The 42,110-nt window shown below is 51.0% G+C and carries 29 protein-coding genes and 1 riboswitch; of the genes, 8 read left to right on the plus strand and 21 right to left on the minus strand.

The genetic code is table 11. From position 1 onward, the window contains the following. The 17 genes from HMPREF2609_RS03885 to HMPREF2609_RS03965 form a co-directional block, all read right to left on the minus strand. Positions 1-2,536 (minus strand): DUF6493 family protein (locus tag HMPREF2609_RS03885; protein ID WP_070535106.1); only part of this gene is annotated, 2,536 nt, incomplete at its 3' end. Continuing rightward, positions 2,526-5,192: a DUF6493 family protein gene (locus tag HMPREF2609_RS03890; RefSeq protein WP_070535108.1), complete on the minus strand. Its 2,667-nt coding sequence runs from the start codon at positions 5,190-5,192 to the stop codon at positions 2,526-2,528. The genes HMPREF2609_RS03890 and HMPREF2609_RS03885, both read right to left, overlap by 11 nt. 22 nt (positions 5,193-5,214) lie before the next feature. Further along, a complete protein-coding gene (locus tag HMPREF2609_RS03895) occupies positions 5,215-7,869 on the minus strand; it encodes a DUF6493 family protein (RefSeq protein ID WP_048752224.1) in 2,655 nt (884 codons plus the stop codon). A 66-nt stretch (positions 7,870-7,935) separates the two neighbouring features. Continuing rightward, the gene (locus HMPREF2609_RS03900; RefSeq protein WP_048752226.1) at positions 7,936-9,315 is read right to left on the minus strand and encodes an SWIM zinc finger family protein; all 1,380 of its coding nucleotides are present in this window, start codon (positions 9,313-9,315) and stop codon (positions 7,936-7,938) included. A 253-nt stretch (positions 9,316-9,568) separates the two neighbouring features. Continuing rightward, complete coding sequence (gene secG / locus HMPREF2609_RS03905) at positions 9,569-9,826, minus strand: preprotein translocase subunit SecG (protein ID WP_172461380.1); 258 nt, start codon at positions 9,824-9,826, stop codon at positions 9,569-9,571. A gap of 122 nt (positions 9,827-9,948) precedes the next feature. After that, a complete protein-coding gene (locus HMPREF2609_RS03910; protein ID WP_048752228.1) occupies positions 9,949-10,359 on the minus strand; it encodes a hypothetical protein in 411 nt (136 codons plus the stop codon). A 144-nt stretch (positions 10,360-10,503) separates the two neighbouring features. Continuing rightward, positions 10,504-12,129 carry a BCCT family transporter gene (locus HMPREF2609_RS03915; RefSeq protein WP_070535111.1) on the minus strand — a complete coding sequence of 542 codons (1,626 nt, stop codon included), beginning with the start codon at positions 12,127-12,129 and terminating at the stop codon, positions 10,504-10,506. A gap of 289 nt (positions 12,130-12,418) precedes the next feature. After that, positions 12,419-12,811: a DUF6176 family protein gene (locus HMPREF2609_RS03920; protein ID WP_202909424.1), complete on the minus strand. Its 393-nt coding sequence runs from the start codon at positions 12,809-12,811 to the stop codon at positions 12,419-12,421. Positions 12,812-12,894: 83 nt separating this feature from the next. Continuing rightward, on the minus strand, positions 12,895-13,671 hold the full coding sequence (gene tpiA, locus HMPREF2609_RS03925) for a triose-phosphate isomerase (RefSeq protein WP_070535115.1): 777 nt from the start codon (positions 13,669-13,671) through the stop codon (positions 12,895-12,897). Between the two features lie 141 nt (positions 13,672-13,812). Further along, a complete protein-coding gene (locus HMPREF2609_RS03930) occupies positions 13,813-15,270 on the minus strand; it encodes a hypothetical protein (protein WP_070535117.1) in 1,458 nt (485 codons plus the stop codon). Between the two features lie 118 nt (positions 15,271-15,388). After that, a complete protein-coding gene (pgk, locus tag HMPREF2609_RS03935; RefSeq protein WP_070535119.1) occupies positions 15,389-16,612 on the minus strand; it encodes a phosphoglycerate kinase in 1,224 nt (407 codons plus the stop codon). A 270-nt stretch (positions 16,613-16,882) separates the two neighbouring features. Further along, a complete protein-coding gene (gap, locus tag HMPREF2609_RS03940; protein ID WP_070535121.1) occupies positions 16,883-17,887 on the minus strand; it encodes a type I glyceraldehyde-3-phosphate dehydrogenase in 1,005 nt (334 codons plus the stop codon). Between the two features lie 469 nt (positions 17,888-18,356). Further along, the gene (gene whiA / locus HMPREF2609_RS03945) at positions 18,357-19,322 is read right to left on the minus strand and encodes a DNA-binding protein WhiA (protein ID WP_048752241.1); all 966 of its coding nucleotides are present in this window, start codon (positions 19,320-19,322) and stop codon (positions 18,357-18,359) included. Positions 19,323-19,458: 136 nt separating this feature from the next. After that, positions 19,459-20,529 (minus strand): gluconeogenesis factor YvcK family protein, encoded by a 1,071-nt coding sequence (gene yvcK, locus HMPREF2609_RS03950; RefSeq protein WP_070535122.1) that lies wholly within the window; start codon positions 20,527-20,529, stop codon positions 19,459-19,461. Beyond that, entirely contained in the window at positions 20,529-21,419 is an 891-nt protein-coding gene (gene rapZ / locus HMPREF2609_RS03955) for an RNase adapter RapZ (protein ID WP_048754074.1), read from the minus strand. Before rapZ ends, yvcK begins: the two co-directional genes overlap by 1 nt. 103 nt (positions 21,420-21,522) lie before the next feature. Then, on the minus strand, positions 21,523-23,496 hold the full coding sequence (uvrC, locus tag HMPREF2609_RS03960) for an excinuclease ABC subunit UvrC (RefSeq protein ID WP_070535124.1): 1,974 nt from the start codon (positions 23,494-23,496) through the stop codon (positions 21,523-21,525). Positions 23,497-23,587: 91 nt separating this feature from the next. After that, positions 23,588-24,268 (minus strand): lysophospholipid acyltransferase family protein, encoded by a 681-nt coding sequence (locus HMPREF2609_RS03965; RefSeq protein ID WP_048752248.1) that lies wholly within the window; start codon positions 24,266-24,268, stop codon positions 23,588-23,590. A gap of 460 nt (positions 24,269-24,728) precedes the next feature. Here HMPREF2609_RS03965 and HMPREF2609_RS03970 point away from each other — a divergent pair, with 460 nt between their 5' ends. The 5 genes from HMPREF2609_RS03970 (at position 24,729) to HMPREF2609_RS03990 (ending at position 30,456) form a co-directional block, all read left to right on the plus strand. Continuing rightward, the gene (locus HMPREF2609_RS03970; RefSeq protein WP_048754076.1) at positions 24,729-27,140 is read left to right on the plus strand and encodes a nitric-oxide reductase large subunit; all 2,412 of its coding nucleotides are present in this window, start codon (positions 24,729-24,731) and stop codon (positions 27,138-27,140) included. 5 nt (positions 27,141-27,145) lie between these two features. Beyond that, entirely contained in the window at positions 27,146-27,955 is an 810-nt protein-coding gene (locus HMPREF2609_RS03975) for a transposase (RefSeq protein ID WP_048754077.1), read from the plus strand. A 158-nt stretch (positions 27,956-28,113) separates the two neighbouring features. Beyond that, positions 28,114-28,896: a slipin family protein gene (locus HMPREF2609_RS03980; RefSeq protein ID WP_041321775.1), complete on the plus strand. Its 783-nt coding sequence runs from the start codon at positions 28,114-28,116 to the stop codon at positions 28,894-28,896. 209 nt (positions 28,897-29,105) lie between these two features. Then, complete coding sequence (locus tag HMPREF2609_RS03985; RefSeq protein ID WP_048754078.1) at positions 29,106-29,654, plus strand: NAD(P)H-dependent oxidoreductase; 549 nt, start codon at positions 29,106-29,108, stop codon at positions 29,652-29,654. Between the two features lie 247 nt (positions 29,655-29,901). Further along, the gene (locus tag HMPREF2609_RS03990) at positions 29,902-30,456 is read left to right on the plus strand and encodes an NAD(P)H-dependent oxidoreductase (protein ID WP_246822570.1); all 555 of its coding nucleotides are present in this window, start codon (positions 29,902-29,904) and stop codon (positions 30,454-30,456) included. Positions 30,457-30,567: 111 nt separating this feature from the next. Here HMPREF2609_RS03990 and HMPREF2609_RS03995 read toward each other — a convergent pair whose 3' ends face one another. Then, positions 30,568-32,211 (minus strand): bifunctional hydroxymethylpyrimidine kinase/phosphomethylpyrimidine kinase, encoded by a 1,644-nt coding sequence (locus tag HMPREF2609_RS03995; RefSeq protein WP_048754079.1) that lies wholly within the window; start codon positions 32,209-32,211, stop codon positions 30,568-30,570. Between the two features lie 100 nt (positions 32,212-32,311). Beyond that, positions 32,312-32,436, minus strand: a riboswitch (TPP riboswitch). Between the two features lie 198 nt (positions 32,437-32,634). On the opposite strand from HMPREF2609_RS03995, the gene HMPREF2609_RS04000 reads away from it, so the two are divergent. Then, positions 32,635-33,390: a DUF6318 family protein gene (locus HMPREF2609_RS04000; RefSeq protein WP_048752257.1), complete on the plus strand. Its 756-nt coding sequence runs from the start codon at positions 32,635-32,637 to the stop codon at positions 33,388-33,390. Then, entirely contained in the window at positions 33,383-34,525 is a 1,143-nt protein-coding gene (locus HMPREF2609_RS04005; protein WP_239664652.1) for a hypothetical protein, read from the plus strand. The genes HMPREF2609_RS04000 and HMPREF2609_RS04005 overlap by 8 nt, the downstream gene beginning before the upstream one ends. A gap of 112 nt (positions 34,526-34,637) precedes the next feature. Here the strand turns inward: HMPREF2609_RS04005 and HMPREF2609_RS04010 are convergent, their stop codons facing one another. From HMPREF2609_RS04010 to HMPREF2609_RS04020, 3 genes are all read right to left on the minus strand, one after another. Next, a complete protein-coding gene (locus HMPREF2609_RS04010) occupies positions 34,638-36,371 on the minus strand; it encodes an ABC transporter ATP-binding protein (protein ID WP_070535125.1) in 1,734 nt (577 codons plus the stop codon). Next, positions 36,364-38,190: an ABC transporter transmembrane domain-containing protein gene (locus HMPREF2609_RS04015; protein WP_246825563.1), complete on the minus strand. Its 1,827-nt coding sequence runs from the start codon at positions 38,188-38,190 to the stop codon at positions 36,364-36,366. The genes HMPREF2609_RS04010 and HMPREF2609_RS04015 overlap by 8 nt, the downstream gene beginning before the upstream one ends. Positions 38,191-38,426: 236 nt before the next feature. Next, positions 38,427-39,011 (minus strand): hypothetical protein, encoded by a 585-nt coding sequence (locus HMPREF2609_RS04020; protein ID WP_070535216.1) that lies wholly within the window; start codon positions 39,009-39,011, stop codon positions 38,427-38,429. Between the two features lie 365 nt (positions 39,012-39,376). Here HMPREF2609_RS04020 and HMPREF2609_RS04025 point away from each other — a divergent pair, with 365 nt between their 5' ends. Next, positions 39,377-41,983: a DEAD/DEAH box helicase gene (locus tag HMPREF2609_RS04025; RefSeq protein ID WP_070535128.1), complete on the plus strand. Its 2,607-nt coding sequence runs from the start codon at positions 39,377-39,379 to the stop codon at positions 41,981-41,983. Positions 41,984-42,110 lie beyond the last annotated feature (127 nt).

A 42,110-nucleotide genomic window follows, 5' to 3' on the forward strand; every position in this document is an offset into this window, starting at 1 on the left:
TCATTTTGGGCCGCAAAACCTCAGGAATCTTGATACTCGCCCCGTACTCCCCTGCTAATTGCGCTAAAAGCTGCACGAAGGAACCGCCACGATTAATACCGCTCACCGCTGGCAACATGTTCTCTAGCACCTGCACAATTCGCCACCCCGCCAACGGGCTAACGGATGCGGCATCTTGAAAGGTCCCAAGCACACGGTTAGTCAGAACATCCTGGTATAGCAGAAGCCACGTTACTTCTTCAGCGAATTGTGTAGGATCTAGCATTCCACGCTCTGCCAGGTGGGCAAGAGACTCAGCTGTTAAGGCCCGAATATCGTGTGCTAGCGCAGATGCCGCAATTCCCAAGGCGCTATACGAAGGCGCGCCCAGAGGACATGGGGTACTACCAAGAGCATAGAGGAGCGCATTCAGCCCGAAAACGGTACGCGCGTAGAGGGCTGTCATCAGGGCAGGCATCATCTGCGCTGCCGCATAATCCAGGTTATTCTGCATGAGCCAGGCATACCAACCAACAGCGTATTTCTGCGAAGTATAGGTACAACGTTTTGACGTATGGATACGGTGACCGTAATCTTCTCGCACACCGCCAGTATTAAAAGCGGCGTCTTCAAAGCCTAGGTCATTGGGGGCAGAAGTATCGTTTGGGTCTTCCCACAGAAGGAGTTTCCTGTTATAGGGTATCTCGCTATCACTGTTGATAATTCTTTGTTTTGCGTACTGTGTTAATCCCGTCGACCATGTGGTGCGTCGCATGGCATGATTTCGTGTTTCAAAAGGTTCTGTATAAATTTTTTCAGCATATCCGCTGGAGGGAAGCAGTGAGAGAAGTTGCTCTTGTAAAAGGCCCGTCAACCCGCGAGTGTTGACCACAAGATCCTGCTTGGTTTTCGCCCCTAAGGGGCGGTACTCCATACTGTTTGTGATAATGGGCTGGCCGTTCCTATCGAGCCACAGAAAGTCGCGGTAACCCATCGTAATTGGCGGCAATTCTATTGGCTGCATACCTGCACATCGTGCGTATATCGCTAGGATCAGAAAAGCTATATCCTCTCCCGCGGTCTCAAACTCGTGGATATGCCGTCCCCAATTCAGGTTGACGGACTCAAGGTATTTTATCTGTGCCTCGTTAAAGCGGATACTTTCTGTCTGGTTAAGATATGCGAGAGCACGCACCAGTTCCGTCTCGGGGGCTGTACCGGTCACCATGGCAACCAGCACATCAAAAAGTTCCGTGTCACTGGAAATAGGGGCATCCACCATGAAAAGTTCCCCCGGAGCCCGTGGGCGTGGGTTGACATCTGGTATCAGAATAGGTTCCTGCGCCTGTAGTGCTTCTGCCGACTGTACTTCCTGGGACTCCAGTATTTTCTTTACACCGCGTCGGGTAGGTTTCGTACTATCTTTAGATCCTACATTTTGCACCAGCTCTTGAAGCTCCAAAGGTAGAGTTCGCTCAATCTCAGCTATCATGCTGTGCACCCGGTTCGTGTATTCAGGGCGATGTTTAATCAGCTGTTGTAGGATGTTTAGCTGGGCCTTCACCAGCTTCTTCTCAGTACGGAAGAGTACTGCTGCTGATGCGTCTAACAGGGCATCGAGCTGTTCCGTAGAAAGTTGCTCCACAATGGGGGTAAGCATCTCTTGTGCTAGGCCTACCGACGTGGATAGCTGCGTCTGTAAAATAGCGGTCAGTAGTGAAGTGCGTGCCAGGTTCTCCGCGGTAGTTGGTTTCATGCCGCGGTAAAGCATATGGAAGACCCGTGTTTTCCTGGGCGTAAAATCCCTGAGTATTGAGCGCAAACATTCGGTGAGAAAACGGTTGCGGAACCCGTCAAGGTGACAATCTAGATAATCTAAAAACTTGAAATCTGCTGCCGCACCTAGTGCTGTTCCGACGCGGAAGCAGGTCCACAGTTCTCGTTCAATCAGGAGAGGATCCTGGCGGATATGCTCAAGTGCCTCTTGGTAGGTGGCAGGTATTTCCGGGTGGTCTTCAGCACTGTTTCCTTCTGGGAATATGGTACGTAAGGCTCTCCAAAGATAAGAAGGGGTTTCACAGTGGAGGTCCCGTTCCCGTACAAGCGTGTGTAGTACGCGCCATATACCGTAGGCATCGTTATCCTCCATAGCGGGGGTCGCCGCTATATAATCCAGAATCCACGTATCGCTGCGTCCGGAGAGTCCCAAGTATAAACCGCGCATGATAGCGTCATGAGGGTTTTCGAAAGAGTCAGTGTCGCTTCGGCGTGCCGCCCATGAACTGTCTGTATATAAATCCACGAAACGCTTATGTGTCCTGCGGGGGTTTGTCCCCAAAGCTGCTAAAAGATAGCCACCTACAGGACTCAAAACAGCCCGGTTCCCCCGTCTTAAGACCTTGGCTGGAGGCAGAGTTTTAGCCAGCACAGCACGTTCATCCTCTGTAGCGTCCTCTAAAAGAGCATGAAATTCTTTGAGAGGTGCTTCCGGATTTTTAGCCAGCTTTTTAAGTGCTTCTCGCCGCTTATTAAGCATAATAACGGGGTTAGTTTGCATTCCTCTCCTCCTTTTTCACGGTAATATCCCTGCCGAGGCGCTTATCTAGAAGATTCTGAGCGTGCTGCCGCGCCTTTTCTGCAAGCTCCGTCGGATGCGGTTCTAACTTTTCGAGCGCCCGCAAATTCTTCACCAGCACGGTCGAGCCTTTCATCTTCGGCTGCAAAACCTCAGGAATCTTGATACTCACCCCGTACTCCCCCGCTAATTGCAATAAAAGCTGCACCAGGGCACTGCCCCGATTTATCTCACCTACCATAGGCAGCATGTTCTCTAGCACCTGCACAATTCGCCACCCCGCCAGCGGGCTAATGGATGCAGCGTCCTGTAAACAGCTGGCTGCCCGTATTGGTTTAACCCATCCCCCTCGGAGCAGGTAGGCCAGTTCATCCGCAAGTAAAGAAGTATTGAGCATTCCACGACCCGCAAGAACTGCAATAGATTCGGCGGTGAGAGCCCTGTGCTCAGCTGCTGCTGCACCAGTTAGCCAGCCCAACACGGAATAGGCGGGGTCTTGCAGAACCTGATGTGTGTGGGTGATGGTATCCAGTAGGGCGTCAAGCCCCTTGACGTGTTTCTGGAATCCTGTTGTAGTGACGAACGGCATGCTCTGCGCTGCCAATGTATTGGGGTTATTCTGCAGAAGCCACGCATACCATTGCATAAGGGTACAGTGAAAATCGTCGATTGCCTGAACAGCACGGTGCATAAACTCTTCCGGAATGCCTGCCGTGTTCAGAGCCGCCTGTGCGAAAGGCATCTGTGCGGTCGGTAGTTCGTGATCTTCAATAAGCCACATCATCAGGCTGCCGTTGGGAGCCTCAGCATAGGCTTGGTCGTACATATTGTGAGGACGCGGGCGGTAAGTGAGAGGTTCAACATGGCGTGTCCAGGTGCTCTCTTCTGCGTGAGGTATAGGCGCAAATACAAGGTTTTCTGGATGTTCTAAACAGTTAATCTGCTCTTGACAGAGCCCCGCCGGTCCACGATAATTTGTGGTCGTTTTCTCTATACGGGGTTTTTGACGCCCCAGAGATCCAGTGTGTTCAACCTGGTAGGGCTGGATGGTTTCGCCAGTCTGGGGGTCGGTATGGAATTCATGCCGGTACCCGGTAAAACCTTGCGGCAGTTTTTTAAAAAGTTTTCGGTGCGGGGCAATTACCCGGTACGTCAGATAGTTGCCTAACGCATGAGTACCCGAGCGGATACCGGAATTCACGCATCGTTCAGCCAGAAAGTCCTGCTGGGCCGTATCAAGAGTAATGCGAGGATTATGCGCTAAATAATCAATGAGTTGCGGGAGCTGCGAACCGTCACCTGTGCCTTGGAGACAGGGAATAAGACCATCCATAAACTCAGCATCACTAGTATAAATATGCACCTGTGGGGTTGAAACGTGCTGCTCTAAAAGTTGCGGCAGATTCTCGGGAATCATGACGCTGCCCATTACTTGCTCCGCGTGAGACGGTGCGCTAGTTTTATCCGCCGCGGCTTCAGCAGGAGACATGAGTGTTTGCGCAGCGGGCTGCAGATCAGGCGGTAGAGATTCTGCGGTTTCCCTCATCAAGCCGTCCACATCTTGAGTATACTCGGGGTGCGTTCTAGCAATAGCGCCAAGGAGTGCGATCTGCGCCCGGAGTATTTTCTTCTCGGTGCGAAGCATCACGGTGCGAGAGACATTAAGTAAGTCATGAATCTGGGGTTCGGTCAGCTTTTCGACGCATGACATCAACATTTCTTGAGCCAATCCCACGGAGGTTGAGGGAACGGTAGTGAGCACTGAGGTGAGCAGATTGGTGTTACCAAGGTTCTCGTCTGGGGTGGGGTTCATCCCCCGATAGATGTGGTGAAAGATACTGGTGTTCTTGGCAGAAAAGTCGCGGAGCATCGCCTTCAGACATTCAGTAAGCAGGCGGTCACGGAATCCGTCAAAATTCTCCTGCAGCATGTGGAAGAGAGCGAGCGTGTCCGCGTTTTCACGCCCTGACCACTCTTTCCGCAGAAGCCCTTCATCTGTGAAACACGCCCACATTTCGTGTTCTAGCGTCTGAGGGTTGTTCTTGAAGAAAGAGATAACCTCTTCCCGGTTCTCGGATGAGCCAATGTACATGTCAGGAACGGCCGTCACGAACCCCCAGAGGTAGGAGCGCGTGGTATTGGTAAGTCCGCGTTCGTGAAGAAGCTGATGTATCTGCACCCAGAGCGTGGGCAAGTCGTAACCAAACCTGCCATAGCCACGCTCGTTAACGAACCCGGTTATCCAGGTGTTATCACGTTCGCTGAGTCCAAGCATCATGGCTTCTGTGCGTTGGCTAAGGTATTGTTCCGATTCAGCGGTTGAAAACTTCCAGTTCGCCTCACCGGGTAATCCCCGGCCGATGAGGTTTAAGAGCTCAACACCCACATGTTTGAAGGTTCCACCCAGTGCGGCCGCCGTGTAGACGCACACAAGCCGCTGCTCGGTCGTTCCTTCACGGCTGTAGCGGTCTATGAGCTTTTTAATGGAAAGTGTGCGTGCAAGGCTCTTGCGCTCATCCTCGGTGGCACCGGTGAGAACTTCATGGTATTGCCAGAAGGTGGCATCGTCACGTTTCAGCAACTCCCGCAGGCGGGCGCGACGTTCCGTAAGACTAGGTTGCGGTATTTTTGGTGTCATAACGGGCTCTCAGTTTCTGCGTTTAGGGTTGTGCGCAGCGGTGTTGGTCCAGCAGTTCTTGGGCTTGGTCTCGGGCCTGCTCCGCAAGCTCGGTCGGATGAGGCTGCAGCTTTTCAAGCGCACGCAGACTTTTCGCCAGCACGGTCGATCCTTTCATTTTGGGCCGCAAAACCTCAGGAATCTCGATACTGACACCGTACTCCCCCGCTAATTGCGCTAAAAGCTGCACCAGCGTACCGCCTCTGTTCACCTCGCCCACGGCAGGCAGTATGCCTTCTAGTACCTGCATAATCCGCCAGCCCGCCAAGGGGCTAATCAACGCAGCATCCCTAAATGTCTGCTCAATTCGTTGAGCCATCACGTGGTGCTGGTTCAACAACCAATACAGTTCTTTGGCGAATAAAGTAGTATCGAACATGCCCCGATCCACCAGGGAGGCGAGCGCCTCCGCAGCATTGGCGCGCACCTCGGTAGTTTTAGCGCTAGCACCAAGCCCGAGTGCGCTGTAGGAGGCGGCACCCAGTGCTCGGTGCATATCACCTAGGATGCGCATGATGATATCGGCGCCATAAGCATTATGGGCATGGATAGCTGCCACAAGAATAGGCATGGTCTGTGCGCTGAAAATATCTGGGTTGTTCTGCATCAGCCAGCCGTACCACCCCATGACCGTGCGGTACGCAGGATAGTATTTTGATTCCACCATACGGTGCACGTACTCGATTTGCGTGCTGTTGGTGTTAAACGCAGCAGCTTCAACGGAGAGCGCGGCAGCATCGGGTGTATCTGTTCCAACCCACAGCGGGAATTGCAGAGGGAAGCTGTACTCCCGAGCAAGATATAGCGATTCCCAATACTGGGTGAGGACTGTACCCGTAGTGCGTTCAAGGGCTACTCGCTGGGGCGCAAAAGGCGCGGCCACTATGTTGGTTTCTGCGTCTTGATCCGCAAAAATCAGGGCGAACAACTGCTCCATCAGCAGCATGTGAGGTCCGCGCTCATTGAGATGAAGTTCTGTCCCTGTAGCTTTTACATTAAAGGGACGAGGGTGATACTTCTTAGCCGTCTGTTCATCTACTATCACCGGGTCTCCGTGCTCATCGCTTAGGTAGAGACGTTCTTTATACCAGGTTGGGATGATCGGTATCCTAGCAATATCAGCATGTTGTATCTGTCCACTTTTGATGAGTGCCGCAATGGCAAGGTACGGGATATTGGGACTGGAGAGGGTATAAATACCGAATGATTCTTCTATGAGAAGTTCACGAGCTTCCCAGAGAAGCTTCTGCTCTGCATCGTTTATTTCCAGACTCTCGGCATGTTCCAAGTACTCCAGGATGCGCGGAATATCGGTGCCATCGCCTCCTTGGAAGGTTGCTGCCAGGCATTCCATTAGTTCCCGATCCGTAGTAATAGGCGGTCGAGGCGCCAAGCACCCCTGCGGTTCACGATCCTTCGGGGTGATGTCCGGTACCGTGATACTCCCCGCTGCGTCCTGGTGCGTGGGTGTTTCTCGCACCGGATCATTGATGAGCTTCTGGGCCTTGTCTTGAAGGTCCAAGGGCATAGATTTGAAAGCATCCTGTACTGTCTGGCTTACTTGTTCAGTACATTCGGGGTGGACTTTAAGCAGTAGAGAAAGAAGCCGTATCTGAGCGCGCAGAATTTTCTTTTCGGTGCGCGTCAGCACTGTTGCTGAAACCTCAATGAACTCACGTGCTTGCGCGTCGGAAAGCTCGTAAACTGCCTGCTCCAGCAGATCTTGCGCCATGGCAATAGCTGGGCTATACGCCGTCCCCAGCACCGAAAGGTAGAGCGCAAAACGCTCCTTAATTTCTTGAGGTGTTGGCTGCAGAGCAGCGTGGGACCGATAAAAATGCCGCACGTGGTGGGCCGAGTAGTCGCGCAGGAGCCCTTTGAGCGTTTCATCCAAGAACCTGGGACGAATATCTGGAAAAGTTTCGCACATGACCTGAGCAAGAGCCGAAAATGACGACGAACTTCGATATTCCGGCTGCAAGGTGGGATCCCACCTAGACTGTGCGAGTACCCCTTCAGCTGTGAAAGCATCCCAAAATTCTCGTTCCAGCAGCACAGGATCGTGACGGAAGAACTGCTCTATATTCTGATACTCTTCCGCAGACTTTTCTCTCACGTGTGGGACGGCATTCATCATCATGCAAAGATACCCTGGCGATAAGCTCGTCAGCGAATGTTCACGTATAAGTTTATTGAGGTGTGTCCAGGAACGTATGGACCAATCGTCTGAACATTCTTCAACAAAATGCAGAACCCACTCATCGGATCGTTCTATTACCCCTTGAGTTAAGAATTCCCAGAGCTGCTCAGTAGCAGGCATAGGCGGCTCAGGAATAATATTAAAATTCTTATCTCGAAGAGGATGAAAAAGTTCACTTATGATCCTTACCGCACGCGGAGCCGAAGAGGTTAAAGCCCCTACTGCATATGCGGCCAAAGCTGCTTTCTCCCCTCGGGCTTTCGCAAGTTTCGTGGGCGATAGCGTCCTTGCCAACGACGCGCGTTCTTCCTCTGCCGCCCCGCTAATCACCGCGTGATAATCCTCAACGGTTGCGTCGTCACGTTTCATGAGCTCCCGCAGGCGGGCTCGACGCTCTCCAAGGCTCGTGTGCTGCGAATAGTTCTTCTCGTCCATCATTACCTGTTTGTATATTTGGGTGTGTACGGAAAATATGCTTCTTTACGGATGCAACCCGGTATCAGGCTAATTCAGTCCGCCGCGACGTTTAATGCTTACCGCCAGTACATGTTTACAGGGGCCTCGGGTGCCCCGGTATTTCACCCACCACGGGCAGGTACACCGGTATTCTTCGATTTTCTCGGCGGGGGTTACCGTGTAGAACGTGTCCCGCGACTGTACTCGATAGGTGCCGTCTCCGTCATCCCACACCGCACCGGAGTCAATAAGTTTCTGGGCACTCACCAGCCGCGGATGCATAGCCTGCAGGGCATCCGCCTGCACGGGCAGCGGCCGGTGGAAGTACTCCCCTGCCTGCACATCAAAACCGACCTGTCCGGAGGATGCCAGTAATGCGAGGGCGTCGCGTACTTGAGTCTCGTTCAGCCCGCTGCGTGTAGACATGACGGGCACCTCAATACGCGGCTCAAAGGAGAGAAGCACACTGAGCATATCCGCATTTTCAGCAACTGACGGATCGGAGAGCGCCTGCAACACAGAACCTTCCCCCGAGAATCCGCGTGATCTTTCGGGGCTCAACCCAATGCTCAGGCGCGCACCCGGCAAGTGGGCCACCCACACGCTCGCCACCGGGGCGTTACCTGAGATGACCGGTTCGCTGTATGCTTCCAGACGGGTCATGAATCGGATGAGCGGCTCAAGCACCCGCAGCCGCTCCGGTCCGGCCACGCACACCGACCCAACGGTGGCTCGGGTAGCCAGCCTCAGTGAACGCACCGCACGGGTTGCCCACATGACGCTTTTCGTGGCGGATCGGCGCGGCAGCCCCTGGATGAACATGCGGGCTGCTGCCGCATCCAGAGAATGAGTGGGCTTCATCAGGGATGAGAGCATCTGTGTTTCGGCGAACCCTTTGAGCCAGCGTACTGGCAGGGGTACTTTATCTTCCATCACTTCACCGTCTAGGGTGGTGGTCAGCAGCCCTTCATCACCCACATCCAGGTGGAGGGGCTCGCCAGCCCGGAGAGAAGCTAAAGCAGTGCGAAGCGGCGGATTCACGTCCACATTTGTCACGCCTACAGCGCTGTGGGTGGCATCTAGGGCAGAGGAGTCTACGTCAAGTCGGGCATAGACACCGCAGCAGGCGCTAAAGGATTCAAACCGGAGTCCCTCGCTGGTGCTGGTCACTACCGGGTCGGCAGCCCGCAAAATGGCGGCGACCATGCCGGGTGGAGTGTAGTAGCGGGTGCGGGCCACGCGCGCAACCACCAATAGCGACGCCGCAATTACATCAGGGCGCTCCATGAATCCTGAGAAGAAGTAAGGGTGTGCCGCCGCGCCTTCCGGTGTGCTGCCGCCGCTAGTTGCTAAAGCAAGTCCAAGACTGCCATCTTGTTCATGCAGTAAAGAAGGTTTTAGATATGTATAGGTTAGAGTCTGTGCCATGGCGATCCCTTCAGTGGTTGGATATGCTAGGTTTTCGCCTTATCACTACTATGCCTGAACCCCGAAAGTTTTGGCCTCTTTTCCGTCATCCTAGGGAAAATATTATCTGCTTGTCTTCTATATCAGACACTCGTCATGACTTGATCCTCCGTCATCTTATGCACCGACAATCTCCATAATTACTACAGTAGGACATGTAAGAAGCCCCAGCAGATGTACCTGCCGGGGCTTCTTGGAAATATATAAAGTCTATCTATATGACGAACTGTCCGTTAAAACGTAGTGCTAGACCGTAAAGCACCACGGCAATAACCCAAATAACGGTAACCGTAATAGTCAGACGGATTAGGTTCTTAGAAGCCATACCTGAAGAATTCAGTGAGCTGGTCATACCGCCACCAAACATATCGGACAAGCCACCACCCTGACCGCGGTTCAAGAGCACCAGAAGCACGGTGATAATGCTGGTAATCACGATGACTACCAAAAGCACATTCATAATGATGTCCACAGCGGGCCTTCCTAATAGGTAGATGATAAAGCCTGTCCCATGGCAGACCTTAATAACTATACGGTATAGAGACTCTGTGGTCATTCTCTAACACGTAATAACGCGTAGAGCGAAGGGCTAAATTACTGCCTAAACTGAGTGACACGCCGCTGATATTCGCTGGGGGTAAGCTGAAATGCATCCGGACGGTCTCGCAGTGCTCGCCCCGCATCAAGTGGATTTCCCTCAGTATCGTAGGCGTAAACATAACCGCCCTGAACAAGATAGTACGTAAATTGTTGGGCTACACCCCAGTAGTTGCCGCCTTCGGCATAGAATCCCAAGTCTACCCAATCGCGTAGTTTTACCTGAACGGGCACTTCTGGGGAACTTGTACGATGGTACAGCCAGTCCAGGAAACTATCACGTTTATTTTCAAAATACACGATCTGCGGAGTCTCAGCAGTAGGCGCAGAGACTCGTCGGCCTCGAATAATGAGGACCACTATGACCGCCAAAAGACCTGCAACGACAAGGGATATAATTGCAAACATAGTTAAAGTCTAACGGGTTGAGTTTCCGGGATGCAGGAACTTAGCTTATAGGGTAGCTACAGTTTGCTACTCCACAAATAAAAGACCTTCCCAGGAGTGATAACCGACACCTGGGAAGGTCTTTTATTTTACGATGCTAAAAATTTATGATTCTTTTTGAACCACTTTTGCTTCAGACTTTTCTTCTGATATCTGATCGTTTTCAGAGTCTTCAACCTCGTAAGGTTCATAAGATTTGAAGGGCTGTCCCTTTTCAGGATACCGTTTAGGCGAGATTGACAGACCCATCTGAACCTTCTCGTGATACACCTCAACTATTAGCGCCACCACGATTAACGCAATCACAACGGCGAAGGGTAACGCAATAATAATCAGCGTATTCCGCAGAGCGTCTAGCCCGCCAGCATACAGCAGCACGGTTGCAATACCCGCGACGATAACACCCCACACAACTTTCTTTCCGTTAGTGGGGATAAGACGCCCATCTTCAGAAAGCATTGAGAGCACATAAGTTGCTGAGTCTGCGGAGGTAATGAAGAAGGTAAAGATCAGGATGATTGCGATGATCGACATTAACATACCCAGCGGGTAGTGTTTGAACGTGCCGAACAGCAGTTGTTCATCCTCTAGTTTCGTCAGATTCTCTAGACCGTTCTGCTGTACCGTATTAGCCATCGTACCGAAAGTGGAGAACCAGATGAAGCTTAAGACGGTAGGTATCAGAAGTACTACAGTAATAAACTCACGTATTGAACGGCCTTTGGAGATGCGGGCGATGAAGAGGCCAACGAAGGGCGACCAAGAGATCCACCATGCCCAGTAGAAAATGGTCCAGGTATCAATCCAGGCGCGTTCGTCACCATTAAATGCGGCGGTTCGGAAACTCATCTCGAAAAAGTTCTGCATGTATAGACCGATGGATTCCGACATATTGTCAAAAATTTTGACGGTAGGGCCAACCGCAATAGCAATCGCCAGAAGTGCGATAGCCAGAATCATATTAAGATTTGAAAGGATTTTAATACCTTTACCCAGCCCCGAAAGAGCTGAGAGCACAAAGAGAGCAGTGGTTACTACGATAATAACAGTGCGTACCTCCATGCTATTAGGAATGGCATTATCAGTGAGGTAGCTCAGCCCACCATTAATCTGAATAGCACCGAAGCCAAGCGTGGTTGCCACACCAATAACGGTTGCCACCACAGTAACAATATCTATAATATATCCCAGCCAGCCATCGGTTTTTTTACCGAAAAGCGGCTTAAGTGTGACAGAAAGAAGATATTTCTCTTCCTTACGGAAACCGAAATATGCCAAAGCCATAGCCACAATACCGTACACAGCCCAGGCGTGTATACCCCAGTGGAAGAACGTAAATTGGAAGGAATCCGCCATTGCTTGCTGTGACTCCGGTGCAGCATGCGGAGTTTTGTTAGCAAAGTGTGAAAGCGGCTCGGCAGCACCATAGAAAACTAGACCGATACCCATACCAGCCGAGAAAAGCATGGCAATCCACGAACCAGTGGAATACTCGGGCTTTGAGTCAGGCTCTCCAAGCTTAATTTGCCCCATAGGGCTTAAAACAAAAAACCCGCAGACCAATACTATAAGAGTTACAAGCAGGAGGTAAAACCAACCGAAGTCAGTTCCGATCAGCGCCCTCCAGTTTTTAGAAACTGCCTCGTAACCCGGAACAAAACCCAGAGCCACTAATATTAATGAAATAATTAATGAACCAATAAAAACAGACGTATACTTGCGTGATTTCATATCTCACCCTCCTAAAACGCTTAGGCATAAGTGTAACAAATCTCGAAGACTCCACAAAACCACACATTTTAAACACACAAAAACCATTTGAATTATATTTAATTAAATTAAATTTAAATAAAGCACAGCTAACTGCATCAAAATAACTCAAAATCCTTAATCATTTTGTTATATTTTAGATATTATTATAATAATATTAGCCGTAGATCTATACCGAAAATCGCTAACTTTCCACATTTTTACAGAAAAATTTTAGGTACCGCCTATTGTGCTCCAAAGCTACGTTCTCTTACCCTGAGGCAACTTTACGAACATCTGGTAGTGTCATCAGAACCTCCATCGTTAGATCTTCTCCCGGAAATGTAGGGTCAATAACCTCGCGCCAGAACCTTAAATGCTCCTTATCCACCCGGTGCTCTGATTCTTCTACAGGTTGTGCTCCCTGCCCCTGTACGCTGTACCAGTACAAGTACATATGTCCATCACGAACCTCCGAAAAGATCGTTTCAACATACATTTTCTCGGGCGCTAAAGTCTGCTCAACGGCATCCATATTCTGGCGAAGAAAATGCATCCATTCTACAGCTCGCTCTTCTTGACCTTTTCGCACCCGAAATCTGGTGAGCTCAACCTGCATCAATATCAGCCTTTCTAAATATGGAATGAGAATATTTCTGTTCATGTTCGTAACATTACACAAAATGGTAGGCGCCTAGCGCACGAATACACGTATGCTAGACGCCTTTAATACGAATTGCTGCTTAGCTATGCGTCAAAACGCGCAATTGCTGCAAACTCTTCAGCCTGAAGGGAAGCGCCACCTACCAGCACACCATCCACATCTTCCTTCCCCATAATAGAGGGCGCCGAAGAAGACTTAACCGATCCGCCGTAGAGAATACGAACCTTCTGAGCAACGTCTGTGGAGTAGAGCTTTTCAAATTCAGCACGTATAGCCGCAGACATTTCCTGCGCATCATCGGCAGTTGCGACCTTACCAGTGCCAATTGCCCATACAGGTTCATACGCAACCACAAGAGTTTCTGCTTGCTTGGCGCTCAAGCCTACAATAGAACCGCGAAGCTGCTCAAGGGTAAAGTCCACATGAGTGCCAGTTTCACGAACTTCCAGGGCTTCACCAACGCACAGTACCGGGGTCAAATCATAGGTGTAAGCAGCCTGCACCTTAGCAGCGCATAGTTCATCACTTTCGTGATGGTAAGTGCGACGCTCAGAGTGTCCTACGAGAACGTATTTCGCACCAAGTTTCTGCAAAAACGCACCAGAGATCTCTCCGGTGTATGCACCGGATTCATGTACAGAAATATCCTGACCACCATATTCAATGCTCAGTTTGTCGCCTTCAACGAGGGTCTGTACGGAGCGAATATCGGTAAAGGGAGGGAATACCGCTACTTCAGTCTTTGTAAAATCAAAATTCGAATCATCAAGAGTCCATGCTAGCTTCTGGACCAGCGTAACGGCTTCAGCATGGTTAAGATTCATCTTCCAGTTACCGGCGATCAGCGGTTTGCGCGACATATTTTCGCTCCAATCCCCCGAAAAATCAGGGTATAGATTCGGAAATTTCTATCTTCCATTTTAATGGTTTGATCACTCAAAAACACTAAATGCTCTAGGTTTTATCTGGATTTTTAGGCTAGTCAGACCTACTCCGAAAAGCTACAGATCAAGTTTCCACGCGTTTGCCATTTGTTCTGTCTCCTGTATGAAGAATTCCCGAGTATTTTCCGACATGTTCTGCAATATTAGAGCATCAAGTTCTTCTTCATCGTAATCTTGAAACATTTCACGGTAGTCAGTGTACGCATAACGATGCGCCATCACGATCGCTTCATGAGCGCTGTGGGCGAGGCTCCAGGCCTGTAGGGTATTTCCATTCTCAGCCAATGCTTCCTCATAACATATACGCGCATGGGTATACATCGCATAGGTCGCTACCATAAGCGGAGCAAAATTTCCTAGAGCATAGATATCCCACTGAGTCAGCAGCATTGTGAGGTAGCGCCGGTACGGTTCAAGCAAACAGCCCAAAATCTCTGTAAAGGTCTGTTCAGGAACATCCGAATGCACAAGATCCAGAAGGTAGAGCACAGTATCAGCATCGTCAGCAAGAGAGTAATCTTCCAATGCTCTTATCGATATAGACTCTAATCTCGCGAGATATTCGAGTATATGAACGTACTGTTCATCGCCAGAAGTCTCCCGCAAAATTCTTACCACCTGACGAAAAGCAGTAACAAAATCCACATGCAGCAGTTGACTTTCCCGCGCACAGTCTGCATAGTTTTCAAGGGCAAGTACAAGATCTGAGGCACCCGATTCATACGCGAGTGCTAGATTATAGAGTCCCGTTTCAGGTTGTGACTTAGCCTTTTGGACAAGGTGCTGGGCGCGTACTATCGCTTCTTGGGCAACACGCTGTCCTGTCTTCAGAATGCTCTGGCGTTCTTCTACAGAAATAAGAAATGCGTCTGATGGAGCCATGACTACCGGGGAATCTATAACTGTTGGCATAATCTCTGGAATAATCTGCGCCGTATCTTGTGCACGTTCAGATAAGATACGTATCATCTCGTGTTTTTGTCCTGAGATATTAGTTGTAGTCCAGATATTATTCTGCAGACACCGGTAAGCAACTTTTACAATATCGTATGCAGCGTTATAACTCGGAAAATAATATTCGGCAAATTCTGGGTTTTGTGGGTTTATCTCCCACGCAGCGTTATAAGTGTAGTAGCTCAGGAGCGCTTGAGTAGTTTTTTGATGAAGCTCCGTCACGGTTTTCTCTAGATAACTAGGGAGCTCGTTTAGGTGATCTTCAAGGTCAGTTACTAGCGTCTGAATAATATCCCTAGATTTTTGTGCTTGCAGCATGGTGATAGCCAGTTTGTGGTCCCGATCAGCTGCTGAGTTTTCCCAAAAATCTGACAAATTATCGGCAGAGGCACCATACAAATAATCCGGATGTTCTGAAGCTGATGCGACTTTAGCTTCGCCCATCTTCCGAGGCTCTTTCAGATTCTGAGCGGATGCCTGTCTTTCTTGCCGCACTTCACGTTCATAGTCTGCGACTGTTGTAGCTTCGCGGGAACCAAAGTATTTAGAGAAAAATCCCATGGAATGCATCCTTGCGATGTGGGTTATGGCTATCTATCTATGAGCATATAGGAACGCACCCGGCACGTCTTTGAGGTTGAGAGCCGGGTGCGTTTTCCTAGGGAAAGCGCAATAAAAGTTATGCCCCTAGAGCGTCCAGACCGGGCAGGGTCTTACCCTCAATGTATTCGAGCGATGCACCGCCACCCGTAGAGATGTGCCCGAACTGTTCGTCAGCAAAGCCAAGGTTGCGTACAGCCGACGCAGAGTCACCACCACCAATGATGGAGAATGCATCAGACTCAACAATTGCTTCTGCAACGGCCTTCGTACCACCGGCAAAGGGAGCAATTTCAAAGACGCCCACCGGACCATTCCAGAAAATAGTCTTCGCATTCTTAATCTTCTCTGCGAAGAGTTCACGAGTTTTCGGTCCAATATCTAGACCTTCTGCTTCGGTGCCGAGTTTACCGCCGGTGAGATCCTCGACGGGTCGAATTTCAGTGTTAGCCTCTGCTGAGAAGTCATCAGCCCAGACAACATCAACAGCGGTCACGATTTCAGTTCCCTTCTTGGGAGCTTCTTCTAGGTAACGCTTTACAGTCTCAACTTGGTCTTTTTCAAGCAGGGAATTACCGACTTCGTAACCCTGCGCATAGGCGAAGGTATATCCCATGCCACCACCAATAAGAATGGAATCTGCCTTGCCAATCAAGTTGTCGATCACGGCAAGTTTATCAGAGACCTTCGCACCGCCCATGACGACGACGAAGGGACGCTCGGGATTATTAAGAGCCTTTGAGAGAACATCGACTTCCTTCTTAACAAGGTCGCCAAGGTACGCGGGCAGACGCTTCGCTACATCGTAAACTGACGCATGCTTGCGGTGAACAGCGCCGAATGCGTCATCCACATATGCGCCATTTTTACCGGTGAGAGCAACGAGCTCGTCTGCAAATGCACCACGCTCTGCATCGTCCTTAGAAGTCTCCCGAGCATCGTAACGCACGTTCTCAAGAACAAGGACTTCACCGTCTTTGAGGTCCGCAGCCTTCGCCTTTGCGTCCTCACCCACAAGATCTGCCGCTACCTTTACAGGTACGGATGCAAGCTCGGCAAGGCGCGCAGCCGCAGGGGCAATCGAATACTGGGGATCTACCTGACCCTTGGGGCGCCCAAGATGTGCGGTTACAATAACGCGAGCACCAGCTTTAGCCAATTTTTCAATAACAGGCAGGGATGCACGCACACGACCGTCATCGGTTACCACGCCGTCTTTTAGGGGAACGTTAAGATCGGAACGAACCAGCACGTAACGTCCCGTTACACCTTCATCAAGCAGCTCTGCAAGTGCCTTAGCCATGGGAAATTCCTCCTACATTAGTGGGGATGTGTGTATTTTCAATAATACAGAATTCTGGTGGTCACATAGCCGTAAGTCTGCTGAAATGACCATTTTTAGCCTAGTTCGGCGCGGATGGTGGTTTAGGCAAATTCTACCGATATCCCAGACATACACGCCTTGTTCTTTACTTCGTGGTACAAGAAAACCCCAACTCTACGGTAAAAACATGCTGTAGAATTGGGGTTCTCCTCGTCAGCTCGTAAAGTAGCTATCCTTGCGCAGATAGGCTTAGAGAGAAGCCACGACCTTGTTGGTAAACATTACCAAGCGGGATACATAACCATACTCATTGTCGTACCAAGCGATAACCTTCACTTGGTCGCCGATAACCTTGGTTAGCGGCGCATCGAAGATAGTGGAGATTCCTTCGCCCTCAATGTCCTTCGAGACGATGGGATCCTCGCTGTACTTGATGATGCCCTTCATCGGACCCTCGGCTGCAGCCTTCAGAGCCGCATTAACTTCTTCCTTAGTAACCTCGCGGGATGCGGTGAAGGTAAGGTCAGTAATGGAGCCGGTAATGGTAGGAACGCGAACTGCGAAACCGTCCAGTTTACCCTTGAGCTCGGGAAGCACGAGGCCAACTGCTGCTGCCGCACCGGTGGAGGTGGGAACCATGTTGACAGCTGCTGCACGTGCACGGCGCAGGTCGGAGTGAGGAGCATCCTGCAGACGCTGGTCAGCAGTGTATGCGTGGATAGTAGTCATCAAGCCCTTTTCAATACCAAAGGAATCGTTGAGAACCTTTGCCAAAGGAGCCAGGCAGTTGGTGGTGCAGGATGCGTTGGAGACAATGTGGTGGTTCTGCGGATCGTACTGCTCGTCGTTCACGCCCATCACGAAGGTACCGTCAATATTCTTACCGGGTGCAGAAATAATAACCTTCTTAGCGCCGGCATCAATGTGCGCCTGTGCTTTTGAACCTTCGGTGAAGAAACCGGTGGACTCAAGCACAACATCTACGCCGAGGTCCTTCCAAGGAAGATCTGCGGGATTGCGCTCAGCAAGGATCTTAATTTCCTTGCCGTCGACAACCAGTACATCATCCTTGACCTCTACGTCGACCCCCAGGCGACCCATAATGGAGTCATACTTAAGTAAGTTGGCAAGAGTCTTCGGGTCGGTAAGATCGTTGATTGCTACGATCTCAAAGCCCTCAGCCTCAGCGCGCGCGGCGCGGAAGAAAGTGCGGCCGATGCGACCAAAACCGTTGATAGCTACGCGTACAGTCACTGGAGTATCTCCTTGTCAGTGCATTGAGTTTGACGGACTAGAGCCATTGTTCATGGGTCTCATGCAAGAGTCTCTAGAGTCTTTCGTCTCACGCTGGTTGCGTGTCCGCCGGTGTTGTTATAATCGTACCTTAGTTTATGTGCGTTTGGGTGTGTTTTTATCGGGTATTTTTGTGATTTACATTACGAAATTGACCAAAAACCCTTTGTTTTCTGTTGTTTTACGTTGAATTCAGTGGCTCTGTATGTTGGGATATGGTTGTAGCTACTCAAACGCAACTGATGTCAAACTAAGACAAAATATACTAAAGACTTTATAGTTAGATCCTTCTCTTCTATGAAAAGAGCGCACGACCCCACGCGCCACCGCATCACAGTAGTATTAGCTTGCCTATAAAAATTTTTTGCGCAACAGAAGGGCGGGTTATCTGTAGAGAGTCCAGATAACCCTCCCTTGACACGACAATTACTTATGAAGACTTCGGGAGTTCAGTTCCAGGAATCCCCAGTTCTTTTGCACGTTTATCGGCCATGACTAGCAAACGACGAATACGTCCAGCGATCGCATCCTTCGTCAGAGGAGGATCTGCCATACGTCCCAGCTCGTCCAAAGAGGCTTGCTTATTCATGGCACGCAGCTCGCCCGCATAACGCAGATGATCTGGAACATCGTCTCCTAGGATCTCCAAAGCACGTTCTACACGGGCACCCGCAGCCACAGCTGCCTGAGCAGAACGACGCAGATTTGCATCATCAAAGTTTGCCAGACGGTTCGCGGTCGCCCGAACTTCCTTACGGGTACGCTGCTCGCGCCACGCTTTGAGGGCGTCCTGAGCCCCCATACGCTCCAAAAGCCGGGCTATAGTCTCGCCATCGCGGACCACAACACGATCCACTCCGCGAACCTCACGCGCTTTAGCAATAATTTCCAAACGCCGGGCCGCTCCCACAAGAGCAAGCGCTGCTTCCGGCCCTGGGCATGTAAATTCGATTGCTGATGAGCGACCAGGCTCTGTGAGCGATCCATGTGCCAAAAAAGCACCACGCATGACCGCTTCGGCGTCCTGAATGGAGCCATTGACAACAGCAGGCGGCAGCCCCCGCACCGGGCGCCCTCGCAAATCTAAAAGACCGGTTTGTCGAGCAAGTGCTTCTCCCCCGGCATCAACACGCACTATATAACGCCCGCCGCGGCGCAAACCGCCACCGCTGACGCTCGTTATCTCAGCCTCATGCCCGTATATTTCAGCAATAGTCTGCTGCATGCGTAACGCGGTCTGTTCGGAATCAACTTCTGCCTCAACAACAATCCGCCCAGAAACGATGTGCAAACCACCAGTAAAGCGCAGAATAGTCGAGATCTCCGCCTTACGTACTGATGCTTTGCTCGTTTCGTATCTGGCCAGCTCATCCTTAACGAGCGCGGTAAGAGCCATTGTTGTTCCTTCCCACCGTGAGGTTCGTATGATGTGATGTGCTGATAATGCACTCAGCTATGCTACATGCTCTATTTAGAGAAACGGTGTATCTTGAGGTGGCAGAAATAGAAAATAAATTCCACGCTTCTTACCTCTAAAACTTGAACGAAAATAGTTCGTGATACGCCGCTGCAAGTTTCAGAGGATTATGTACATTGTTTTCAGCTGATGCTCGTACGGGTGCCCACATCACACGCGCTCCCATGGATTCTGATTCTCGTTCCAGTTCGCTACGTACAGACTTGGGTGTTTCGTCATCAGCAATGACCGCGTCCAATCGAAGATTCGGGGCGTATCGTTTCAAGAGTGCTAAATGTGCGGCTGGGGTGAATCCAGCGGTTTCTTCGTCATCCGAAAGATTCATAACCACACAGCGCATAGCTTCTGTACGGCAGATAGCATCGCGCTGTGCTTCTAACAGCAAGTGCGGCAAAACGGAGGTGCGCCACGACCCTGGGCCTAATATTACCCAATCGGATTCCTCAATAGCGGTTAGCGCTTCCGGACATGGGCGCGCGTCTTTGGGAGTAAGCCCAATATCGTGCACTTGCTTTTCTTTTGAGAGGTTAACCTGCCCGCTAATACGCACCCGTTCGATGCCACCGCCAGCATGTTCCCGTAGCACCGTACCATAAATCACCATAGGATCCAATGCCATAGGAAGCACCCGACCACGGGCGTTGAGCAGAGCTCCCGCCCAGTCAAGCCCAGCAACGGGGTCTTCAAGAAGCTGCCAGAGCGTCGTAATAAGCAGGTTTCCAAGGGCGTGATATTCAAGAGGAAACTCGTCAGTATACCCCTCGGGCGCGCTAAAACGATGCTGCATAACGTCTCGCCACGTTCGCCCCCAATCGGTATCATCGCAAAGGGCCGAGAGAGCCATACGCAGATCTCCTGGAGGAAGTACGCCCATCTCTTTACGCAAGCGGCCCGATGAGCCCCCGTCATCGGCAACCGTTACTATAGCCGTTAGATCTGTTGTGACATGCCGAAGCGCGGACAGCGAACCGTAAAGTCCATGCCCACCCCCCAAAGCTGTTACTTTGGTAACGCGGTGAGTACTTTTAAGAAGCCGTAAAGCCTGAGTTGGTAACGCGGGTAGCTTCGGGATTCCCTGGGTATCAGAGCCGACAGGCAGGTCAGGTGAATGACCGATGCGTGCCATTACTCACGCCCCTTATCACGATGCAACACGTGCACATTAACTTCGGGAAATGCGCTCAGGCGCCGAGCAATTTCTTCCGTGACAGCGACCGAGCGATGCTTCCCACCGGTGCATCCTATAGCAATGGTGGCGTAGTATTTTCCTTCGCGACGGTACCCTTCCAGAACCGGACGCAGAGCTTCCAGGTAGTTGCTGATAAATTCCTCAGTCCCAGAGTTACTGAGCACGTAGTCACGTACTGGGGCATCCTGTCCGGTGAGCGGACGCAATTCAGGAATCCAGTGCGGGTTTGGAATAAAGCGCATATCTGCCATGAAGTTCGCATCTGTGGGTGATCCGTATTTGAATCCAAAGCTCATGACAGTAAGGTTGAGTTTTTTATCCGGTCCGTCAGCAAACATCTCGCGTACTGTGCGTGCAAGCTCATGCACATTCATGCCCGTGGTATCAATCGTGCGATCAGAGGCGAGTCGAAGCCCCTCGAAGAGGGAACGTTCGGCACGTATACCGTCAAGTACGCGACCTTCTCCTTGAAGCGGATGGGGGCGACGCTGTGCCTCATAGCGAGCCACGATAGTTTCATCTTTGGCGTCTAGAAAAAGCATCGAGAAATCAACGTCGGATTTGCGAAGAGTTTCAATAGCCGCTGGTAAGTCGTCGAAAACCGCGCGGGCTCGTACGTCAATCCCCAGTGCAACTTTCGGAACTTTGGCACCATCCTGCGTAACGAGTTCCGCGATCGATTCCAGCATTTGTGGCGGAATATTATCAATCACATACCAGCCCTCATCCTCAAGGACATTAGCAACAGTGCTACGACCTGCGCCTGAAATACCGGTAATTACCAATATCTGGGGTTTTTGCGATTTATTTAGCAATTCGCCACTCATTATGTAGTTTCTCCTTTGATACGAATTGTCTCTAGTTCTCCATCATACTAGACAACCCCTTATGGCGGACGGCTATCTGTGCATAAATACCCGGGGTGCTACTTCAGGCAGTTTCCTTTTGGTTGAGGTGGTCATGCACTTTTTGTGCGAGCGCAGGCCCCACGCCTGAAACCTGTTGGAGTTCTTTAATCGAGGCATTCCGTACTTTAGCAACCGACCCAAAATGTTTAATAAGCGCTGCACGCTTGACACTGCCTAATCCGGGCACAGAGTCCAAAGCAGAAGCCACCATAGCTTTACCTCGTTTTGCGCGGTGGAACGTAATAGCAAAACGGTGTGCCTCATCGCGAATACGCTGCACAAGGTATAGCGCTTCAGAGGTACGGGGCAGAATCACTGGGAAATCATCGTCGGGTAACCACAGCTCTTCGAGGCGCTTTGCGATACCTACCACGTAGATATCCTCAATACCGAGGTCACTCAAGGCGGACTGAGCGGCTGCAACTTGAGGTGGGCCGCCATCAACTAAGACCAGATTCGGCGGATACGCAAATTTAGCTGGTTCTTGTACCGGCTCATCAGCCGTAACTTCTCCCGAGGACAAAGGTGTTTCCGCACGTTGCTGCTGCTCGGTGAGATAACGTTTAAATCGCCTGGTGATGACGTCATACATGCTGGCGGTGTCGTCGCGAGCAGCATCCCCTGTGATCGAGAATTTACGGTAGGCACTTTTGGTGGGCATGCCGTCTTCAAAGACCACCATAGAGGCCACCACATTAGTACCTTGCACATGGGAAATATCGTAGCATTCGATGCGCATAAGCGGATCCGGAAGCTCTAAGGCTTCTTGGAGTTCCACGAGCGACGCTGAACGGGTGGTAATATCCCCAGCACGACGGCTCTTGTGCAGGGTCAGGGAATGTTGGGCGTTCTCGGCGACCGTTTTCATCAGTGCCGCTTTATCGCCGCGCTGCGGTACCGCAATATCGACTTTGGCACCACGCACACCTGAGAGCCATTCCTGAAGCTGCTGGGTATTCTCCGGCATAGTAGGAACTAAAACCTGTCGAGGGATCTCATGTTGTGTAGCGTCTAACCCGGAATCTTCGTCGAAAGCTGCAGCGCTAGCAATATTTGCCGCCATTTCACCATAAACCTGAACGAGAAGCTGCTCTATCAGCTCGGTTTCGCCACCATCGTTAACCTTCTCAACAATCCAGCCACGTTGTCCGCGGATACGCCCACCGCGCACGAAGAACACCTGTACCGATGCCTCTAGCTCGTCCTGAGCAAAGGCGAAAAGATCAGCATCAACAGAGTCCGATAAAACCACGGCGTTACGTTCAAATGCCTTTGTTAACGCGGTAATATCGTCACGTAATACAGCTGCACGTTCGAAGTCCATATCGGCTGCAGCTTTTTTCATACGTCGGGTAAGCTGGGTAATAAATTTTTCGGCACCCCCTGCCATAAAACGGCATAGCCCATCCGCTAGTTCACGGTGTTCTTCGGGGCTCACACGCCCTACACACGGTGCTGCGCATTTATCGATATACCCTAAAAGACACGGGCGTCCCGAAGCCTCGGCACGTTTAAAGACTCCCGCCGAGCAGGTACGCACCGGGAATACGCGTAGAAGCGCATCCAAAGTTTCGCGAATAGCCCATACCTGTGAGTAAGGACCAAAGTACCGCACACCTTTTTTACGATCACCGCGCATGACCTGCGCTCGCGGGAATTTATCACGCATTGTGACTGCAAGGTAGGGATAAGATTTATCGTCGCGGAACGCTATGTTAAAGCGTGGTTTGTATTCCTTGATCCAGGTATATTCAAGCTGCAGAGATTCAAGTTCACTGCCGACTACCGTCCACTCCACACTGGCGGCAGTATGCACCATAGCGTAGGTTTTCGGGCTCAGACGTTCTGGGGCTACAAAGTAGCTGTTCAGTCGGTTGCGCAGGTTTTTCGCTTTACCTACGTATATAACTCTGCCGTGGGGATCACGAAAACGGTATACACCGGGATGCGTTGGAATATCGCCGGAGGCTGGGCGATAGCTTTGGGGGTCTGCCACGAACGCTCCTCACGGTGTAGTACTGAAAAATAACCACGCATCCATAATCAGGATGCGCGGTTAAGTGTACTCGTTTTTAGACTGGCAGGCGCTACCCTGCGTCACGCTCGGCGGAGGGCGAAACGTTGTATTCGTTCTTCCGGGCTTGACCCGAGAGCTGAGCGATAGCATCCATGATGTGGTCGGTGGTCTGGCGGCGTTGTTTACCGGTCATTTTCTCGCCGGTCTTCTCAAAATGCATGGGTTCCCCCACGCGGATGGTAAACCGGTGAGGGTAAATCATATTTGAGCCGGGCTTCTGCAGACGTTCGGTTCCGATAAGACCCACAGGAACTACTGGTGCTCCAGTCATATGGGCTAGCCAGGCTACACCAATTTTGCCGCGGTATAAAAACCCGTCACGAGATCGTGTACCTTCAGGGTAGATACCGAAGACTTTACCCTCTTCAAGTTTTTCAAGAGCTAGATCGAGTGCTTTAAGGGATTCCGAACGGTCGGAGCGGTTCACGGGGATAATGTCTACGGCCTCAAAAAAAGCCTTCATGGCTTTGCCTCGAATACCCGGTGTATTTACGTACTCTGCCTTCGCGAGGAATGCTACTCGGCGGGGCATCATAGCGGAGATAATAATAGAGTCGAGGAAGGATAGATGGTTAGATGCCACAATTACGGGCCCCTTCTTTGGGAAATGCTCAAGCCCGGTCACCCGTGCCCTGAATACAGTGCGCAGTAGCCCCGTTACTACTTTTTGCCCTGCCTTGTACGCCAGCATGTCCGGACTCCTTATAGTTCTGGTGGTTTTCTCCGTTCTTTATTATTCCATACGGATTTTATAGGCTTGACGCTTGTAGTAACTTTCTCGGGATCAGCAAAGATATTATGAAAACCTATGGAGTGTTTTCTTTACTTTCTTATTATTTCAAGCAGATGCATATTCTTACGGTACCCCACCAGAATTAGAGCACAAAACCCTTGCTTATTTCTTAGATAAGGCTCACCTAAATACACAGCTAATATATCAAATTATATCAAACGATACACAATATGAGAACTATTCTTACTTTGCCTGTGTAATTTCTTTCATAATGATGACACCGTGTCTGTAAACTTTCTAAATTCGTATTCGTAATGCAAGAATAAAACTAAGTGCCTCTGTGAGCTTCCTAATTATGGGAGATGCTTACCGCGAGCACTAACAAAAATCAATCCACGCACACTGGAGACACATCAAAATGGCTAAGAAAACCGTAACGCGCGGGGAGATCGCCAAGATCACCCGCCGCACGGATGCAGTCGGTGCCTACGCTGGAAAAGGCTGGGTACAGGCTGTAGCGTTTGTGATGCTCTTGGGCTTTACCATCATGGCCGTCTTGGCGATGCGCACCTACGCGCTCTCTATGCCGCTCCCAGATAAGATCGTCGGCAATGACGGTAAAGTTATCGCAACTGCTGAGCAGATTCAGCATGGTCAGGAGCTCTATCAGAGCCGCGGTTTGCAGCAGTACGGCTCCGTTCTGGGTCACGGTGCGTACATCGGTCCGGATTTCACCGCAGAGTACCTGCGCAAGACCACCGATGCCGCCGTTGATAAATACCGCTCAGAAGGCAAGCAAGAACCGCGCGAAATCGTTAAAAACGAGTGGCGTCACGAGAATAAATACGACGAATCCAGCAAAACCCTTACCTGGACCGAAGGACAGACCAAGGGTTTCAGCTTGATGACAGACCACTACAAGGACACCCTTACCCGTGGTGATACTTCCTTAGGTCTTTTCCCTAACGCTATTAAGAGCGACGAAGAACTGCACGATTTGACGGCATTCTTTGGGTGGACGGCATGGGCGTCGGCCGCCGAGCGTCCTAACCAGGATTACACCTACACCAATAACTGGCCCGCAGAACCAAACGTTGATAATAAACCTACTGCAGACCTCATGGTTTGGTCGGCTCTATCGCTCATCGCCCTCATTGGCGGTACCGGCTTGTTGTTTGCCATATATGGTCGTTGGTCGCGCACCATCGGTTGGCATGGCGAAGAAGCCCCAGTCCTTGACTTCCGCCAGCCGGATGAAGTTAAGCTCACCCCCTCCCAGAAGGCAGCTGGACTCTTCTTCATCACGATTATTGTTCTATTCCTCCTGCAAGCCTTGGTGGGCGCTCTCACCGAGCACTATCGCGTTGAAATAGACGGGTTCTTCGGTATCAATATGGGTGAGCTACTGCCCTACACCGTGTCTCGAACGTGGCACGTACAGCTCTCCCTCTTCTGGACGGCTGCAGCGTTCCTAGCTGGTGGTATCTTCATTGCCCCGCTTATTACCCGCAAAGAGCCGAAGAAGCAAGGTCTACTCACCGTCGTCCTCTTCGTGGCCGTGGTTATTGTGGTGCTCGGTTCGCTTCTCAACGAATGGTTCTCGCAAAAGGGCTGGATACCCGAGAACACTATCTTTGCGCAGCAGTGGGAGTACCTTGATCTGCCGCGTTTCTTCCAGATTCTGCTCACCGCTGGTATGTTCATCTGGATTGTCATTGTTTGGCGTACCCTTAGCTCACGCCTCAAGAGCGGGAAGAAAACCTCCATGCCTTGGTTGTTCCTCTTCTCAGGTCTAGCAATTCCGATGTTCTACGCCGTAGGTATGCTCGCTGGTCAGCGCACCCATTTCTCAGTCGCCGAGTTCTGGCGCTTCTGGGTGGTACACCTGTGGGTTGAAGACTTCCTCGAACTCTTCACCACTGTGATGGTCGCCTACGTCTTCGTACTCTTGGGTGTGGTGCGCGAGCGCATCGCTATCTCCATTATCATGATGGATGCAGTGCTCTACTCCGCCGGTGGTGTGGTTGGTACTATGCACCACACCTACTTCGCTGGTACTCCTTCGGAACAGATGGCATTCGGTGCGTTCTTCTCGGCAGCAGAGGTTATTCCGTTGACCTTCCTGACTGTTGAGGCGTGGGGCTTCATGCAGTTGGGGGCTCGCCAGTACTCCAATCGCACCAAGCCGTTCCCGCATCGTTGGGCTGTGATGTTCCTTATTGCTGTAGGCTTCTGGAACTTCTTGGGTGCAGGTGTCTTCGGATTCCTGATCAACCTGCCGGTTGTTTCGTACTACGAAATCGGCACCGCACTCACCGCAAACCACGCGCACGGCTCTATGATGGGTGTGTACGGTATGTTGGCACTGGCCTTCGCGGTGTTTGCGTTGCGTTACCTGATTCCTGAGAATAAATGGCCTGAGAAGGGGCTAAAGTTCTCATTCTGGGCCTTGAACATCGGGCTGATCTGGATGGTCTTCATTTCGCTTCTGCCGCTGGGTGTCGCTCAGTTGTATAAGTCCGTGGGTGAAGGCTACTACGAGGCCCGTTCCTTCGCGTTTATTCACGATGGTTCAACTGTGATTATGGATTGGCTGCGCTTACCGGGCGACGTGATCTTCTTGGCTGGTATCATCCCGCTGATCAAACTCGCATGGTTGGGTATAACTTCGTACTTCTCACAGAAGAACAAAGAAACTGTTCTGGAGCTCCCCGAGCCGCCGCTATACGAGTTGGTGGATGACGAGCGTATTGCCGAGTTTGCGGGTGCTAAGGCTGCTGACGAGCTTCCCGAACAGACCAGTCCGTACCGTAGCGATCGTCGAGGCTGACTATCATGCCTGAGCAAATTGCCGGAGTATCCCTGATGGTGTGGCTATCCAGCGTTTATGCGCTGGGGCTAGTCGCCGTCGGGTGGGGCTTCGATATTCTTGCTAAGCGCACAAGCCAACGTTTCGTGGCATCCCGGACTTTCGGGTTCACCTACCACGAGAGTAACGATGCGTGGCTCTGCCCCGAGGATCAGTGGCTATGGCCGGTAGCGTTTGATACGGATAATCGTGTGATGCGCTACCGCGCCAAGCCGAGCGTGTGCAATACCTGTCCTATTAAGGACACTTGCACCGTCTCGTCTAATGGGCGTGAACTTACGCGTGAAGTTGATGAGTGGCCTTACTCGGAGTCGGGTAAGTTCCATCGCGGTCTTGCCGTGACGGTTGCGCTTTTCGGTCCTATTATCGTGGGTGCTACGGCTCTGGCCTGGCATGCTCCCTTGGAGCTGCTGGTGGAAGCCGCCGTTATTGTGGCTTGCTTGTCACTCACCTATCCCCTAGCCATCAAGCTCATCAAATCGCCTGAGAACTTTGTGGCAGATCCTAAACATATTCCTGGGTCTACTGCGGATGAATCGGTGGCGGTTAAGATGGATAGGTTTGCCGCTAAGTGGGGCGGTATTGGCAATGAGCGTAAGCGCCGCACCGACGATGCTCGTAAGCAGATAATCTCTACTGCAACTTTGCCTGTGCGTTCTTCGCAGATTGATCCTGATCGTCCGGCGTGGAGCGGCGAGGGGACTTCTACCCCACGTCTGCATAAAACTACCGCAGAGGTTATTCAGGAGCAGAATCTCGAAGAAGTCTCTCGTTAGTGTGAGGATGCGCGCCCCGGTTTCTAAGGTACCGTCGTTGATGAATTGGTAACCTAGAGATCGGGGTGCGTATTGTCACCGCATCTAGATTTTTTCTCAGCACGCATCTACACAGGTCATTCCCACTGACCGTTACCAACGTATCTTTAGAGGACATGATGGATTCTCTTACCATTCTTTCGATTGTTATTCCGATTCTTGTAATCGTCGCTTTTCTGATTATTCGTACCCTTCGGGTCATCCCTGAATATCAGCGCGGTATTTCTTTCCGCTTCGGTCATCTACGTTCCGAGCTGAAACCTGGCATTAACCTGGTGGTTCCGCTCATCGATTCTCTGCAGCGCGTGGACATGCGTGTGATTACGCTGACCATTCCCCCGCAGGAAGTTATCACAAAAGATAACGTTCCTGCGCGCGTGAACGCGGTAGTACTTTTCCGTGTGATTAGTGCAAAAGACGCCGTACTTGAGGTCGAAAACTACCCGATCGCTACTTCTCAGATCGCTCAGACTACACTACGTTCACTGCTGGGGCGTGTGGATCTTGATACTTTGCTGGCGCATCGTGATGATTTGAATGCGGATTTGCAGAGCATTATTGATTCACGCACCCGCCCGTGGGGTATTAAAGTCGAGCTGGTTGAGATCAAGGATATTGAGATTCCTGAGGCCATGCAGCGCGCAATGGCTCGTGAGGCTGAGGCTGAGCGTGAACGCCGCGCCAAGATCATTTCGGCACGTGGTGAGCTTGAGGCTTCATCTCAACTTAAGGAGGCTTCTGACATTCTCAGTGATTCACCAGCTTCGTTACAGTTGCGGTATTTGCAGACTCTCTTGGAGTTGGGCGCTGATCAGAATTCGACGGTTGTTTTCCCGCTTCCGCTGGATATTGTGGGACCGCTTATGGGGGCTTTGAAGGGTGCTTCTCACGAAGAAAAGTAACAGCAGCCTTCGATAAATATCACAGAATTATCCGGAACAGTTCTTTCCTACAGACTCGGGGAATATAGCTTGTTCCGGATATTTCTTTAACCTATTCACCTCAGGGCGTAGAAATCGTGAAAATAAGCAAGGAACCTAGCAGCTCTACTTGAGGGTCGATATATTGGATTCCTAACTTTCCTGTTTATCGCACACAGATTGGATTTATCATGTCAAAGATTCTTGTTATTTCAGGTCACCCGAACCTGCCAGAGTCCACCGCAAATAAGACGGTTCTTGATGCCGTAAAAAACCATTTTGGCGATGCGATAAACATGCGTGAACTCGACAAACTGTACGTGAATGGTAAATTCGATGTCTCAGCCGAGCAGAAGGCACTCGCGGAAGCAGATATCGTGGTGCTTCAGTTCCCTGTGTACTGGTATTCGGTGCCGGGCTTGCTGAAACAGTGGATTGATGACGTTTTCGAGTACGGCTTCGTATACGGTTCGCAAGGCACGGCGCTGCGCGGTAAGAAGCTCTTGATTTCTGCGACTGCGGGAGCTCCCGAGAATATGTACCGTGATGCTTTGCCGTATGAGCTCACAACCACATACGCCGATTTTGGGAATACTGCCGCTTTCACGGGTATGGAGTTAGAAGAACCTATTTTCAGCTATGGCGCATCAAGCGATCCGGGGAATACCGCAGCGGTACGGGCTATTGGTGAGAATCATGGCACCAAGCTCATCGCTAGGTTAGAATCCTTGCGGGCTTAGTATATTGCGGTTGCTATTTTCTTTTTCGGCTCCATCGCATTAGGTATTTATCATGCATTTTATGGGTAATGTTGTGCATCGTACACCTTCTGGAAAACTAAAAGCTTGTTAGCAGTATGTATTAGATTCGGCATAATGTTCACAGGCAGACATAGAGAATAGCGTGCTAATATACGAAGGTGGCAAACTTGAGCTTATACTTGAATCAGCACTCACAAGCTCATGATTCTGATGTTTACTAGATTGGATGACTATGTCTAATATCCTGATTATTTCGGGGCACCCTGACCTTACGACTTCTAACGCTAACAAGGCTATTCTTGATGCCGTGCGGGCACGGTTCGGCGATAACGTCAAGATTCGTGAGCTCGACAAGCTGCGTGTAAACGGTAAGTTTGACGTACCTGCTGAGCAGAAGGCACTTGTGGAAGCAGACGTCATCGTTCTGCAGTTCCCGGTGATGTGGTATTCAATTTCTTCTCTGCTGAAGCAGTGGATTGACGACGTTTTCGAGTACGGCTTCGCGTATGGAGAAAACGGCACCGCTTTGCAGGGTAAGAAGCTTCTGATCTCTGCAACCGCTGGCGCTATTGAAGATGTCTACCGCACCATGCTGCCACGCGACGTATCTGCCACGTTGACCGAGTTTGAGAACACTGCAGCGTTTACCGGTATGCCTCTTGAGGAGCCACTATACAGCTACGGCACCACTGGCGACCCCGATAACCCCGCTGTTGCTCGCGCCATCGGTGAGGATCACGGCAAGCGTCTCATTGAGCGTCTGGAGGCTCTGGGGGCATAGTCCCTTCTACGTGCTAAAAAGGCTCTTTATCCGAATCAAGCGGTGAAAAATACGCTTTATATGGATAAAGAGCCTTTTTTACTTTTTCGCGTGGGGCCGGACGGTGTGAGTTTACCGCAACGCTCTATGAGCCTGGTCGAAAAAGTCACGTTCATATAGGCATGCGCTCATATATGCCTGCGCGGCGGCAACACGCTGACTGGGGGAAGCCTGCTCAAATGCTTCCTCAACAACCGCCACGCAGCGGCGCACATCTGCAGCAAACTCTTCGCTGCCATACACCGAAATCCAGGCATTGTACGGATGTTCCTCGTGGGTTTTCTCCAAGAGCCGGTAACCGATCTCAAGGTACAGCCAGTAGCATGGAAGCGCCGCAGCTGCGCCCACCACATAATCCTCGCCAGCAGCAGTAGCACGTAAAAAGTTCGTGTACCCCATTGTCACTGCCGAAGGTGCACCACGCCGAATACCCCCCTGCTCCGCAGGAATAGCGGGATGCGCCGCCAACCATTCATCGTGCAAAAGCGATTCCTCAACAATTGCCGCCTGGGCACCCGCAGCCCAATGCACCTGACCTTGCGGTGAGGTGGCACGTGCCGAAAGAGTAGCTAAGGCGCGAGAATACTGGGCAAGGTACTGCGCATCTTGGTCTAAATAGAAGCCGAATAAATCCTCGTCAAGCGTGCCGTCGCCCAGCCCGCGAATAAAGGGCAAATCGAGAATGTCACACCAAATATCACCGGTAGCTTGCCACAGGGCGGCAGTCCACGGACCCGCCGGGGCTACCTTCGACTCTGGGGATTTCCGCTGCGCAGGTTTCACCAAATTCTTGGGGCTCTCGCCCGTAAGATTTTTATCAGCGTATAAGTGCTCCCACGGTTTCGTATCGGCTGCATGTTCCAAACGGCGAGCACGTGCCTGATGATCGACCGGTCCGTGACCCTGCCCGCTGCCCACGTGCAGTTCCTCACCCGCGATAATAGCCTCGTTGAGCCACCGGGTGCTCCAAGCCAGCGCGTTCGTGAGTACTCGTACACTCAGCTCATTATTGCCATTCACAAGAGCAAGTCCAAGGCGGGTAGCAAGACTTGATGAGAGTGAGCACCCGGTACCGTGGGTATTCTTTGTCTGGACGCGAGTGGTAGCCACATGTGTATGAGTTCCATTAGGGAAAACAGCCGAGTTTCCAGCGTCCTCCCCCGTCAGGTGACCGCCCTTAACAATCACGGTCGTGCCAGTGCTCCCCGCGAGCTGAGCCGCCTGGTGATGCGCCTCCTTCAAAGTCTGGGCAGGGTTGCTCTCACAGAGCACCGCGAGTTCGGCAATATTCGGAGTGATAACATTTGCCTGCGCCACCAATTCGCGCAGTGCCTGCTCGGCGTCTTGACTAATCAGGCGATCGCCGCTGGAGGCAACCATCACCGGATCAAGTACCACCACTGGTACCGGATGTTCTGCAAGCCAGGTCTTGACGGTAGTGATAGTTTCAACATCGCCGAGCATACCAATTTTAACGGCATCCACAGTCACATCGTCGAAAACTGCCGCAAGCTGTTCCTGTAAAAACTCGGTAGGTGGAGCAAAAATGCTGCGAACCCCTTGTGTATTCTGTGCGACAAGCGCGGTTGTGGCGCACATACCGTAACCACCGCTTGCAGCAATAGACTTGAGATCAGCCTGGATTCCAGCACCGCCTGTAGGGTCGGTTCCGGCAATGGAAAGCACACGAGGCGTAGATGTGTTTAATAGCGTCATAGCTATAAGTCTCCTTGGGATGGGCGTGGCATCGCTGCAAACGCACCACGCTATCTAGATAATGATGAATCGGGTGTTTCAGAAAGAAGGTTAAGGCTGCTCTGCCACGGTTCGATATCCCTTCGCTAGTTCTAACTAGAGCAGGTTCAATGGGTATATCTCAGCTCCAGACAACAGCGCCGTGCTGTGTATCCGTTACAAAATGGAGCACCCCATATCGCGTTTTCACTGTAGCATATGCTGTTGGGCTCAATAGGTTCACGGACTTTATGTGTCATTGCCGTGCACATATCTCTAAGTTTTGGTAATTTTCAAACTCTTATAAAGTAATATTTCTTATTCTTGACATGTAACAGTACTGTTGAAAAGGGTCGCGCTCCCCTGCGGCCTGCTGTATATTCACCCAGCCACGAAAGTTCACTGATGAGCATTCCTGCCCTTAGGCACAATAGTGTGCCTCAAAAAGTCCTCAACCGTCGTGCCTTGATAGCCTTCGCATCGGGGATCTGCGTTACTGAGTTCCTGACCGCTTGCGGAGAGCAAGCACATGAGACGGCACCTGCTCGTGCCGAAGCATCCAACACTACAGACGGTCGCTCCAGCCCACATGGTACCGAATCTGCCTCACCTGAGGCACAGGCGCATCCGACCTTCACTAAGGGTTATTCTGGTGGCTCTGAAGCGCCCAAAGGTGAGTACCGTCCTGCAGACGAAAAAGGACCCGCGCAGAATGTCCCCAAGCCCAAAAAGCCCGAAGATATTGGGATTGAGACACCGGAGGCGCTTTTTCACTTTATTCAGTATTGGAACGACCTGCGGAATTACGCTATACAGACTGGAGACGTTAATACTTTAGCGGACTACACTTCAGAGGGATACACCTCTGAAGCAAACGTTATCAACTATATCAATAGAATCTACCAAAAAGGTGGATGGGCAGTTGGTGGCACCAGAAAACTTACTTTTGATCCCTCTACCCTCCGCTCTCCCAGCGATCACGTATACCTTGTAGTTGGTAATGTTCAGGCCAATGATGTCGTTTTCCTAGATAACGAAAAGTATGAGACTCATACACATCGTCTATCTGAACGGAGTAAAGATACCATTGAGTTTGGAGTTGTCTTCAAATCATCTGGTCATTGGTCTTTTGCAGGTATGGAGAAGATAACCTTTGAATAATAAATCTATGTGGGCCACAACAGCTATTTTTCTCTGCACCACATGGGTAATGCCGGTCGCCCACGCCAATACTTACTCTGGAAATACTAATAGCGGCAAAGTCATAGTTATTGGAAATTCCTCCAGTAGTTCTCAGGCTCCCGGTGAACAGCCTACGGCAACGAATGATAACGAGCTCAGTGGGTACCAAGGAAACATAGAATCTACAGATACTAAAGGTTCAGGCTCTAACGCTCCCGCAACCGTGAGTAGTGTAGGAAATACCTTCGATGTCTACAATGGCAATGCTTCTAAAGATGCGCCCTGTCTCTACCAAGGGAAACCCGGTAAAGTAGCCCGTGTTCCCCTACCCATTGACGATTCAGGCAACTATAAACAATACGGTGTCGTTCAGTCAGGAAACGGCGGTATAGCGTGCGTTCCCAACGATCCTGCAGACCAAAACACACCTGAAAACGAACCTACTGCCGATAACGCCCAAGTTCGCACCCAAAAGATAGAGCGCCAAGTTCGGGAGCAACTCGCCGAACTTACCACTACAAAACCCGCATTACATTTCGACGGGCATGAGCCCCACGTCAATACCGGGATCAACACAAACTTCTATGTGACCGGTGTGAAAACCGCAGCACACGATACTACTATCCTCGATGAAGAAGTCACGATAGAAGCTGTTCCCGTTGCCTATACCTATGAGTACGGTGCCGGCGACCCTGTTTACACAACGCGGGATTCAGGAACCGCGCAAGGCTCTGTCTGGGACAAGAGCAAACGTAACTTTAAACCCACCGATACCAGCTATGCTTTCAAAGAATCCGGCAACTATCATGCTTACGTTACTGTCACCTATCAGGGTCGGTACCGTCTCAAAGGTGGGGACTGGAATATTGTTGGTTCGCTTACGGTTCGCAGTGATCCCACTCTAGTACGCGTGTGGGATACCGAGGTGCATTCTGTAGGTAAAACCTGCCACGAAGACCCTGGTGCTCGAGGATGCCCAGCACATCCGGATGAGCCCGATCGTAATAACCCGAATCCAAAGTTAACGCAGCCTGACCCGGTGACAGGGCAGCATTGGCATCGCGATGACTCGGGAGCAGGCGATACCGAATGGCGGCTCCATAAGAAAAAATAAATCCCAACCAATTCTATAACCTGTCCGAGCGTCGTACACTTTTCTTCTCTATCGTGCCGTTGTGCCCATCTACGAGAAGGGCAGAGAGTGTACGGCTTTTGACTATCATCTTCTAGGTCAGAGCGAAAATCTCAGCGGGCGTGCCCTCAGCGGTAATCATGCCTTCCTGAAGCAAAACGGCGCGGTCTGCCAGGGATGCGATACGCGCATCGTGCGAGATAATCAACACAGCACGATTCGCGAGCACGGCCTGTAATGATTCGGTCGCGTCCACAAGCTCAAGCTGGGTGGTCGATTCATCAAGAATCACCGCGTGAGGGTTTGCCGCGACGATGCGCGCTAAAGCAAGCTGCTGAATCTGGTCACGGGTGAGTTCGTGCTCTCCCGTACCGATACGCGTCTTCAACCCTTGGGGAAGCTCACGCCACCAACGAGCGCTAACAGCATCCAGAGCTTCACCGATCTGTTTCTCGGTGGCTTCTGGTACTACAGCGGTGAAATTATCAATAACGGTACCAAAGAAAATATGCGCTTCTTGGGTACAAACCAGTAGTCGTGGCCTACCATCTTCGTACTTATCGGTTGGAAATTCCCCATTGCCAACTGGTTTTCCCAGCACACGGATTGTACCGTCAAGCGCACTCAAAGAACCGCCAATGAGCCTTGCAAGCGTGGTTTTTCCAGAGCCAGAACGCCCAACTAACGCTAAGCACTCCCCAGGCGCAATCTTCAGATTAATATCAGTCAGTACAAGCGCATTTGAAGAATAACCGTACGACACATGGGAGCATTCGATTACATGTGTGGTATTCCCCAAAGTTTCATGATGTTGTGCTCTACGAATATCTTTGCGCCGAGCACGCTGCGCTTGCGCCAGATTAATAATCCCGAACACGCGCCCCATATTAACCAGCATTATGCGTATATTGCCCACGTGATGCCCCAAAATATCCGCCATAGTTCTCAGGCTGAAAACCATAATGGATGCAGTCGCCAAGGCACCCCAGGTTGCCCACCCTTGCATGACGCAGAAGGACCCCCAGAGCAAGCAGATAACGGTAGGGAACCACGCATTCAGAGCATCAAGCGTGTAATAATTCTGGCGTATACGCACCATCTTGAGTGTAGCCCGATAACGCCGATCGTTATCAGCCTCGAACGTTTCGTTGCGAGCATCATGCACCCCAAGTTCACGAATGGTGGATGCGCCCCGGACGTTCTCGGTCAGCACGCTATTAAGCTCGCTCGTAATCTCCTGCACGCTCTGATTTTCACGGGCAAGACGCGGCAGAAAATATCCCATCAACACGCCCAAGCCGATAATCATAGGCAAGAAGATAACGCTCAGAGGTACGCTGAGTGTGGCAAGTGAAACCATAGAAACTACGAAATACAGAATCACAAAAAGAATTTCGAGCAGGTCAAAGCTGACGGCGTTCGAGGCTGAAGACAGGTCATCGGTCACTCGCGTGAGCAGGTCGCCACTGCCGGATTCCTCGACGGTTCGCGCATCAAGATCTAGAGTTGCATCGATGGTATCTATACTTGCTTGGCGTGTTACGAGGGCACCAAGACGGGCGGCGCTGTACATAGCCAAAAGCATCACGATGGCTTGAGCAACAGTAGCAGCAAGAATAATCAATATAGGTTTCCATGGAAATTGCACATACTTACCAGCCACAACGTCGTCAACAGTTGCACCAATCTGCAGAGGCACTACCGCACCCATGATGCTGCTCAACACATAAACCATAAAAGTGAAGAACGCACGCCCTCTATAACGCACAATATAAGAACCCATTTTCTGCACAACCACACGGGGCGGTTCGGTTGGTAACTTAGACATGATTTACCCTCTGGGTTTCGATATTGTTATCTCGCGCAATACGCCGAGATACTTCTGCAGTTGTCGAAATAATGTAAATAGTCTCAAAGCCCGCAAGCAGCCCAGGATAGAGCTCTGGCGCTGTAGGTATGCCCGCGCATTCCTCAAGTCTGTCGTAAATATATTTCTGGCTTGGCTCGTCCACAGAATTAAGGGGCTCAGTCAAAATGAGTATTTGGGTGTCCTGAGCGAGCGCACGTGCGAGAGCTAAACGTTGGCGTTGTCCGCCCGACAGGTTAGCCCCTTCGCTAGTGATCAGCGCTTCAAAATATTCATCTGGATTTCGCCCACCCAAACGGTAAGCAATTTCGCTAGAGTCTGTTATCTGAAGGAGAGCTTCATCTTTCGCTTGCGCAGCCACAGTATCTTCGGGCGGTACGGTGCCCAGACGTAGGTGATTCCGCAGAGTTCCGGCGAAAATCATAGGGTTAGGCTCACTTAGTAGAATTCGCTGTTTATCCGGCAGTTTTTCGGCAGCGAGCGCACGCACATGTTCGACAAGCGATTCTGCATACTCTTGAGCAGTCAGCTGCCAATGTCGAGGATTGATGTATACAATGCGCGTGTTGCGTGCCTTTGCGGGAACCTGCGGGATATCGACGATCGGCATATCGTGTTCTTTCTCATGGCTCACATATGCTTCAAGTTCGGTATCTGTTCGCGGTTCTTTGAGCACACCTTGACGTACCCCGGCGTATCCTTCAAGCCGAGCAATTTTAGCCAGCCCCACCTTGGCGTAACGCCATTCGGTGAGAAAGTTTTGTGAAATCCAGACGGGCCCACCCATCATGGCGATAATAGAAGCAACCGTTACTAGGGAAGCAGCTGGAACATCAGGTACCCAGCGTCCGTTCTCAACGTGTCCCGTCAGCGCGAAACCAATACCAAGCAGGGTGACTGTTCCGCTGAGGAATACGCGGATAAGGAACATCCAGCGATGAGTTTTCTCATATTCCATGAGAGCATCGAAAACATCATCTGCTCCCTGGTGATAGCGCTCGCGCATTTGCTGTTCAGCGCCCAGTCCCGTGATGGTGCGTAGTCCCGTTGCTATATCTGAGGCACGCGAAGAATTTTCACCATCTTTCGCGCGGTAGACACCCACTTTACTTTCCATGAAGGTGGAGTATTTCGCCAGAACCCATATCACTAAGGCTGTTCCGGTAAGAGTCACCGCCGCAGTGAGCGGACTAATGAGCCACAACTGTATAGCGCCTAAAGTTGCGATAATCATGGCGTTGGTGAAGAGAGGGATTGAGAAGAATACTGCGCTGATACGGCGCACGTCTTTGCTCATAACGGTAACCATCTCACCCGCATTGTTCTTATGCGCTGCGCGGTTGAGCAGGGCGTTAATATAGGTGCGCCAGTCGCGGTCTAGCTCGGCACCAAATTTCATGGATGCGCCCCACCCAAAGTATTCATTGAGCGCGATAAACCCGATGGAGACGACAACGACCCAAAACAGCAGCCAAGCATCAACCGTGTGTCCTGCGATTTGGTGGTTGATAAAAGTGCCCACGACAACGGGAATGCCAATAGCGCCGATGCCCGCAGTAGTTTCTCCAAGCATGGGGATAACCCAACGGTACCAGGGATATGTATACCCGGGGGCACTCACGCGTAAAGATACCCGATTTTTCAGGTCATCGTCAGAAATACCTACCTTGGGGGTTTGTGAGGACTGTGTATGATTTTTCTGCTGATTCTGCGTCGTCTTTGTACTAGTGGGAGCTTCTTCTGTACTTCTTTGGTGATGCTGCTCGTCCGCATTCGCCATATGTGCCTCGCTTATACCCTCTATTTCATTAAATATTGAGGCTAACACATTTACCTTATATATGTGACATGTTGCATTGCAGATTTTATAGTTTTCTGCTGTACCGCTTATTTTCACGAGGGCCTACAGAAACTAGCTACGATACTTTTGCAGACAATCTAGATGAAACATACACAGCATGGGATGTCACGCAGTAATTTTTTGGTGCGAAGATTCAAAATGCTGATTCAATACGTTCATGTGCCGCGATAGAGTACACTCTCTACTCCACGGTTCGATAGTTCTTGCGCGAGCGCCACAATTTTCTCCGGGGTGACATCGTGAATATCCGATGAGGTTTCAAGAAGTATTCCCTGATACAGGGGTTTTCCTAAGTCGCTGATTAGTTCGCATGCTGCTGGTTCGCTGAAATAGGTTTTCCACCCTAGAGATGGTGTATACGCTTCTCTCTTCGGTACAGCACGTAACCAAGTGGTTGTCGTCCATGTGGCTAAGTGTGGTGACCAACAACAAATAATTGTTTTAAGCAGTTGGTGGCCGGCTTCAAGAGTGAGTTCTCCCTTTGAAGATTCTGGCACTTCGGGGTCTCGCCAAAATTTGATAAGGACAAAGTTTTTAAAATTCTTATTGTCGGTTTGTATTCCCACGCATCCTTGGACAATTATTGGGAGCGGCCCCAGATATTCAAGGTTAACGTAGTACCCAAATGAGGCGTCTGCGTCTGGAGTTTTCGTGCCCTCTAGCTGGCCCAATAGCAGATCGGTCAATCCAGGAATAGCGTTTTCAACATTAGCCCCTAACCGCTGAGGAGCTTCGCGCATGATACGCCAGTGTCCGCCCGGGTACAGTGACTCAAGCGAGGTCATAAAATGGTGAAGTTCTGACACACAATCATCAAGAGTATTTTTCCTTGCGGTCGCCCAGTATCCCGCTATTTGTGTGTCCTTTAAGGATATTCTCATGCTGTATTGCGTACTCCTTATCAGAAGGGAAACTAACCGCACTTCGCTATACGCAAGTCTAACAGTCAGAGGGGTTTCTGCTAGCGTAAAAAATGACCACAACCTAAGTTTCCTGCGGCATGTATATCCTGCGCAACGCAATAGTCAACCAATATTGTGCGCATCGCTGATTTTGACGGATTCTGCTAATTCTCTGCCTCTAGGCTCGGTAAAATTGAAGCACCATGAGCATTCTTGAATACCTTTCCCCCAAACTCGCGGAGAATCCCGGCGATTATAACCGGCGTGACTATACTGGCAATCCGCTCACCCCGGATGAAATCTATGAGGCGTTCACCGGGTGGATCTCCAGCCGAGGCATGACGCTTTACCCAGCCCAAGATGAAGCTGTCTTGGAAATTGCGGCGGGGCATAATGTGGTGCTGGCTACCCCCACCGGGTCGGGTAAATCTACAGTGGCGGTGGCGGCGCATTTTACCGGTTTGGCGACTGGGCAGCGTTCTTACTACACCGCACCCATCAAAGCGCTTGTTTCCGAGAAGTTCTTTGATCTTATCGAGATTTTTGGTGCCGAAAATGTCGGTATGATTACCGGGGATTCGGCTATTAACGCGGATGCCCCCATTATCTGTTGTACCGCCGAGATCCTGGCGAATATTACTCTGCGCGAGGGTAAGTCTGCGGATGTCTGCCAGGTTATTATGGATGAGTTCCATTTCTACTCCGATCCGCAACGCGGCTGGGCATGGCAGCTGCCGCTTTTGGAGCTTCCGCAGGCGCAATTCTTGCTCATGAGCGCGACCCTAGGCGACACCACGCGCTTCCAGGAAGAGATGACGACGCTCACCGGCCGCGAAAGCGTGCTGGTTGCCAGTAGTGAACGTCCAATTCCGCTTCATTTCTACTACTCAACCGACCCCATTCAGGAAACGGTTCAGGAGCTTGTGCAGACTAAGCAAGCCCCTGTCTATATTGTTCATTTCTCACAGAAGGCCGCCCTGGAACAGGCAAACGCGCTGCTGCCAGTAGCTATTGCTTCGAAGGAAGAGAAAGAGCGGATCGCGCAGCTTATTGCGAAGTTCAGGTTTGGTCCGGGTTTCGGCAAGGCGCTGAATAAACTGGTGCGGGCTGGTATCGGTATTCACCATGCGGGAATGCTCCCTAAATATCGTCGCCTTGTGGAGAGGCTTGCGCAGGCTGGGTTGTTAAAGGTGATTTGCGGTACCGATACTTTGGGCGTGGGCATTAACGTGCCTATTCGCACCGTACTTATCACGGCCCTGTCGAAGTTTGATGGGTCGAAGAATCGCCGTCTGCGCGCACGTGAATTTCACCAAATCGCGGGACGTGCCGGTCGAGCTGGTTTTGATACCGCTGGTACCGTAGTGGTGCAGGCGCCCGAACACGATATAGAAAATGCGCGTCTACTGGCCAAAGCACAGGCGAAGTTCGGTGACGATACAAAGAAGATTAATCAGTCACTGTCGTCTAAACGCAAGAAAGCGCCGGAAGGTTTTGTGGGTTGGTCAGAGAAGACCTTCGATCAGCTGGTCGCGGCAGAGCCTGAGCCGTTGACCTCTTCGTTCGATATTACCCACTCAATGCTTTTGAACCTGATGCAGCGCCCTCAGAACCCGGTGGTCGCAGCCTATCGCATTCTTCAGGAGAATCACGAGCCTCCGCAGCGTCGCCGGGAACTTTTGCGTAAAGCCGTTAGTATTTATAAGGAACTACTGACCGGCGGGGTTATTGAGCGCGCAGATACCCCGGATGAGCATGGCTCATACCTGCGGCTTACCGAAGATTTACAGGATAACTTTGCTTTAAATCAGCCGCTTTCTGCATTCGCGGTGGCAGCCATTGAACTTTTGGATCCTGATTCTCCCAACTATGCTTTAGATGTTCTTTCGCTGATTGAGGCAACTTTGGAACCGCCTCACCTGGTGCTATATGCACAGGAGCGTAAGGTTAAGAACGAGCTTTCAGCGCAGCTGAAGGCAGACGGTGTGGAGTATAACGAGCGTATGTATGAGCTCGATCAGGTAACCTACCCTCAGCCTCTCACTGAGTTAATCGAGCAGGCATACACTACGTATCAGCAGTCGGCACCCTGGGTGGCACGCTTTGAGCCGCATCCAAAATCTGTGGTGCGTGATATGTACGAGCGCGCTATGGGCTTCAACGACTTTGTGCAGTACTATGCGTTAGAACGTGGTGAGGGCGTGCTGTTACGTTACCTTTCAGATGCGTATAAGGCGCTGCGGCAAACGGTACCCGAGTCGGCCGTCAACGATGATCTTGCGGAGATTATCGAGTGGCTGGGTGAACTAGTGCGCCAAACCGACTCATCGCTGGTGGACGAGTGGGAGAAACTTGCCGCTGGCGAGGACGCTGCATCCTTGGCAGCCGATCGTGCCGCCGCCGAGATTAAGGATGATACTCCCCCAGCCGTCACGAAGAATGTACGCGCGTTCCGGGTGATGATACGCAATGCTCTCTTCCGCCGTGTGGAGCTTTTCGCCGATGAGCGAGAGAACATACTTGGGGAACTAGATGAGGCCTCAGGATGGGATGCTGACGCTTGGGCGGATGCGATGGATGACTATTTTGATGCCTACGACGATATCTATACGGATGCTGAGGCTCGCTCCCCTAAGCTCGTTCAAATTGACGATGATGTGCGGGAACATCCTGGCGTATGGAAAGTACAGCAGACCTTTGCTGATCCTGAGGACAACTTCGACTGGGGTATTCGGGCGGAGGTAACTCTTGCTGCCTCCGATGATGCTGGTTACCCAGTTCTGAAGATCCTAAGTGTGGGTGAATTCTAAAATATGTGCGATCAGCTGCGTACTTTCAATGCATTGTTTAAACATTTCATAATCCAATAAAACGATTCCAGTGCTAATAGAGTTCGCATAGCCTTAAACTATCGAGAGTAGGATTGCCCCCCCCCCC

The organism is Rothia sp. HMSC058E10 (assembly GCF_001809415.1).
Taxonomy (GTDB): Bacteria; Actinomycetota; Actinomycetes; order Actinomycetales; family Micrococcaceae; genus Rothia; species Rothia dentocariosa.

Coding starts and splice junctions, on each gene's coding strand:
- HMPREF2609_RS04015 (WP_246825563.1), bottom strand. CDS start 38,190: ATGGCGAATGCGGACGAGCAGCATCACCAAAGAAGTACAGAAGAAGCT.
- HMPREF2609_RS03890 (WP_070535108.1), bottom strand. CDS start 5,192: ATGACACCAAAAATACCGCAACCTAGTCTTACGGAACGTCGCGCCCGC.
- tpiA (WP_070535115.1), bottom strand. CDS start 13,671: ATGTCGCGCAAACCGCTGATCGCCGGTAACTGGAAGATGAATCTTAAC.
- HMPREF2609_RS03910 (WP_048752228.1), bottom strand. CDS start 10,359: ATGTTTGCAATTATATCCCTTGTCGTTGCAGGTCTTTTGGCGGTCATA.
- HMPREF2609_RS04010 (WP_070535125.1), bottom strand. CDS start 36,371: ATGTCTAAGTTACCAACCGAACCGCCCCGTGTGGTTGTGCAGAAAATG.
- HMPREF2609_RS03915 (WP_070535111.1), bottom strand. CDS start 12,129: ATGAAATCACGCAAGTATACGTCTGTTTTTATTGGTTCATTAATTATT.
- HMPREF2609_RS03970 (WP_048754076.1), top strand. CDS start 24,729: ATGGCTAAGAAAACCGTAACGCGCGGGGAGATCGCCAAGATCACCCGC.
- HMPREF2609_RS04000 (WP_048752257.1), top strand. CDS start 32,635: ATGAGCATTCCTGCCCTTAGGCACAATAGTGTGCCTCAAAAAGTCCTC.
- HMPREF2609_RS03900 (WP_048752226.1), bottom strand. CDS start 9,315: ATGGCACAGACTCTAACCTATACATATCTAAAACCTTCTTTACTGCAT.
- yvcK (WP_070535122.1), bottom strand. CDS start 20,529: ATGGCACGCATCGGTCATTCACCTGACCTGCCTGTCGGCTCTGATACC.
- HMPREF2609_RS04020 (WP_070535216.1), bottom strand. CDS start 39,011: ATGCGCGAAGCTCCTCAGCGGTTAGGGGCTAATGTTGAAAACGCTATT.
- HMPREF2609_RS03990 (WP_246822570.1), top strand. CDS start 29,902: ATGACTATGTCTAATATCCTGATTATTTCGGGGCACCCTGACCTTACG.
- HMPREF2609_RS03980 (WP_041321775.1), top strand. CDS start 28,114: ATGGATTCTCTTACCATTCTTTCGATTGTTATTCCGATTCTTGTAATC.
- HMPREF2609_RS03985 (WP_048754078.1), top strand. CDS start 29,106: ATGTCAAAGATTCTTGTTATTTCAGGTCACCCGAACCTGCCAGAGTCC.
- HMPREF2609_RS03995 (WP_048754079.1), bottom strand. CDS start 32,211: ATGACGCTATTAAACACATCTACGCCTCGTGTGCTTTCCATTGCCGGA.
- HMPREF2609_RS03975 (WP_048754077.1), top strand. CDS start 27,146: ATGCCTGAGCAAATTGCCGGAGTATCCCTGATGGTGTGGCTATCCAGC.
- pgk (WP_070535119.1), bottom strand. CDS start 16,612: ATGGCTAAGGCACTTGCAGAGCTGCTTGATGAAGGTGTAACGGGACGT.
- HMPREF2609_RS03920 (WP_202909424.1), bottom strand. CDS start 12,811: ATGAACAGAAATATTCTCATTCCATATTTAGAAAGGCTGATATTGATG.
- rapZ (WP_048754074.1), bottom strand. CDS start 21,419: ATGAGTGGCGAATTGCTAAATAAATCGCAAAAACCCCAGATATTGGTA.
- HMPREF2609_RS03895 (WP_048752224.1), bottom strand. CDS start 7,869: ATGATGGACGAGAAGAACTATTCGCAGCACACGAGCCTTGGAGAGCGT.
- HMPREF2609_RS03930 (WP_070535117.1), bottom strand. CDS start 15,270: ATGGGATTTTTCTCTAAATACTTTGGTTCCCGCGAAGCTACAACAGTC.
- whiA (WP_048752241.1), bottom strand. CDS start 19,322: ATGGCTCTTACCGCGCTCGTTAAGGATGAGCTGGCCAGATACGAAACG.
- HMPREF2609_RS04025 (WP_070535128.1), top strand. CDS start 39,377: ATGAGCATTCTTGAATACCTTTCCCCCAAACTCGCGGAGAATCCCGGC.
- HMPREF2609_RS03965 (WP_048752248.1), bottom strand. CDS start 24,268: ATGCTGGCGTACAAGGCAGGGCAAAAAGTAGTAACGGGGCTACTGCGC.